The organism is Gemmatimonadaceae bacterium (assembly GCA_035633115.1).
In the GTDB taxonomy this organism is placed as follows: Bacteria; Gemmatimonadota; Gemmatimonadetes; order Gemmatimonadales; family Gemmatimonadaceae; genus UBA4720.
In genome coordinates this window covers 1-50,497 of record DASQFN010000068.1, presented here as the reverse complement: position 1 = coordinate 50,497, position 50,497 = coordinate 1, and the positions used below count along the sequence as shown (strand labels likewise).

Sequence of the window (50,497 nt, the reverse complement as noted above, 5' to 3'; positions counted from 1 at the left end):
TTCTGCTCGACATCGGCCACGATGTGCGGGCGACACGAATCCTCCTCGGGCGCCAGGCATTGCATGAGGAGCATCCGCCGAAGCGTGACCCGGGGACTTTTGTGGAGCGCGCGCCGAGGTAGGGAAGCGGTACGACAGTTGCCAAGAGGATGGGCACACCGCGTGATCGCGGGCCAACCCTTAGCGAGGATGCTTACATGCTGTGGACGATCGCGATGGTTCTGCTCATCCTGTGGATTCTTGGATTCTTTGTGGTGAACGTCGGTGGAAGTCTGATTCACCTGCTTCTCGTAATCGCCGTGATCGTGATCATTTATCGCCTCATCACGGGCCGGCCTGTCGCCTGAGTTAAAGCCGAGCTGCCGGCCCCGAGTGCGCGTCACGCGTCGCATTCGGGGCCGGCATTCGTTATGAGCGGCACGACTCCCCGGTTGGCGGCCGTGAACGTCGTCCTGTTCGAGCCGCAGGATCCCATCAACATTGCTGCTGCGATCCGCGCGATGAAGAACATGGGCGTATCCGCTCTCCGCCTCGTACGACCCGTCGCCTATGACCCTTACCGCCTGATCGGTGTCGCGCACGACACGCAGGACATCATCAACGCAATTCAGCATTTCGAGACGCTCGACGAGGCGCTGGCCGACTGCGTTCGCGTGGCGGGATTCACGGCGCGGAGACGAGCGGCGAAGCGCGAAGTCGTGGCGCCGGCGTTTGCGGCAACGGACCTCATTGGATTCGCCGACCGTGGACCGGTCGCCATTCTGTTCGGGCGTGAGGACAGCGGACTTCCAAACGACGGACTCGACCGCGCGCATCTCGTCGTGACGATACCGACCACCGGATACGCATCGCTGAACCTGGCCCAGGCAGTGCTGATAGCGCTCTATGAGCTGCACCTTGCTTCCGGTGACGCCACCCGCGAGCTCGCCCCACCGCGACATGCGATCGATCCTCCCACGGGCGAGCAGTACGAGCTGCTGTTCGCCGACGCCGCGCGATCTCTCGAGGCAATTGCATTCTTCAAGACGCGCAGCAGCGAGCATGTGATGCGGACCCTCAGGTCGATCGTGTTTCGGGCGGCGGTGGATTCCAGAGAAGTGAATCTTCTTCGCGCGATGGCCATCGAAGTCATGCGCACCATCGAGCGTGTGAAGGCCGGCAAATCCTCCACTGACCCAGTGAATTGATCAGTGGCTGGGCGCCTTGCGACGGCAACCCGGCAACGCCATTATTCCGGCCATCGTTTCCACCTTGTGAAATTCTTCACAAACCCGACGTAATGATTCAACTGGCTGAGCCCGGCCGCGCATGAGAGTAGGGAGCAGATGGATCGCCATTCCGGGCCTCGTCGTGCTCGCCGCCGCTGCGGCGATGCTCTCCGCTTACGCGGGTGCGTCATCCTCTCAGGGCAACAGCCCCGTACAGCCGGTTCGGTTTCCGCACCCTCGGCACGCCGCGGGAAACCTCAAGATGAACTGCCTCTACTGCCACTATACGGCCAACAAGTCGCCTGACCCAGGGCTTCCAGCGGTTGCAACATGCATGGGATGTCACACTGTCATCGGCACCGACAAACCCGAGATTCAGAAGCTCGCCTCGTACTGGAACAAGAAGCAGCCGGTGCCGTGGGTGCGCATCCACAAGCTTCCGGAATACGTGCACTTCCCGCACATGCGGCACGTCAGCGCAGGCGTAACCTGCCAGACGTGCCACGGTGAAGTCCAGAAGATGGAACAGGTGTCCCAGGCAAGCTCGCTCAACATGGGATGGTGCGTGAATTGTCACGTGGGCCGGTCGAATCCACCCCTCAAGGCGCGCTACGATTGCGCGGTGTGTCACTTCTGACGTGCGCGACGAATCGGATGCTGCTCCTGACCCTGGCGCTGCGATGAACGGGGACGCGCAGCAGACGCGCGGTGTAAAGCGCCGCGATTTCCTGAAAGTCCTCGGCGCAACCGGCGCCGCGACGACCATGATCGGCTGCTCGTCCGAACGAGTCGAGAAGCTGATCCCGTACCTCGTTTCGCCCGACGAGACAGTGCCGGGTGTTTCAACCTATTACGCCACGACTTGTCGCGAATGCTCTGCCGGCTGTGGACTGATCGCGGAGACGCGCGACGGTCGCACGATCAAGCTCGAGGGGAATCCGGATCATCCGCTCAACCGCGGCGCGCTTTGCTCGCGCGGGCAGGCCGCGCTGCAGGGGCTGTACAATCCAGACCGGTTCCGCGGGCCGATGATCCGAAAGGGCGGCCGCCTCCAGGGCGCGACGTGGGACGAAGCCATCCAGCTTTTCACACAGAAGCTCGGTGAGCTGCGCACACGCGGCGGCGCTGCAAACGCCGCGTTCATCAACGCGCACGAGACCGGAACGTTCCGGACGTTTCTCGACGCGTGGCTCGCTTTCTACGGAATCCCGCCGGCCCTGAGCTACGATCCCGATGCGGACTACACCGCGATCGCCGCGAACCGGCAGAGCTACGGCGTAGCCTGGCCGCGATACGATTTCTCGACAGCAAGGCTCATTGTTGCAGTCGGCGCGGATTTTCTCGACTCGTGGGGCGCCGCAGTTCCGCAGCAGCTCGCGTTCGCTGACGCGCGTGCGAACATCGAAACCGCGCCCCGGCTCGTATACGTTGGAGCGCGGCGCTCACTCACCGGTCTGAACGCGGATCAATGGATCAACGCGCGGCCCGGCTCCGAGCTGTCGATTGTGGCTCTTCTCGAGGGGTCGGCAACGCCTCAGCAGGCGTCGCAGGCGAGCGGCGTCGACGCCGCAATTCTCGCTTCACTGCAGCGCGAGTTCGCTGCGTCGAAGCCGAATCTCGTTCTTGCCGCGGGCGGCGCGCCCGATGGGATGGAGCTTTGTCTCGCCGCGAACGCGCTCAATCAGGCGCAGGGGAATGTCGGCAGCACCGTGCGTCCGGCTGAAGCCATCCTGGGCTTCGAGGGAATGGATTCGCCCTCTCAGCTTCGCGCGCTCGCTCAGCGAATGCAGGCTGGATCAGTGCCGATGCTCATGGTGCGCGGCGCAAATCCCGCCTACACGATGCCGAAATCGTCGGGCTTCTCGGCGGCCATGGCAAAAGTTCCGTTCAAGGTGAGCTTCTCGAGCGTGCCGGACGAGACAACGGCGATGGCCGATCTCGTTCTCCCAGATCACCACCCCCTCGAGCAGTGGGGTGATGCGGAGCCCGTACGTGGCACGATCTCGCTCCAGCAGCCGACGATGGATCCGGTGTTCGACACGCGTGCCACGTCCGACGTGCTGCTTTCGATCTCGAATCCTCCGGCTGCAGGCACAGCGGTCGAGCCGGGAACCGGCTACCGCGGCTGGCTCATCAACCGCCTGCCGGGTGGGGCGACTGCTCTCGCAGCTGGGCTTCCGAAAGGCGTCATGGCGGGAACGCTGGGGGCCACCCCTGCGGCGCGCGCCGCCGCTGCGTCGATCGGCCAACGGACATTGGCACAGACAACGGGCGACTACTTCCTGATGGTGTACCCGCACCCTCTGCTCGGGACTGGAGCGGGCGCCAACAAGCCGTGGCTTCAGGAGATTCCCGACCCGGTAACGAAGATCTGCTGGCAGACGGTAGTCGAGATGCATCCTGCGACAGCGAAGCGCCTCGGTGTCGCAAACGGCGACCACGTCACGGTGCAGACGGCGGCCGGAAGTCTGACAGCGCCGGCACTCATCTACATCGGCATTCGCCCCGATACAGTTGCGATTGCCGCTGGCCGCGGACACTCCGCTGCAGCCGGTCGCTACGCGAAAGCGGGACTCAATGCATTCGATCTGCTCCCGTACGTGGAGGATCGCGCGGGCTCGGTGAGCTATGCGACAAAAGCGAATGTCTCAGTCGCGGCGGGTCATTCACTGATCGTCACCACCGAAGGATCGGCGCGACAGCACGGCCGCGGAATCGGCCAGGCCGTTCTTGTCGCGGACCTCGAGCACGAATCCCACGCGCACCACGAGTTCCCGGGCGACGCGAGCCACGAATTCCTGCCGGGACTCCGCGCGCCGGTCGCCAACGATGCGCAAGGTGACCGCGGTGATCCCGAATCCAACGCGAAGGGGATGTACAGCGCGACCCACTGGAGCGGGATGGCAAAGCGACGCTGGGCCATGACCGTCGATCTCGCGCGCTGCACCGGGTGCGCTGCCTGTGTCACCGCGTGCTACGCCGAGAACAACATTCCAACGGTCGGAGCGGACTGGCAGACCGGAGTGTTCCTGCCCGATCGCACGGGATTCGGAGCGAACATCACGCGCAGTCGCGAGATGGCGTGGATCAGATTGGAGCGGTATTTCGAGGGAGGAGCCGCCGAGCCTGGGGGCGGAGTGTCGCTCGGTGGCATGACTCCGGAGCCCGTGGACATCGGTGCGGATTTCGACACGCGCTTCGTGCCGATGATGTGCCAGCAGTGCGGCAACGCGCCGTGCGAGCCGGTGTGTCCCGTATACGCGACGTATCACGCTCCCGACGGACTCAATGTGCAGGTGTACAACCGCTGCGTCGGAACGCGCTACTGCTCCAACAACTGTCCGTACAAGGTGCGCTACTTCAACTGGTTCGGGTACGGTGAGCCGGATCGGGCGCAGTACGCGTTTCCGGAGCCGCTGAACTGGCAGCTCAATCCGGACGTGACGGTGCGCGGCAAGGGTGTAATGGAGAAATGCACCTTCTGCGTTCAGCGAATCCGGGACGCCGAGAATGTCGCGGCGCTCGAGCACCGCGGAGTCGAGGCGGACGAGTTCACGACGGCTTGCGCAGAAGCTTGCCCGTCGCGCGCCATAACATTCGGTGACGCCGCCGATGAGAACTGGGCGGTCGCGAAGAACGTGAAGGACCGGCGCGCGTATCACGTGTTCGAGGAGCTCAACACGTTCACGGCGGTTGTGTATCTGAAGAAGGTCCTGCACCCGACACCGGGGGCGGCGGAATAATGGCGACCGTTGTGCGGCCGCTTGACGAGCGCGAGGACCGGTACAAGCGTCCCAACATCGCGACCGCTGACGTTCAGCTTCCGGCGGTCCGGGATTACGAGCAGGTAGATCGCGAGATCACCGCGACACTTCATCCCACGGTCGCGTGGTTCATCGGCCTCGGCACAGCGATTTTCTTCCTCCTGCTCGGCATCGCGGCGTGGTGCTACCAGATCTACAGCGGTCTGGGCGTTGCCGGCTACAACCCGCCCGTGATGTGGGGTGTCTACATCATCACTTTCGTTTTCTGGATTGGCATCGGTCACGCAGGAACGCTGATCTCGGCAATTCTATACCTGTTCCGCGCTGGATTCCGGACGTCGATCTACCGGTGCGCAGAGGCGATGACCGTCTTTGCGGTCATGACGGCGGGACTGTTCCCGATTCTGCACCTTGGCCGCCCCTGGAAATTCTTCTGGCTGATTCCGTACCCGAACTGGCGCTACCTATGGCCGCAGTTCAAGAGCCCGCTGATCTGGGACGTCTTCGCGATTCTCACCTACCTGACCGTTTCCTCGACGTTCCTGTTCGTGGGCCTTGTTCCCGATATCGCCGTGCTGCGCGACCGGGAGACGAATCCGGTTCGCAAGCGGATCCTGAGCGTTCTCTCGCTAGGGTGGAGAAACTCGGATCGAGAGTGGAGGCACTTCGCGAGAGCGTATCTGTTCCTCGCGGCGTTCTCGACTCCGCTGGTGTTGTCGGTGCACTCCGTTGTGTCGTTCGACTTTGCGATGACGCTGACGCCTGGGTGGCACACCACGATCTTCCCGCCGTACTTCGTCGCCGGCGCGATCTACTCCGGAATCGGGATGGTGTTCACGATCATCATCCCACTCCGGAAATGGTTCAAGCTCGAGCATTATGTAACGCTCAACCACCTCGACGCCGCCGCCAAGCTGGCGCTGTTCACCGCGCTTATTGTGAGCAGCGCTTACATGGCGGAGTGGTTCGTCGCGTGGTTCAGCGGCAACGAGTTCGAGCAGAGCTTCTTCGCTAACCGCATCTGGGGCCAGTGGTGGTGGGCGTCGGCGATTCTCTACACCTGCAACATTATCCTGCCGCTGTCGCTCTTCTCGCAGCGCCTGAGGCGGAATCCGACGTGGCTGTTCATCATCTCCATCACGATCAACATCGGGATGTGGTTCGAGCGTTTCGTGATTGTAGTACCATCGCTGTCGCATGAATTCGAGCCGTGGCAGTGGACGAGCTACCGTCCGACATGGGTGGACTACAGCATTCTCGCCGGCAGCTTCGGCTGGTTCTCGATGTGGTTCCTGCTGTTCATCAAGCAGCTGCCGGTGATCGCCATCTCCGAAGTGAAGGAGATCATTGCGCCGAAGCTCAGAACGAGACATGAGCACGGCATCGGCCCGGCAGGCCGGCACGTGGACTTCGAGCCATCCACGCCGGGAGAGTACGAGTAATGCCGGGCATTCTCGGAGCATTTCGTGAGCTCGACGCAACCGTTCACGCGATCGAGGAGCTGAAGCAGAAGCGGCTCGGCGAAGTCACCGTCTACACTCCAACTCCGCGCCATGAGATCGAGCACGCGATCAACGCGGGCCCGAGTCCCGTGCGGCTGTTCACGCTGTTCGGTGGGCTTGCCGGAGCGACGTGTGGATACTGGATCGCGATCTGGACATCCGACTACTGGCCGCTCGTCGTGGGAGGCAAGCCGGTCGCGTCATGGGTCCCCTACACGATCTTCGGCTTCGAGGTGATGGTGCTGTTCGGCGCGCTGTCCACGGTCGTCGGACTGTTCATCAACTCGCGCATCCCTCGACTGACGATGACTGTGGGGTACGACCCGCGGTTCAGTCACGGGGACTACGGAGTCTGGGTCGAGTGCGCACCCTCGGATGCGGCGGCGGCGACCTCGATTCTTCGCGAGAGCGGAGCAGTGGAGGTGCGCAGTGAGCGTTAGGCATCGCACCGTCTTTCTGATTGCAGCGGCCCCCATGGTTCTGGCAATGGGTGGATGCGAATGGTTTACGGAGTTCAAGCGCACGCCGTCGCTGTGGACCTGGGAGGTGGTGAGCGCGAGGGACAGCCTGAAGCCGTCGCGTGGCAACCCACAGGGCTCCGTTCCCGTCACGGGCACAGCAATGGCCGGATTTCAGGTTTCTCATGCTGCTCTGCCGGCGACAATCGACTCGATGGCAGGAATTCCGAACCCCGTGGCCGTGAGCGAAGAGTCGCTCGTCAACGGACGCAAGTATTACCAGATCAACTGTGCCGTGTGTCACGGCGACAAGGGCATGGGTGACGGGCCGGCGACGAAATTCGGAATGCCCGGAATCAGTCTCGTGATGGATATCACGAAGGGACGCAGCGATGGGTACATCTACGGAATGATCCGCAACGGCCGCGGGTTGATGCCGTCGTACAATCGCATCGAGGAGCCGGAGCGGTGGGACGTCGTGAATTATCTGCGCGGGCTTCAGGGCGCGCTCGGCAGAACCGTTCCGACGGGCGCGCTCGCTGCGCCTGGCGTCACCGGCGACAGAGTCCCGGGTTCCACTCGAACGGCGCCCACTCGGCCCGCGCCTTTCATGAAGCCGGTCGCGATCGGCGAGGCGACCGCGGCTCATGCATCGGCACCGGCTGCAGCTGGCGACACGCTGCGACGGCGGCCTGATTCTGTTGCCGCTGGAGCGCATCGATGAGCCATGAATTCCACATGCCGTCGCGCGAGGAAATCCTCGCCGGCACCGCGCGACCGCTTCCGGCGCGCCTGCGGACGCTGTGCATCGCATTCGCCGTCGTCGGTGTGCTGGTGTTTGTCATCGGAATTTTCGTGGCACCCGACAGAGTCTGGCGATCGCTGTTGTTCAACTGGCTGTACTTCACGAGCATTTCGTCCGCCGGCGTGATGTTCGTCGCCGTCCAGCGCATCACGACGGCGCGATGGTCGAGAACGGTGATCCGGTTCCTCGAGGGTTATGTCGCGTTCCTGCCGGTGGCGTTCGTGCTGCTGCTGCTGATCTTTCTTGGATCGAGTCACATCTTCCCCTGGGCGGTCGCGCCGGTGCCGATTCCGGAGAAGCAGATATATCTCAATCCGGCGTTTCTGATTCCGCGCGACTTGATTCTTTTCGGGATCATCGCGAGCCTCAGCCTGTGGTACATCTACACGAGCGTTCGACTCGACGTAGGGCTCTCGGGAGAAGGCGGTGCGGGCTGGGCGAGGAAGATTCGCGAGCGGATGCGTCGCGGGTTCCGAGACGAGCGGCGCGAGATTCACTCGACGCATTCGCTTCAGGGCAAGCTGGCCGTTTTTCTCGGGCTGGCGTTCGCGCTTTTCTGGATGGTGCTGTCGTGGGACCTCTCGATGTCTCTCGACATCCATTTCCAGAGCACCCTGTACGGGTGGTGGTTCTTCATGGGCGGGTGGGTGACGGCGCTCGCAAGCTTCACGATTCTTACCATTTCGTGGCGGCGGTACCTCGATCGCTACGATCTGATCACGGAAAAGCATATCCATGATCTTGGGAAGCTGTGTTTCGCGTTCACTGCGTTCTGGGGTTATCTGACGTTCGGGCAATACCTCGTCATATGGTATGGCAACATGGGCGAGGAAACACACTGGATGCGCCTGAGGCTGATCGCACCGTGGATGTGGCTGACGCTCACCGGGGTCGCGTTCATGTTCGCGCCTTTCTTCGGACTGATGGCGCGCTCGGCGAAAGTATTTCTGCCGACGATGATATTCTTTGCGAGCTGCACGCTCATTGGTCTCTGGCTGCACCGTTATATCGAGGTTTATCCATCGCTCTATCCCGACGCAACTGGAATTCCGTTCGGCGTCTGGGAGCCTGGCGTTGCACTCGGCCTGCTTGGCGCATGGGGGCTTTGCTACATGGCGTTCATGGACGCGTTCCCGCGGATGCGCGTAGTGCTTATGACGTCGCCCTACCGTGACGAAGTACAGGTGCCGGTGAACCCCGAGACAATGGAGCCCCTGCCCGCGCACGAGTAATCGCCCCTCTGGGAGCGTCAGGCGCGCAGGAAGTAGTTGATCGCCGTAGTTTTGTCGCCCGATGCCAAACCTGCCGGAAACGCTCGATCAATCGAAGTTGACCCGTCGGAGTGTCCGCTCTCGACTAATTGTCGCGGTGGCGATCGCGACCGCAGCGGCGCTGATGCCCCTGATGGCCCACAGAACATTCGGCGTTACCGATACCGACTTCAGCGTTTTCTGGTTCGCGGGGAAGGCCCTTTTGCAGGGTCAGAATCCTTACACGGTGATCCGACCGGGCGGCGAGTATGACGCGGTCATGGTGTTCAACTATCCGATTACATCGGCGGTCGCCGCACTGCCGCTGGCGGGATTCGGGGAGTTAGCCGCAGTGACTCTCTTCGTCTGGGTTTCTACCGGCCTCCTGGCGTATGGCCTTACCTCCCTGGGTTGGTCTCGACTTCCACTTTTTCTGAGCGTGCCGTTCTTTGTTGCTGTGCATCAGGCACAATGGTCGCCGATCTTCACCGCTGCGGCGTGCCTTCCAGCTCTCGGATGGATCCTGGCGGCTAAGCCGAACATCGGCCTCGCAATTCTCGCTGCGGATCAATCCGGACGCACACTGAAGATCGCCTTACTGGGCGGTGGAGCGCTGACGCTGATTGGCTTTCTGTTGGTGCCAACGTGGCTCGGCGACTGGCTCGGCTCGCTTCCGCTCGACAGACGGTATTCTCCGCCGCTCCTTTCGCCGTTGGGATGGCTCTCTATCCTGGCGCTCCTGCGATGGAGACGTCCGGAGGCCCGGCTGATACTCGTGCTCGCGTGTGTGCCCCAGACAGCGGCATGGTACGACGTGCTGCCGTTTTTTCTTGTCGCCGTGACGTTTCGCGAGACTTTGTTTCTGGCGCTGGTTACTTCAGCTCCCGTTGCGTACGAGCTGGTGTTCGGCAGAAGTGACGGCTTTCTGCGACTCTATCCGGTTGGCTTCGAGTGGATGGTTTTCGCCTGCCTGCCAGCGCTTATCATCCTGCTGCGCCGACCGAACGAAGGTGAACTGCCGGCATGGTTGTCCGATTTGCGGCGCGTTCTTGCGGTGCGGTCTTTCTCGAGGGCCGCGCAATCCCGCCGCGATGACGGCGGCGCTCTATAACGGCCCCATTTCGGTTACAGCGGTCGGCGAAGTCCAGCCAAACGATTCAAAAGCGCTGGCACCTGCGGGCCTGCGTTACGTATTTCGCCAGGCGCTACGTTCGGGCGAAGGAGCACGAGAATCAGGGACGGCACGAAGCCGTAGAGTACGTACTGCGTGATATTCATCGGCACGAACTCGCCCGTCCGAAGCTGGGCCGCAAGCGGCACCCAACTCACGAACGAAAGGATCAGGCTTTCCCTGAACGTCCGCGCGACCAGGAGAAGCGGGAGCGTGTCGTACCACAGCATTGTCTGAGGAACACAAGCGAGGAAGAAAATCATCCGCGCCTCCGGTCGTCGCCAGCGAAACAACGCTAAAGCGGTCAGCAGCCCTGCGGGATGCATTATCGGTATCCACTGATGTCTGGCACTCCCAACAATTTTCAACCATTCAATCGGCCATTCTGGAAACATCACCATCCCGATTGAGGCGATAAGTAACCCCCCACCGACAGCTGAGATGATTGTGCGTCTCGAGGGATTCGCCGCGAAGAGCGCCAGTCCGAGGGTGGGCTTCGCGGTAAAGAAAATCGCAAGCGAAGGAACCAGGTATCCCGCGCTTGCGAGTATCGTCCACTGGCCTTGATAAGCGGACACAAAAAAGGGGGCCGAGAAAATAACCGGCACAAGGTTCCAGTCCTTGTGGGTTGCCGCGAGTACGAAGATGAAGGCAGAGATCCAGACGAATGCGGAAGCGAAATCGGCCGCGGAGAGGAACCCAAGCGGCAGCGACAAGAGGCCTGGGTGTATCGGATAGATGAGCGGAAGATTGTAAAAGAGAATCTTGTCCGGGCCGATCATTTTGTATGGATCGCCAAGGAAGAGGATCGAGTAAGCCGAATACCATGTTATGATTGAATCGCTAATCGCCGAAGGAAGCATCGAGGCGAGCGTTGCGATTGTAACCGCTAGAAGAATCCGCTGAGCTGTTCTAGGCAAATGATAGGGAACTGGCAGTCAGGTGATAGAAAAACTCGATAGCACCGTAGGCAGCTGAGGCACAATATCGCGAGATAGGCGCGGACCAACAAATGCCGCGAAGGTGAGGCGGAGCCCTCCGTCAGGAACTGACGGCGACAGCGTGGGAGCGGACATCGTTGGAGCTACGGGAGCATCGCTACTATTGAATTAGAGGGCGCAGCGGTTATCGTTGCTCCGGCGGGTGTCACGGACAGCAGACCAATTCAAAAAAACGGGCACCACATGCAGCAGCAGATAAGACATATCGTACTCCGCGAGTCGAAGCGAGCGAATGTCGGTCATATAGGTTCGGCGCTCTCCATTGCGGATCTGCTCGCGGCACTCTACGGCGGAATTCTGCAGGTTGCGTCGCCTGAGGATCCAGATCGAGACCGGTTCATTCTGTCGAAGGGGCACGCGGCACTGGCACTATATGCAGCTCTCCAACTTCGCGGGTGGCTGAGTGCAGAACAGCTGGCCACGTACTGCGCGGATGGCAGCTTCCTTGGCGTTCATCCAGAGCATGAATTGCGAGGGATCGATTTCGCGACCGGCTCGCTCGGACACGGGCTCTCTATCGGAGCCGGCGCGGCTCTCGCGGCCCGCCTTCAGAAATCCGGACGACGAGTTTTCGTACTGATGAGCGACGCCGAATGTAACGAGGGATCCGTTTGGGAAGCCGCGATGTTCGCGGCCCATCACCGACTGTCCAATCTGATCGGTATCATTGACTTGAATGGCCAGCAGGCATTCGGCTATACGGCTGATGTCCTGGACCTTGCACATATGGGGGCCAAGTGGTCGGCGTTCGGATGGGACGTGCATGAAGTCGATGGGCACGACGTCGGCCAGATCACCGAGGCTGTGGGCCGACTCGGCAGGAGCGGTCCGCCGCACATGCTTGTTGCGCGCACAACATTCGGAAAAGGAGTCTCCTACATGCAAAGCCAGATCAAGTGGCATTACTGGCCAATGTCGGACGAAGATTATCGTCTCGCGCTCGAAGAGTTAGAAAACTGAGGTGCGCGAAACTTTTATAAGAGTGCTTTCAGACCTGGCGTCCAGCGACCCACGAGTTCTGCTGTTGACCGCCGACCTCGGCTACACGGTGCTGGAGACGTTCGCCGAAACGAATCCCGAACAGTTTTTCAATGTCGGAGTAGCTGAGCAGAATATGGTTGGGCTGGCGACTGGTCTGGCCGAGGCGGGATTCATTCCGTTCGTGTATTCGATTGCCACCTTTGCCAGCCTTCGCGCGTACGAATTCATTCGCAATGGTCCTGTTCGACATCGACTTCCGGTTCGCATAGTCGGAGTAGGGGGTGGCTTTGAATATGGGAGTGCCGGCGCTACTCACTATGCCCTGGAAGATGTTGGCGCGTGGAGGATGCAGCCCGATTTGTGCCTGATTGCGCCAGCGGACTTCGAACAAGCGGATCGCGCCCTTCGCGCAACCTGGAATCTTTCGTCTCCGATCTACTACCGACTTGGCAAGAACGAAAAGGCCAAGGTTCCGGGGCTTCACGGCGAATTTGAACTCGGACGTGCTCAACTCGTAAGAGAAGGAGACGACCTGGTCATCGTCGCGATGGGCGCGATTGCAATAGAAGCAGTTGCGGCAGCGGATCTGCTCTCGCAGGAAGGAATCGAGGCAGCCGTGGTGGTTGTCGCGTCTGTGAATCCGGCTCCAGTCGATGATCTCGCAGCGGTGCTTGCGCGCTTTCCGCTCGCAATTACAGCCGAGGCGCATTACCGCGTTGGCGGGGTCGGGTCACTCGTAGCAGAGGTTATCGCCGAGCGTGAGATCAAATGTCGGTTGGAGCGATGCGGCGTTCGCGCCGGGACGCACGGGGTGACCGGCAGCGAGCGATTTCTCAACGACATGAACGGCATTTCTGGTTCTGGCCTCGCGGCTGTGGCGAGAGGGATGTTGATCTCAGCCTCTGGCGAAATGTCATGACGGGATCGTCGGGACGATCCGCTTCGAACGACGTGCCGGCCGACCGCGCCGTGGTTGCGGTACCGGAAGCTTATCGTTACGGACACGAAAAACCTGGCAGGAAAAAGCTTTCCGCGGTAATTGCGTGCTACGGCGATGCGGAAGCGGTTCCGATAATGCATGAGCGACTCACGAACGTGTTCCGGCAGCTTGGCGTCGACTACGAGATCATTTTCGTCAACGATGCGAGCCCCGATAACGCTGCGGACGTTCTCGCGAACCTGGCGACCGTAGACAAGTCCGTAGTGGTGATCACTCATTCCCGAAACTTCGGGTCGCAAAGCGCCTTTACGAGTGGAATGCGCATTGCGACGGGCGATGCTGTGATCCTGCTCGACGGGGATCTTCAGGATCCACCTGAGCTCATTGTACAGTTTTACGAGAGGTGGCTCCAGGGATTCGAAGTTGTCTATGGCCGTCGGGAGAAACGGAACGCGAGCCGGTTTCTCCAACTCTCGTACAAGGCATTCTATCGGCTTTTCCGGGCAACGTCGTACGTGCCCATTCCGCTCGATGCTGGCGATTTCTCGTTGATCGATCGTCGTGTTGTCGAAGTCCTCAAGAACCTACCGGAGAATAACCGTTTCCTGCGCGGTCTACGCGCGTGGGTTGGCTTTCGACAAGTCGGTGTCCCTTACATACGCCCCGAGAGAATGTTTGGAAGGACGACCAATTCGTTCCTCGCAAATATGGGTTGGGCGCGGAGGGCGATCTTTTCCTTCTCGTATGTCCCGCTCGATTTGATCACCTGGCTGGGGGTGGTCACGGTCGCGTTCTCGTTCGTCGGTATCGTCGTCCAGGTATTCCTGCGTCTGGTCTTTCCTGGTCTCGCACCAACCGGCTTCACGACTCTCATCGTGTTAGTGCTTTTCCTCGGAGGCCTGCAGCTGCTGAGTCTCAGTATCATAGGGTCGTATCAGGCTCACTTGTATGACGAGGTCAAACGACGCCCGCCTTATATCGTCGAGAGCATACTGAATCACCCGGATCGCGCGGAAACCCCGTCGGCCGAGTGAGCACTGCGGTGATTCAGCGTGGCGATTTGCATCCCACACGCTGCGCGATTTGCGGTACGCTGGACGCCGCGTCAGAACTTTACCCCGCCAACTTCGACTACTCAGCCTTCAATCCGAAGGTTTTCTCGGCGCGGCGCATTCCCGACCGAATTCATTACCGTCTGGTCACGTGCAACTCCTGCGGTCTGATTCGATCTGACCCCGTGGTGAAAACCGAAACGATCGAGAAGCTCTATGCCGAAAGTACATTCACCTACGACGAAGAAGTCGCCAACCTCAAACGCACTTATGGCCGATACCTGAACGAGGCCGTTGCGGAGCTCGATGGCGCAAAGGGCCGTCTATTGGAAATTGGATGCGGAAATGGATTTTTCCTCGAAGAGGCAATTGAACAGGGTTTTGCTCAGGTCCGCGGCGTAGAGCCCAGCAAAGCTGCGACAAGCGGCGCAAGCGATCGAGTGAGCAGGCAGATCGTCTGTGACACTATGCGGCCGGGGCTGTTCAGGACCGGGGAATTCGACATGGTCTGCATGTTCCAGGTCCTCGATCATATCCCGCAGCCTGGAGAGCTCCTGGATGAATGTCTGAGAGTGCTCAGACCCGGTGGATTGATCCTTTGTCTGAATCACAATGCCCAATCCATTTCCGCCCGAGTCCTCGGCGAGCGGAGTCCGATCATCGATGTTGAGCATACATACCTTTACAGTCCGCCGACGATGCGGCGCATCCTGGCCGACCATGGATTTGAGGTTCTGACCGTCACACAGGTGCGCAACACTTACTCTGTGCGTTACCTCCTGCACCTGGTGCCAATGCCCCGCGCGATCAAGCAAGCACTGCTGGGAGTCCTGAAAGGAACGCGGCTCGGTGGTTTCCGGCTGTCCGTGGCTTTAGGAAATCTTTGCGTAGTTGGCCGGAAACCGATCAAATGAAGCGCGCAGTCCTCACCGGAGCGACCGGTTTTATCGGTTCTAATCTGGCGCGCCGGATCCTTCAGGATGGTCATGAGGTTCATCTACTCGTTCACCCTGCACACCAGAACTGGCGAATCGAGGAAATCCGCGATGAGGTACGCTTGCACGAGGTCGACATCTCAGATACCGAGGCATTGAGGCCATTGCTGCGTAGGATCAGGCCTGACTGGATTTTTCACCTCGCTGTATACGGTGCATATCCCTCGCAGGTGGATTGGCAGCGAATGATCGCAACGAATTTACTCGGAACCGCGAATCTGCTCGATGCCTGCCTCGCTTGTGGGTTCGAAACATTCATCAACACCGGGACGTCGTCGGAGTACGGGTTCAAGGATCACGCTCCTTCGGAAGACGAGCGACTCGATCCCGGAAGCAATTATGCCGTGACCAAGGCGGCGGCCACGATGCACTGTCGCTACGTAGCTCGCAATCGAAACGCTAATGTGCCGACTCTTCGTCTTTATTCGGCCTATGGTCCGTACGAGGAGCCGACCAGGCTCATGCCGAATGTCGTGATGTGCGGGCTAAGAGGCGAGCTGCCCCCGCTCGCGGATCCGGAAGTCGCGCGGGATTATGTGCACGTCGATGACGTATGCGAGAGTTACCTTCTGGCGGCGGCACGGAATCACGAGGCTGGTGCCGTTTACAATATTGGAACCGGAGCTCAAACAGACTTGCGAGAGGTGGTGAACACCGCCCGCCGTGTCATGGCGATCACGGCTGAGCCCGAATGGGGTACAATGGCCAATCGTGACTGGGACACCAGCATTTGGGTTGCTGACAACCGGAAGGCGGTCGAGGAGCTCGGGTGGAGACCCCGGTACACGTTCGCTGAAGGATTTGCAGCATTAGTTGATTGGTTCGTCAACAACACTGAGCTGCAGGCCCTCTATCGGAATCGCCAAAGCGGTAGTGTTCAACGACAATGAATTCAGGTTTACAGATCACGAGCATGTTCTCGTCCGCCCATTTGTGACGATTTCTCAAGAGACCGCCGACGCGGCCAAGGCCCCTGCGGGGCAGAGGACGAATCTTCTGGAGGGCGTTCACGAACACTGGAGGCCGCCGCCGATCGGGCATTCCGCGACGCGGCAGCAAAGAATATTCGCCGGGATCCAAAGATTCGTTGATTTACAGTATGGATCAATTACGAACGACTTAACACACGAACTCCGATCGGCCCACGGCACCGTCCTCGACGTTGGCTGTGGCGGACAACCGTTCCGATCTCTTCTGCCCACGGGTGTCAACTACGTCGGTATCGATATTGTCGATGCCAGAGAAAGATTTGGGTACATGCAACCCGATACGATTTCTTTTTCTGGCAACGTCTGGCCCGTTGAAACCGGCTCCGTTGACTTGGTCCTGTGCACAGAAACCCTCGAGCATGTGATTGACCCAGACGTGTTCTTGTCGGAAGCACATCGTTGCCTCAAACAAGGTGGACGTCTCGTTTTGACAGTGCCCTTTGCCGCGCGATGGCACTTCATTCCATACGACTATTGGCGTTTTACGCCGTCTGGAATGCGCCATCTGCTATCAAAAGCCGGCTTCGACGAAATCAGAGTCTTGGGTCGAGGCAATTCCTTAACGGTCGCCTGTTACAAAGTGATGACGCTTTACCTTGCCGCAGCGTGGCCGTACCGCAAGGGCTTCTTTCGGCGGATTTTTTCGGCTCTGGTCGCCATTGTCTTCTCTCCGCTTTTCCTCCTCCTCGCCGTCGTCGGAAACTTTTCGTTGCGGTGGGACGGAGCAAACGATTACCTGGGTTTGACTGTCACTGCGAAATCGCGGCAAGCTACTTAAGCCTGCGTACGTCCTCACTCACGCCAACCCTCGAATTCCTCGCGACATGTCTTTCGTAGCGGCGATCGGGCCGTCGTTTTCCAACGGGACAATCACGGCGTGTTGTCGCATGCCGCTGCGTGCGCTCGTAACGCCCCGACGAACGCTCGCGGGAGCGCCGGCCACAAAACGCTTCGGCCGGCCCGAAGCGTCTGATGCATGCGCTCTATCACCGGTTGAGCTGGCGCACCCTGATCCGCCCGCGCCCTGCATCGTCAATGGCCGAATTCTGCTACCCACATGAACCGAGACGCTCGAGATCGTAGAACATGGCGATCGATGTTACGATCTTCGCTTTTCGCATCCCCATCTCGCGCTGGAACCGCTCAGCTGAGAAGAAATCCGCGATGACGTGAACCCCTTGCGGGTAATACCGGCTGAATCGCTCCGCGGTCGGGTCCATTCCGACACGAGTCAGGGCGTCCGGGTAAAAAGAGAGAGTCGTGCCGTCGTTGCTTCCGATGTCGAGTACGACATCGTCAGCGTTTAACTCGACGAGGTTGCGCAAGGCCTGCACTCTGTCTCGCAGGTGACCCACCATCGATCGGTTGAGTGACGACCGATAGCCGTAGTTCTCCCCGTAAAGCTCAGAGGAGCTATATGAGTGGCGCAGCTGGACAAGCCCGCACGCCTCGGGCCCGTGGCACTTTATCAATTCCAGCGGACCAGTTGTCAGCGACTCATCCCGACGTCTCGGAAACACGCCTGTCAATGCTTGCTCGCCGAGGTGAAGGATGGAAAGCAGCTCAGTATTGCGGCAGATTCGACACGAATCGATTGAGTGGAAATGCTCCATGAGCGGGAGAAAGGTGTGCGAAGAGACGATGTCTGGGAAGCTCCGCAGCAACGACGATTTTTTCGACTTCAAGTCGACTTCATGATTGTCCGGGAAACAGACACGAATGCAAACCGCTGAGGTGGTATTGTGACAGCTGGCACGCGCGAACCCGAATCAATCACCGGTTCAAGGGGCTGGGACTTGGCCGTCGTCGGGCTTGGCGCGACTGTTGTGATTCTCTTACTCGTGTGGCCGACCGTTCAGGTCGCACTCGGCGGAGACCAGTATGTATTCCTCGCGCGCCAGCTCGCTGAGGGCAGGCTAGACGTTGACAATTTGCCGCCTCGGTACGGCGACTACGCGCCGTGGCAGGGCCACAAATACCTGCCCTTCGGGCCGCTTCCAGCGCTTCTACTCGTCCCCCTGCTTCCGCTTCTCAACGCGGGGATGGCTCTCGTGTTTGTGGGCTACGCATTCACAGCAGCGAACGTTCTCATACTGTATCGCTTGCTCGGGCTTGCCGGAGTCTCCGACGAACGCAGGCATTGGGCAGCGCTTCTCTACTTTGCGGGGACTCCGTACCTCGGCGTAACGCTGATTGGCATCTCGACCTATTACGCACACATCGTTGCGACGACCTTTCTTCTTCTCGCGATACACGAGGCATTAGGGAAGCAGCGGTGGCTGCTGGTGGGAGTAACTCTCGGCTTAGCGGCGGCATGCCGGTTCACCGAGATCTTCGCGCTGCCTTTCTTCCTCTGGATGGCGGCAGCTGGCGACGGGGGAGTCGGCGCGGGCGAGCAGCCTCAGCGAGCTCGGTTCGAAACGCGCCCCGCGACGCTCTTGCCGCGCCTCGCCATGCTCTTTAGCGGTCTCGCCGCGCCGATACTCCTCTTGTGCGCTTACAACTACGCGCGCTTCGGCAACATTGCCGAGACGGGCTTCGGCACGGCTGTGCTCTACAGTGATGTGCTTTACGAGGCGCGTTCAGCTGGCTTGTTCAGCCTGGAGCACGTTCCAAAGAATTTCTTCATGATGCTGCTCCAGGGTCCGCAACCCGTCGGCGGGGATTCTACAGCTGTCCTACGGTTTCCGTATGTCGAGCCGTCTCAATGGGGCATGGGACTGTTTTTCACATCCCCTGCGCTGCTGTATGTCTTCCGGGCGCGATTCAGCGAAAACCTGGTGAGGGCATGCTGGATTGCGACGTTCACTCTGTTGGTTCCCATCCTCGCGTACTATGGCATTGGCTATCTGCAGTTCGGTTACCGCTACGCTCTTGATTTCATGCCGTTTCTCATAGTATTGGCCGCGCGGGGGTTACCCCATCCAATGACGAATCGAGCGCGCGCGCTGGTGACCGCGAGTGTTCTAATCAACTTCTGGGGCGCGTTGATGCTGGCGGTCTGGATGTAGCGAGTTGGGAATGACAGTCTGTGGCGAATGCCTTTTGGAGCCGATTCGCCGAGGGGGTATATTGAAATTGAGGGGCGTTAGCTCAGCTGGGAGAGCGCCTGGTTTGCAACCAGGAGGTCGCAGGTTCGATCCCTGTACGCTCCATTGACTTACGAATTCGGGGACAGTTTGGGGGTCAGTTTCTTCTTCACATCACCCCGTTTTCATCCGCGCCATAATCTTGCTGTTTCCCCCCAATCTCGGACAAAGAGATCCTCGGTTTCTTCGAGTACGACCTGAGAATGCTTTCGCAGCATCAGTTCGTCCGTGACGTGTTGGGACCACAAGGGTTTGAGCGACTGCCGTCCTTGCTTCAGACATTAAGATTGCCGCTGGGACAATAATGTCCTTCCCATTATTTGTGTACGGTACGCTGAAGCGATCCTCTCCGGGAAAAATCCATCCCTTGTTGCGTGAAGCCCGCTTTGCGGGAAGAGCGTCGATGACTGGACGGCTCTACGACCTGGGCCCGTATCCTGGCGTTATCCGTAATTCAGCGAATGGTAGCCGTGTATTCGGGGAGCTCTATGAACTCCCTGCAGGAGAAGCGCAGAACGTCTTGCGAAGGATCGATCGGTATGAAGGGCCCGAGTACGACAGGAAGCGCGCTTTCGTGACGCTTCCAAGCGGACGCCGCAGGGTGGCATGGGTTTACGTGCTTCGAAAGCAACCCAGCAACGCTAGCCGCGAAGTGCTTTCGGGCCGGTATCCTCTGCGTCGAGGATTGGCCTAGCAATTAGCAAGATTCCTGTTACCGAGAACAACGCTGCAACTTGCTGTTGCGAGATTCCCACACTGAATGCTTCATGCGTATCCTGCTGCGCCAAGCTGGAGTAACGGGACAAGCAAATCGAAGACTAGATTGCTGGAACAAACAAGCAGGATTGCTGATTCATCGTCCTTGGAAGGGACTGTGCGAACTTTGCACGGCCGTTTTCGCATCGATTTGAGAACTCAGGCGTTTGGATGAGTCGCAGCTTCGGTTGCATGCCCCTTTCGGAACCGCCAAAGAAGTAGTCCTCAACGACAATGAATTTCACGCATGCGAGTCGCGATCCTGTTCTCACCGGCGCGCAGGTATTGTTGCCGACGATGATACTCTTTGGCGAGCTGGACGATCGTCAGTCTCTGGATTCAACGATGCATCGAGCTGTTTTCGTCGCTTTATCGGGATGCCACGGGAATTCCGCTCGGCATCTGGGAGCGCAGTGGCGCGCACGGGTTGTTCGGGCGCGGGAGCTATGGCACCTGGCGTTCATGAACGCTTTCCCGTGCATGCGGGTCGTGCTCGGCCGATCCAGGTGCGCGGGGAACGCCCGTCAGAGACTAGTCTCAAAGGTGTAGAATGGAAAACCGCTGGATGTTCGCGCCCATTCGAGCGAATCGATTAACTGGAAATCGTGGGCCAGCTGAAGAAACTTTGTCGGACAATGCTAGGTGGGAAGCATCCTCTCCTGTCGAAGAGCGTCCTTCGACCGCTTGCGACGAAATCGGCAGCAGCAGTGTGCGTGGACCTTCAATCCATGGCGTTGACATCCCGTGCACAGTATGACCCATGGTAACGACGCGATCGCAGTTATCGGCGGTGGCTTCACGGGACTTGTCGCTGCGCTCCGTCTGTCTGGCGCAGGCTACGCGGTGGAGCTTTTTGAACGCGGACAGACGCTTGGGGGTCTTGCGTCCGGTGTCCGGATGCACGGCACAAGCATCGAGCGGACCTATCACCACCTATTTCGCGGCGACGCTGATATAATCGGGCTCGCCCGGGAGTTAGGAATTTCAGATCGTCTTCTCTGGCATCGAAGCTCCATGGCGATCTACTACGATGGGCGAATCTGGCCGTTCATGACCCCCGGAGATTTGTTGCGATTCAAGCCTATCTCGATAGTAGACCGGGTGAGGGTCGGGCTCGCAGTCCTATATCTCCAGCGACAACCAAGTTCCCGCCGCTTTAGGGGCCAGCCCGCACTGGCGTGGATGCGCGACCGCGCCGGGGAGCGCGGCTTTAGCGTGATCTGGGAGCCGATGCTTCGAGGCAAGTTCGGACGGTTTGCGGACATCGTGTCCATGGAATGGCTATGGGCGAGGTTGCACGTGCGGGCCAACTCGCGTGTTCCTGAGGATTCCGTCGAGCGTCTGGGTTATTTCGAGGGTGGGTTCAATACGATCGTCTCGGCAATTCAAGACCGGTTGAATGCGGACAAGGTGCAAATTCACACTGATTCTGCCGTCGAGGCGGTGAGTGGTGGGGTCAGTCCAACAGTTACGATCGACGGCAAGGTGCGGCACTTCGCCGCCGTTATTGCTACCGTTCCGAGTCATGTCTTTGCCAAACTGACAAATGAAGACGTTCACCTCTCGAGCGCATACCGGCGGCAACTCGAATCGGTCCAGTATTTGGGCGCTATCTGTCTCGTTTTCTCCTCAAGCCAGGATCTCGGTGGGACGTATTGGGTGAGTGTTAACGAACCGGACGCACCCTTTCTAGTCTTTATCAATCACACGCGACTTATCGGCCGGTCGTTCTATGACGGTAACTGTGTGTATTATGCGGCGACTTATCTGCCACATGACCACGCGTTGTTCTCGCAGGCCACGCGCGACGTCGAAGCCCAGTGGTTCGCCTACATATCGAAGATGTATCCCGGGTTCGATCGTGAGAAGGTTAAGGAGTGTCACCTTACGCGCTTTCAGAATGCTCAACACGTTGTCGATTGCGACTACGAGAGACGAATCCCTTCATTCACTACTCCAACGCCCAACGTCTATTTGGCTAACTTCAGTCAGATATTTCCAGAGGACCGCGGCACTAACTACGCAGTTCGCGATGGCACCCGTGTTGCCTCGTTGGTAGATGCGGCGCTGAAGAGTCGCTCCCGCCCTCGCCACACTCAAGACCCGTGAACCGTCTCCGCTCTGTCGGGGGCACTACGGTCGGCCTTCTCGTCCTCACTTCGATTGTGGTCCGTGTGCTTCTTGCAGGCCCTGATTACAACCACGACTTCACCTCGTACCGAATCGTCGCAAGCATCATGGAGCGCGGCGGCAACGTGTACGCTGAGACCGATCGCTACAATTACGGGCCGATTTGGTTTTGGGTTCTGCATCTGCTGGATGCGACTGCGCAGCGTTTCGCGGACCCGACAATGGCATTCCGTCTTGCCGTTGCAAGCTTCTTGTCTCTCGTGGATATAGGGCTGTTCGCAGTGATCTATTACAATTTTGGCCGCCTCCCCGCGATGGCTGCACTCCTCAACCCTGTCGCGATCCTCATTAGCGGGTATCATGGCCAGTTTGACAACCTAGCTGTGCTCCTCGCAATGCTCGCTGTCCTGGTTTACGACTCAGACCAGCGTGAGAGTCCACACCCCAGCAATATCACCAAGCGCCGGCTCGCAGCGTATTGTCTTCTGGGTCTTTCGCTAATGGTGAAGCACGTATTCTTCGCGTTTCCCGTTTGGCTCGCTTTGCGCGAAAGGCGGTGGGGCCCGCGCGCCTGGGCGATTGGAGTGCCGATTGCAGTCTTCCTGATGGGCTTTCTTCCGTATTGGAGGAGTGGGGGCGCAGGCATTGTCGCGAATGTCTTTCTTTACACCTCGCGACATAACGCCCCGCTCTGGAATACAATCCTCCCGTCGGTTATTCGAAGCCTCGTATCGCCGCTGGAATTCTTTCTTGGCGCCGTGCTGTTGGCGGGATACCTGACTAGGCGCTGGCAAACTATGGATGCGCTGCTGATCTACAGTCTTGTGCTCGTCGCATTCTCTCCCGCGATGACCAATCAGTATCTTGCCATCGTTGTTCCGGCAATTGCGGTCTTTAGCAACATTCCGTTTGTCGTCTATACGGTAGCGACGACGGTATTGCTGATGGGCCACAAAGATGGTTTACGGGTGGTTCTACCAAAATCCATAAGCGATTGGGCGTGGAGCCCTAACGTATATCAGATTCCGATTCTCGTGTTGTTTGTTGGAACGCTGTGGGTAGCTTTTGACAAATCCACGCGCATTCGGCGAGCGGGTTCAAAAAGATCCTCACTTTCTGCGACTGGCGTACATACGGAAACGGTCTCTCCCCGCCTCGAGCACTGAAGGAGTGACGCGCAATTGCGCCCGGAGAAAGGTGGCAGTGCTGCTTTTGAGTTACGCGATTTGTTGCGCGCTTCGAGTCAACACTAGGATTCTTAGGGGCAAACAGGGACAGCAGAAACCACTGAGGTGATATCTTCGCTCGGCTCGCTCACTGGTCGGGGGCGGAGCGGCACTCTATGGATCACCGCTCCAAACACTGCATCAATACACACGGCAGCGAGCGCCAGTAGCGTGAGGTAATACCATGGCCCGGTGAAGTAAGACAGATAGTCCAGAGAAACGAAGATTCCGACTACTCCAACCACCAGGCTAACGAGAGCAAACAAGATCACGTCGCGTTGTCTTTGCGAGATACCGAGCTGATCTGGAAGGCGCACCGCACGAACTCCAACCATTACTGCAACTGCGAATGCCAGGATCCACACGAATGGCGCCCAGGCCCCGACGGGCTGAATTGTTTCGTGCAATCTCTCGCGGAACCAGCTCAGCGTGTAGTCGGGCATTTTCACGAGCATGTTCCAATCGCCGGCGTCGCTCACCCTCGCGGCATAGGGCACGAGCGAAGCGGCAGCCAGACCACCCAACAGCACCACCATTGCGGCTTTTTCCAGGCGCGGTTCAACGCACACACCGCAACCGCGCCTGCGCAGAACGCGAGCAGCAAGTCAGAATTGTAAAAGAGTGTGTGAACGCTCACGATCGAAGCCACCGCCGCCGCCGCAAAACGAGTTGGGGTTGGATCCTCGACGAATCGCCAGATGAATGCGCCAGCAAAAAGGACAAGCGTGATCCCTAATCCGTCAGCGCGTACGGAATCGCCCCAGACGATGAGGCTCGGATTCATGGCCGGTAGGGCGAGCGAGAACAGAGGCAAAGCATGGCGAAACGTTCGCGCGTTGAACCACAGGGCCGCAACGATCGCGAGGCCCATACAGAAGCCGAGGATACGGAATGCGACGTCGTTCATCGGGCCGACGAGCGAGCTGAACTCGCGTATCAGCACCGGCCAGAGAATCGGGAAGGCTTCGTGCTTCAGGTTGTTCCAAACCTCCCCAAAGGTTGGCGACGTCGCGAGTCCCAGCGCAGTCCCATGGTTAGAGATTGCGCTCCACACCAGCATCAACGCAATCCATGTTCGCGATCTGCCCATTGAAAGGGGCCGCCGATCTAACTAGCGTCCCCAGGTGATTTGCCCGAAGAGGTCTCAACGTCGCCCTGATTGGCGGACAGTTGGCTTCATACAGGACCCGCACTGACGATGGCGCGGGTAACGGGCAGAACCGGGCCAGCCCTCGTCCTCTTTTCAGTTGTCGCGTTGCTCATACGTTGCCTCATTGCGGCGCGCGGCGGCCTGTGGCGTGACGAAGCCCTCTTTTTGTTCATCGTCCGCTTCCCCTCATGGAGCGCGATGCTGGAGTTTCTCCGGCTCCACGAATCTCACCCTCCGCTCTTCTACGCGCTCATGCGCTTGTGGCTGCCACTCGCTGGAAACGGCGACATGGCGGCTCGGCTGCTGCCGGTAGGCATTGGTGTCGCGATTGTCCCGGCCATATATCTCGTGGGCGCGTCGCTGTTCTCATCGCGCGTCGGCCTTCTCGCGTCGGGTCTCGCCGCAATATCTCCAGCTCTAAGCGCGTTTTCAGCCACAGCGCGTCCGTACTCCTTGCTGCCGCTTGTCGCACTGATTTCAAGCTACACCTTGATACGCGGTCTCGAGCGTGGTGGGCGCGGTGTGTGGACAGGCCACGTCGTAGCCAGCCTCGCCTTGCTTTACACGCACAACTGGGGATGGCTCGTCCTCTTCGGCGAATGGCTTGCAGCGAGTCTGGTGCTGCTCATCGGCGTCGGTCGTGGGCGCGCGACGGCGATGAGAGAGTGGCTTGTCGCGCAGATCGTAATCGGGATTGCGTATTTACCGTGGGCCCCACGGCTGGTCTTCCAGGCGCAAAATGCGGGGCACGCGCCGCTGTTAGTGGATGGTTGGAAGGAAATGGTCGGATTGGTCGCTCTTTCCGCCGGGGTGCTGCTCCGATCAACGATTTTCGCGTACCCGGCTGTTCTCCCGACTGCTGTTCTCGGCGCCGGAGAACTTAGGCGGGTGCGCCGAGATCGAGCCGCGGGAGTGACGTCCACCGTTGTGAACAAGCCGGTGTCAGCCGCGAGGAGCACGCGCGCTTCACTGATCGTCGTACTTGTTGTTCCAGTCACCGCTTGGCTCTTCGCAACCCTCTTGTCTCCTCGCTCCAACCTGATACTCGCGCGCTGCCTGGTGACGCTCGCTCCGCTGATGCTTCTTGCGCTTGCGCATTGGCTGGTCGGCCGTCGTGGCGGCGTCATGCCACTATGGTGGGCCGTCCTTGCAGCGCTTGTTGCAACATATTGCGTTGCACTCGTCGCATTGATTAGAACCACGCCCTCAAACGCAAGGGAGCTCGCCGCCGCGGTCACGGCGCGTACAGAGCCGTCGGATCTTCTGATCATCGCACCCGAGCCGCTCGCGTCGTCCTTCAACTACTACTACGTGCTTCCTATAGAGCAGATAGACTTCCCGCATTTTGGGCGCGAGGAGGCAGTCGACTTCGCTGGGCTGGCCAACCGGGTGGCTGATCCAGTCGCGTTCACCCGCGTAAAACAGCGTATCGCGGAAGCGCGCTGCGCTGGTCGGCGTGCGTGGCTCATCGTGGACGCGAGCCAAGTGCACGAATTCTCTGCCGAAAGTATCAGGCGGGTGCTACGATCAGCGGACTTCAACGCGGTTGCCGCGGTGAGGGCAAACCAGATTCGGGAGGAACTGGTTTCCCATTATGGCGCGCCCGACACAACCGTCGCTGTACGCGGTCGCGCGCCGCGATACGAGGAGCTTCGCGCGTTTCTATTCACACCGGAGGGAGCATGCGCCCGGAGATAATGCTCTGACCGCTGTCAACCTCGAATCCGACTCCATCCACGGGTTCAAAGGCTGGAACCTCGCTCTTGTCGGGCTTGGCGCGTCCGTGGTGATGCTGTCGCTCGTATGGCCAAGCGTGCAGGTCGCACTTGCCGGAGACCAATATGTATTCCTCCCCGGTCGGCTCGCCGACGGCGGGCTGGGCGTTGACAATCTGCCGCCTCGCTAACAGCGATTTCGCGCTCTGGCAGCGCCACAAATAGCTGGCAGCACCGACTACCCGGCTCTGCGGCTTCTGTACTCCTAGTCCTCTTTCGCTGGCGGCGCCTTAAAGCGTGGCTTGCTTTCCGCTTTGCCTGCGTAGTGCAGACGCCGTATTCGTACAACGTGCTTGTCGTTGTTGCCCTGGCCAACACTTGGTGCGAGGTCGGACTCCTCTCGATCGTATCCTAGCTCGGCACTGGTCACGCAGCGAGCGCACGTTCATGACGTCACCAGTCTCGACATGATGCCAACATGATGGTTGTTTCCGCATTCATCCCGGCCACAATCATGATTCTTCGACGACCGAACGAAGGGCGGGTCCGTGATGGATGGAACTGATTACAGCCCGAAGGATCAAGGCCGCCAGCCTTCGGCCACCAGAAGCTCCAGATCTTCGTAGGGACTGACCGGAGTGGGGACTTCCACCGGCACCTTTACAAGCGTGCTCGAATGCTCGCGTAGGAAATCTCCGAGCATTAACGACCACTCAGTGGAGTATTCCGCTTCTGGCCAGGGATGATCTCCAGGCCGAGGCGCGGGCCGCGGAGGCGACCGCGGCCGGTTCGGGCGCGAAAAGATCAGACCTCCAACGATGAACACCCGATGCCCTCCCTGCAACACAACAGCTGCCTGATCAGTCGCCGGGCGAACAGGCATTGTCTGATCTCTCAACATCATTAGCGTTTTGATTTTGTCGTAACGATGATATCGGTAGAAGCCAAGTGGGGGCACCGTCATCCAGGAAACCGGGCCGCGATAGTAGCGGCTGAAGCTCACCCCGGGGTACCACCCGTTGACCAAGATGAGGTCACCCGGCCGCCCAATCTGATGGAGGCGTGAAGCGATGAGGTCAACGTTAGTCATCCGCTGCCGCGATTCCCCAGCAGCGGGCAGGATCGTCGCCGCGGCGAGCAGCAATACTATGCCGAGGCGAGCAATGCGCAGGGGAACTGTATGGATCACCGCTCCAAACAACGCATCAATGCATACGGCGGCGAGCGCCAGTAACGTGATGTAATACCAGGGGCGCGTGAACCAAGACAATTGGTCCAGAAAAACAAAGGTGCCCACCACGCCTACGACAAGGCTGACGAGAGCAAAGAGGACCAACCTACGCTGGCTTTGTGAGATAGCCAGCTGACCTGGCAGTCGCACTGCGCGAACTCCAAGCATCACTGCAACCGCGAAAGCTCCGACCCAAACGTAGGGCGCCCAAGCGCCCGCTGGACGGAGTGTTTCGTTCAATCGTTCCCGAAACCAGCCTAGGTTGTAGTCGGTCGTTTGCAGAACCCTTACGCTGCTCGTCTCCTGGATCATCGCCGCATAGGGAACGAGCGAAATCGCCGCCAATGCGCCTATCAGCACCACCAAGGCGGCTTTTTTCCACGCCTGCTCGAGAGCACACACCGCGACGCCGCCGGCACAGAAAGCCAACACCAGGACGGAATTGTTGTAGAGCGCATGAACGCTGACGATCGCGGCGACGGCGGCAGCAGAAAAACGACCCACTCCAGGCTCCTCCACGAATCGCCACAGCAAGGCGCCCGCAAGAAGAATTAGCAGAGCCCCGAATCCGTAGGCGCGTATCGAATCGCCCCATACGATCAGGCTGGGATTCATCGCCAGCAACGCGAGGGACAGCAAAGGAACCGAGTTCCGGAACGCTACGGCACTGAACCACAGGGCGGCAACAATGCCCGCGCCTACCCAAAACCCCAGGGCACGAAGTGCCGGGTCGTTCATCGGCCCGACGAGAGCGGAGTACTCTCGCAGCGCCAACGGCCAGAGTATAGGAAACGAGTCGTGTCGGAGGTTCGCCCAGACATCTTCCAGCGTGGGCAGCGTCGCGAGTCCGACCCCGCCGGCCTCGTCCCGCCATAGCGGCCCGGCAGAGGTCGCTACCAAGTAATGGAGCCAGATAACAGTCAGCGTGAGGAGGACGCCAACAGACCCCTCAGCCTTCCTCAAGATTGAGTACCTAATTCTAAAGGCGAAAACTCTTCTGGGATGGCGACCGCTTGGCGTGATGCCTTCGCGCGTAAACGTCATCTTGCGCTGCCTCGAGATTTGGGGGCGGGTCAACGCACAAAATTAGTCGATAGGAGCGTGGAGGCGAGGTAGTGGCGGGGTACGGGTAGTGGTACCGTACCGTTACCGGGGCGCGCTACCCAGTTTGTGTTGTTCACCGGGCCGATCCATGGCATGCAGCATCTCATCCATATCCATTGTCGGCGGTTTCCCGTGGGCACGGAATGCGGAGTCGTTCATCGGTCCGACGAGCGAGCTGAACTCGCGTATCAGCAACGGCCAGAGAATCGGGAACGCTTCGTGTTGCAGGTTGTTCCAAACCTCCCCAAGAGTTGGCGAGGTCGCGAGCCCCAGCGCGGCAGCCTCGTCGCGCCAGAGTGGCCCAGCGGAGGTTGCAGTGACCAAATGAAAGCAGATGACAGCCAGAGTAATTACCACAGCCGCGATCTTCTCCGCTTTATCGAGCAGAGGAGACTGGGTACCGCTATTGGCGAAGCGCGTCATTGGGTTGCTCAATCTTGTTAGAAGCTAGGCAAGCGCAATAGCATTAGCGGGTGTTGAACATGACTCGCGGCTGGCCTTGGGGTGACAACAGACCAACTCCGCTGCGACGCTTTGCTCTCGCGGTGGTAGTTGCGACGATGGCGGCAGCAGTGATCGTTTACCGCTTCGTTACCGAGCCAACATACTACGGCGATTTCTCGCTGGTGTGGTTCGGCGCGCGCTCATTACTCCAGGGCATCAGCCCTTACCCGCTTGTCGGCCCCGGCCTGACGTTCGAGCTGGATTACTCCCTCCTGTATCCGGCCACTGCCTTTGTTGCCGCGATGCCCCTGGCCGCCTTACCTCAGGCCGCCGCGGTGACCGCATTCGTATGGATCTCCACCGCGTTACTCGTCTACGGCATGACGGCAGACAGCTGGCATCGTTTGCCGATCCTCGTATCCCTCACGTTCCTGTTCAACGTTACAGCGGCTCAGTGGACGATTCTGATGACCGCTGCGGTGTTCATCCCGGCACTTTGTTTTTTTGTTCTGGCCAAGCCGCAAACGGGCATGCCCGTAGTGGCATCTGCGAGCTCTCCTCGCGCCTGGATTGCGCTGGCCGCCGGATGTTTGGTTCTTGGAGCTGTGAGCCTGCTGCTTCTTCCTTCGTGGCCGCGCGAATGGCTTGCCCTGTTGTCCGAGCGTAGTGGCCACATGCGCCCACCAATTCTTCGCTTGGGCGGCCCCTTGATCGCGTTGGTTCTGATAAAATGGCGGCGACGCGAAGCGTGGCTGGTTTTTACGATGGCCTGCGTGCCTCAGACCTGGGACTGGTACAATGCGCTCCCTCTTCTCACCATTGCAGCAACCTACAGAGAGGCATATTTGCTCTCTCTCGTTTCCACGATTGGTGGCTTCATCGCCGCTTATCTCGCAATGACCATCCACTCCCAGAACGAGCTGCTGAGACTCGGCGGCGCAACAATGGTGTTGTTCGCATACTTGCCGGCGGTAATAGCGGTATTGCGCCAATCGACCGAAACCGAGATGCCTTGGTGGCTCTCCTATCTCCAACGTCGATCGAAACGGACTACGACTCCCCAATGAAGAATCTTTCGTGAAACGACACTGGCCGATACTGGCAATTTTCATCCTGTCGGGAGCTGCCGGCCTTGTGTACGAAGTCGTCTGGGCGCGCCAGCTCGTACTCGTGTTTGGGAATACCACGCAAGCCGTTTCGGCGATCCTGACTGGCTTCTTCGGGGGAATGGCAGTCGGCAGTGCCTGGGGAGGGCGACTCGGTGACCGCGTTGCGCGTCCGCTCCGTCTCTACGGAATTCTCGAGCTGATTCTCGTCGTCGTCGTTCTCGCGACACCGTTCAGCTTTCGGCTGCTCCATGAAGTCTACAGGGGAGCTTTCGGCTCGCTCGAAGGCAATCCGGGCTTGCTGACACTTGTCCGCTTCGGCCTGTCGCTATTGGCTCTCGGTCCGGCGACGATCCTGATGGGCGCGACACTTCCAACGCTCACACGTTACCTGACTCGGGATCCAACAAACCTCAGCGTCGCATTCGGGAAGCTTTACGCGGCCAATACGATCGGTGCAATCATCGGAACGATTGTCGCCGGCTTTATTCTGATCGAGCTGCTCGGCCTCGCCGGTACTCTCACTGTTGGCGCTCTTTGCTCGGCGATCGCGGGAATCGTCGCATTGATCATCGATCGGGGACGCGATGCGATTCCCGCTTCGGCGGAGCGCGTGAACGACCGAAAGCAAAGAGACGCGTTTGCGGTGACTACGGGTCGTCTTCGTCTGGCCCTCGTCGTTTCGTTTGCTTCCGGCTTCACATCGCTCGGATATCAGATGCTGTGGATGCGACTCCTCGCGAGTGGGACGGGTAATTCAACGTATGTCTTCACCACGATTCTCGCTGTCTTTCTGATCGGATTAGCTGCCGGTGCGGTCACGTACAACTTGATCCGGCCTCGCATCACAGACACGATCGGCTTGCTGGCGCAGGGCCAGCTCGTGATCGCGATGCTGGTCGTGATCATGACCGCTTCATGGACTCTCAGAAACCTGGGCGTATTACTGCATCTCACTGACAGCTTTGGATCTCTCTTCTCGGATTTTCTGTACCCGTTAACACTGGTTGTGCTGCCGGCAACGTTCGTCATGGGACTGACGTTCCCGGCAATCTCCGCTCTCGTCGCAGATCCCGAAGGTCGAGTAGCGACGAATGCCGGACTTCTGTTGTCGGTAAACACGCTGGGAGCGATCGCCGGAACCTTTCTCATACCTTTTTTCGTCATTCCCTCCGTCGGGTCGCCCAAGGCCATCGCGCTGCTCGCCCTCGTAAACCTTGGGGTCGCAATCGCGTTGGCGGTAAAGGGTGACGTTCGCGTGATGCGAACCCGCATCGTGGTTGGGGCGTTCGGCGCAACGCTTGTGATGGCAGTTGTGACTGCACTGTTCGGTGGTCGCATCTTCGTCGATCCGGCGAAGGCGTCGATCGAAGCCGGCCGAGGCCGCGTGTTCGAGTCGCGCGAGGACGAGATTGCTTCAGTGCAAGCCGGTGAGCTTGGTGACAAGCAGCTCTGGGTTACCGGTGTCTCGATGAGCTTTCTGACAGTTGACGTGAAGCTGATGCCGATACTGCCGCTCATGCTGCGTCCGAATTCGCGAACGCAGCTTATAGTGGCCTTTGGAATGGGGTCGGCCTACCGGGGCGCGCTAATCGCGGGTCTTGGGACCGAAGCGGTGGAGCTGGTGCCGTCCGTTCCGAAGATGTTCCGGTGGTTTTACCCGGACGCTGCGCAGGTTCTGAGAAATCCGCGGGGGCGTGTGATCATCGCCGACGGGAGGAATCACGTCGAGCTGACAGACAAGACATACGACATAATCGTCACCGACCCCCCGCCGCCCATCGAGAGCTCCGGCGTCTCAGTGATCTCCTCGCGTGAGTATTTCGTTGCTTCGAGAGCTCGTCTTAACCGAGGCGGTATAGCATTGCAGTGGGTGCCTTATGGTCAGGCAAGCGTCGATGAGTTCAAGGCGTTCATCAGGACGTACCGGGATGTTTTCTCCCATGTCATCGTTGCCTTCGGTCCCGGACGCAACGGATTCTACATGCTCGGCTCGGATGATCCAATGGCCTTCGATCCCGCGGCTGTTCGAGACGTGCTCTCACTGCCGGGTGTAGTTGAAGACCTATCGTCGGCATACGATTCGCCAGTCAGCACGTTGAATGACTGGGCGAGAATAATTCCGACGCTCGTCTGGATCCAGGGCGATCAGGTTGCGGCGTTTGCCGGCAACGGCCCACTCATCACCGATGATCGTCCGCTGCCCGAATACTTTCTGCTCCGACACTTGTTCGGAGCGAAGTCCCCGCCGGCCAGGCCCGACGTACTGCTGCGCCTGACCGCGAACCTGCCACCTGCTCCCTGAACTGATTCTTTACTATCGCAACTTCGGAATTGCGGATAGGACCATGCGCACGCACATTCTCCGCACGGTTAGCCCACCAATTTCAAGGAGTATATCAATGTGGCTCGGAATTGCCTCGGTGCTGATTCTGCTTTGGGTATACGCCTACTTCCTTAGCCCGATGAGCGGAATGGTGATCCATCTGCTGCTCGTCCTTGGGGTCGGCGCCCTTATCTACCATTTCATGAAGGGGAGGCCAACGCCTCCGGCCTAGCCGAATCGTCCTTCGCGGTCAGTCCTGGCTAGCTGAGTCCATCAGCGACGCTCGGCTGGCCGCGGAGTCTGAGACAGTCAACGCCTTGCCCACGACGCTCGCGCCTGGAATCGGGAGCGTGCTGACAACGCTGTCGCGCTCTCGCTGGGTTGAGCGGCGCGCAACCGCGGCATCGCGGGAGCAGGCGACGCACGCGGCGGCCACGAACACGAGCGGCGGAATCAATCTCAGAGAGCCTCGCATGTCAGGTTGACGGGCAGCCTCAGCGGCTCGTCACAATGCGGCGTATACTATCTCCCTGATGACTGATCCCGCACCGGCAGGCACCCCCGTCAGAGGCAAGCCGCGCCGCCCTTCAGGGTTGGGAATAGGCCCGGCAGTCCTCATCACGATTGCGTCCGTGATCGTCTGCGTCGGGGCGACTATCGGACTCATGAGGGGCGACTTCTCGACCCTCGTCGCTCAGCTGCTTGCAGCCGCCGTTCTCGTCAGCTTCGGATTCGCCGTGTACGGCTTGCTCCGCATCGTGCTCGCCCTGATCGAGACCGCAGGCGAGCGCAGGCGGCAGGCTCGGGAAGTGACCGAGCGACGAAAAGGCGAGCGTACTCCGCCTCCTGCGTGAGCGGCGCAGCTACTGCTGCGCCACCATTGACTTCACCTGCGCGTACACGGTTGCATTCTCCTTCAGCTGGCTGTGCTTCATGCACGCCGTCTTCGTGTTGACCGCGCCGGCGATCACAGCGCTATTCTGCGGGTAGATCACCTCGTCGCATGACGTCCACCACGTCGCGTAGCGCGGCGTGCCCCAGCTCTCGTCGCCAGCGTTGAGTGAGTTCACGAACCTGGAGAGATAGCGCATCTCGACGCACGACGTCTGCGCGCAGAACGACGCCGTCATGGTCCCGTGGTTCGTTCCGCCGAGGGCCACTAGAGCATCCACTTTCCCGTCGCCGCCGAGGTACTTCACGTAGTAGCGCGCCGAGAGCGTGCCCATGGAGTGCGTGATTATGTCGACCTTGGTCGCGCCAGTGATCGCCAGGATCGAATCCACTTTCGCCTTGATGAGCTGCGCCGTCACCGCGTTCGACTGGCTCGAGTTGTAGGTGAAGCTCAGGATCTCGGCGTCGGTCCACCCGTCCGCCTTGAACCGGCTGACCATCGTCGTAAAAGCGGCACTCGTCGACATCCATCCGTGAACGAAGACGATCGGATTTCGAACGCTCGCACTGACTGAGTGCCGTGTGGCGGGTCCGGTTGCAAGATCAGGGGTGCAGGCGGCGACGAGCAGCGTACAGGCAACGGCACCGTAGCTGAGGCGGCGTGAAGCAGAGAGGCGCATGGCGAAAGCGGGGTCGAAGTAGGGATTTCCCCGGCGAGATACGCCGGGCTGGGCGCCGCCAATATGATACGGATGTTTGTCGGTGGCAACGTCCGGATCAGATGGCCTTGTCGAGCAGTGTTGCCAGAGCCTGGTAGGGAATTGCCCCCGACTGGCGCGCCACTTCCTTGCCATCGCTGAAAATTATGGACGTGGGAATGCCGCGGATGTTGAACGACAACGACGTTTTTGGTGACGCGTCGGTGTTGAGCTTCGCGACAACGGCACGTCCGGTGTAATTAGCAGCAAGCTGATCCACCGCGGGCGCCATCATCTTGCAGGGCCCGCACCAATCCGCATAGAAGTCGACCAAGATTGGCACCTCGCTCTCCGCGATCGTCCGCTCAAAGCTCTCGTCGTCGAGATGCAGCGGACGGTCGAGGAGCATCGGCTTTCCGCATTTCCCGCATTTGGGGCGATCGGCCGCCCGGCTGACATCCACCCTGTTCCAGCTCCCGCAGAACTGGCAGCGAATCGTAGCCCTGCCGGCAATCGTCTTTACATCAGTCATCTCGTCTCTCTTGGAAGTCGTTTAGAGGGTTTTGAGCGGCTGAATCCGCGAGTGTTGCATTACGCAAGACTGCAAAAAGCGCGGCATTCCGGCGGCGCGTGACGACGCGTTGCTCCGCTCGTCAATGAGGTGCGCTGAAGCCCCCGCTCGCTGCCGCGGCAAAGGGTGCGCGGCGCACTCTCCGGGACCCACCGAATGACGCCTGATTCAAGCCGCCTGATTCATACAGGTCAACGAAAGCTCGGAGATCGCCCGCGCGGACGCACTGCCGGATTCAGCATGCTCGAGATGCTGATCGTGCTCATAGTCGTCGCGTTGCTTGTAGCGATCAGCATTCCGAAGATGGCTCGCATAATGGGACACGAACGCGTGAACCGAGCCGCGCAGGTCGTGGTCGCCGATCTTCAGAACGGGTTTGCGATGGCTGGCCGCCAGCGGGCGCCGGTGCGACTCACCTTCACCCCGAGCACCCAGACGTACGTGTTCACCGATCGCGGGTCGGGGACCGTGCTGCAGACGCGCGTGATGAACAAACAGTCGGAGTATTCGCTTACCACGCTCACGTCGTCGCCGACGACGATCGACGTCCTGCCGAACGGAATCGGCTCGACGTCGTTCACTGTGACGATCGCGCAGGGCGACTACGTGCGGACGGTGTTTGCCTCGAGCGCCGGCTTCGTTCGTCTGGTGCCGTTGTGATGAAATCACGCAAAGGGAAACGGCGTGGATTCATCCTCCTGGAAGTGATCGTCGCGATCACGCTCCTCGCACTGGTGCTCACACCCCTCGCAGCGATGGTGTTCAAGATCACCTCGCGGTCGCACCGCATCATCGGCAGTGCGTACCGCAACGGCGTGCTGATGCAGCAGGTGAATCTCCTCGAGTCTCAGCCGTTCGACAGTCTGGCTATCGGCACGAGCACTCTGACCAGCACCGCAATGCCGTACCCGTACACACGGACCGTAACTGTTTCGCTGATCTCTCAGATTTATGAGCTCAAGGCGAAGCAGGTGATTCTGATCATCACCCCGACGAACACGCTCTACAAGCCGGATACCACGGTGTTCGTGCGCTCGTCTGCCAATACCCTGCATGCGCTCGACACCGACGACCCGGAGGGCTCATGAGAATCGGCGGACTTCGTCGCGGCCTTTCCATTGGAGAGCTCATCGTCGGGATGGTCATCCTCGCGATCATCGGGATGGCCCTGTCGAGAGTTCTCGTCTCGCAGGCGCGCTACTTCTCGCACCAGAAGAGCGGCAACCTCGCCAGGAACGTCTCGCGCGGGCCGCTCAATCGCGTAGTCTCGGATCTCAGAATGGTCGAAGCACTGGGCGGCGTAGTCGAGGCCTCTGATACCGCACTGCTGGTCCGGGTTCCATACGCGATAGGCGTTGTCTGCGCGAACAACAGTCCGTTCACGCACATAAGCCTCCTGCCGGTCGACTCCGCGATGTACGCGGCTCCCGGGTTTTCCGGATACGCCTGGCGAGGCGGCTCGGGTGAATACCGCTACGTGGAGGACTTCAGCCTGACAGTGGCGACGGGAAACGTCACGGTTTGCACCACCGCTCTGATCGCCACCCTCACGGCGAGCAACGCGAAGATCATCAAGATATCGCCGGAGCTTACGGACACGGCCAGCTTCGGCACGCCTGTATTCCTGTACCGGCGCATCAAGTACGAGTTCAAGCCATCCGTCGCAGTGCCGGGAATGCGCGGATTGTGGCGGACCGTCATGGCGACCGGCGCGACTGAAGAGCTCGCGGCGCCGTTCGACGCCGGTTCCAGGTTCCATTTCTTCGTGTTGAGCAGCCAGACCTCGCAGGCGGCTCCGCCTGCGGATCTCTCGACGCTTCGCGGCGTCGAGCTGGTGATGAACGGGATGAGCGAGCAAATCCCTTCCGGCTCGATCGCAAAGACATTGGCGCCCTTCAAAACCGCGGTGTTCTTCAAGAACCGCCTCGACTAATTCAGGAGATCAATCGAATGATTTCGCTCCGAAACAGAGATGGCTTCGCGATTCCCGCCGCGATCCTTGTGATAGGCGTGCTCTCGATCTCGCTCGCTGCAGGTTTCTCCCTTGTCATTGCCGAGCGGCGCGGGGTGGACGATCAGAAGGCGCAGGTGAGCGCGTTCGTGCTGGCGGAGCAAGGTCTGCAGATGTTCTTCGTCCGGCGCGACTCACTCAACTACAAATCCATTCCTCCCGCCGTAAAGGAAGGGCCGATCCGGATCTACATGACGGGCGGCTACGCCGATGTGCAGCTCGACCGCATCCGGCCGCAACAGGGATCGCTGGCGGGCCTCTACGTAGTACGCTCCAAGGGAGTGCAGACCAAAGGCGCAATCGGCGGCACACCAGCGGGCGTGCGAACCGTAGCGCAGTACGCGGCGTGGGAGCCGGCCAACATTGAAGTCCTCGCGGGATGGACCGCCTTGAGCGGCATCAAGAAGAACGGAAACTCCGGATCGTTTCTTGGCGTTGACGCCTGCGGAGACTCGGCGGCCCTCGCGGGCGTCGCCATCCCGCAGGTGCCGGGATTCAATCAGCCGGAGACGGCGGACAGCGTCGACACCCTTGGCATGACGCCACAGGAAGCGGCGGCCCAGGTGAAGGTGCGATGGAAGGGAATCACGAACGGCAGCGCGCTCACGCCTCAGTTCACGATCCCGCCTGACGCCATTCCGTCGTTTGCGGACACCAGCTACTACCCGGTCATCAAGTTCATCGGCGACGCGAACACCTCGGGCTTCAACAACGGCCGCGGAGTGCTGATCGTGACCGGCAACCTCGACACGGGCAGCGGCGCGACGTTCAACTGGAAGGGCCTCGTGCTCGTTGGTGGTGACATCACCGGCAACGGGAACAATTTCATCGAGGGAGCGATAATCAGCGCGCTCAACGTGAAGCTCGGGCAGAACGTGCCGATCAACGTCGTGAACGGGACGAAGGAGTACCAGTACAACTCGTGCGAGCTGGCCAAAGCGCTCATGTCGCTCGGCGCTTTGATACCACTGCCAAATACGTGGGTCGACAACTGGGTCGAATACTGACCGAGAGTAACTCGAGAACTACAACAACGGCTAGCCACAGAGACACAGAGGATCAGAGAACGGCGTAACCTGTTTGACGAGGTTGCGCCGTTCTCTGATCCTCTGTGTCTCTGTGGCCAAGCTGTTGTTGTAGATTCTCCAAAATGAAGATCCTCGTCATTGAGGATGATCCCACCGTCGGTCAGTTCGTAAAGCGCGGGCTCGAGCAGCAGCGATGGGGAGTGGACCTCATCGGCAGCGGCGACGAGGGCGAGCGGATGGCGGCGGCGGGAAATTACGACCTGATCATCCTCGACATGCGGCTCCCCGGAAAGTCAGGGCTGCAGGTGCTGCACGACTTGCGCGGGCGCGGCTTCGAGCGCCCGGTCCTGGTACTCACCGCGCAGGATGCGATCGACGCCAAGGTCGAGACCCTCCGCGCCGGCGCCGATGACTATGTCACCAAGCCATTCGCGTTCGAGGAGCTGCTCGCCCGGGTCGAGGCGTTGTCGCGCCGCCCCCGCGTTCTTGCGTCACCGGCGCTAAGGGTGGCCGATCTGGAGCTGCATCTCGACACGCGCGAGGTCGCTCGCGCCGGCACGACCATCGAGCTCACGCCGAAAGAGTACACCGTGCTGGAGTATCTCATGAGGCACGCAGGGCGCGTCATGAGCCGCACACTCATCACCGAGTACGCGTGGGGCTACCACTTCGACCCGGGCACGAACATCGTCGACGTCGTCATCAATCATCTGCGCAAGAAAATCGACGCCTCGCATCCGACGAAGCTGATCCATACAATCCGGGGCGTTGGCTACGTGATACGCGCCGACAGCATTCCGGCAAAGGGCTGAGACCGCGTGGCTTCCACGCGAACCAATCTGACGCTCGCCTTCACGGGGGCGCTCATCGCGGTCACCGCGGCGCTCGCGCTCACCCTGTGGACCGTTCGCAACGCTTCTCTCTACCGTGATGTCGCACGCTATGCAGTCACCCAGGCGGATGTAGCGGCGACGCTGGTGCAGGATGCTGCGTCGGCGCAGAAGGCAGTGATCGTCGGACCGAATACTCCGCCGGAGACACAGATCGTCACGCCCCATCTGCGAACCCTGCTTGACGCGTTTCCGGATTACCTCGTCGTCGTGGACCAGCTGGGGGTGGCTCTCTACCTCTCGACGATGATGCGTCAGCTGCCTGAGGAGGTGAGCGACACCCTGCTTGCCAGGATATCCGGCCTTCCCAACGATTCGGCCGCCGTCGTGTCTCTGCCCGGTGTCGAGGAGCTGCTGCTCGTCTCCCGTCAGGTTTCGGACACCACCGCCGGCACTCTGGGACGCGTGATTGTCGGTGTCACGACGTCCAGGATCACGACGCTGCCACGGGAGTACCGGATCGTCCTGTTCTTCATCGCCCCGCTGATTATCCTCCTCGCCGGGTGGCTCGCGTGGACGGCCACCGGGCTCACCGCTCAGAGAATCTCCAAGATCAACCACGACGTGGCGGCCATCACCGACGGACGCAGCCTTCACCGTCGCCTCAGCATGGATCACGCGGGTCAGGAATTCGAGGAGCTCGTCGGCACTCTCAATGCGATGATCGCGCGTCTCGAGACATCGTTCATGGGGCTTCGCCGATTCACGGCTGACGCGAGTCACGAGCTGAAGACTCCGCTCGCCGTGCTGCGCGCCGATGTCGAGCGCGCTATGACCGACCATACTCCGCCGAGCGAGCAGCTGGTTGCGCTCGAGGAAGCGCTGCAGGAAACGACTCGGATGGCCGATCTGGTAGAAAGTCTGCTCACGCTCGCGCGGGCAGACGAAGGAAGGTTCGACATTCACAAGGAACCGGTTGCTCTCAAGCCGCTGGTGCAGGACATCCACGAGACGGCGGTGATACTGGGCGAAGGGGCCGGCGTCACCGTGAATTTTCCATTCACGGCCGACGTGACGGTGATGGGAGATCCGACGAGGCTGCGCCAGCTGTTTCTCAATCTTGTGACGAACGCAATCAAGTACACCCCCGCCGGCGGGAAAGTGGAGCTGGGGCTTGGTCTGCATCCCGACAACGTCACGTTCGCGGTTCGCGACACGGGAATCGGCATCGCCGCGGCCGACGTGCCGCACATCTTCGAGAGGTTCTGGCGCGCGGATCGAGCGCGGTCGCGCATGTCCGAGCGCGGCGGGTTCGGACTCGGACTCGCGATCAGCCAATGGATCGCCCAGGCACACGGTGGCACCCTAACTGCGTCGTCTCGTCTGGGCCGGGGGAGTCTCTTCACCGTCACACTGCCGCTGCCCGCTCGGCTGCCGGAGGAATCACCAGCAGAATGAAGATTCGATTAAGGCCGATTTCATTGATTCTTAATCTTCGCGGCATTACATCGGCCGGACGAGTGGAATAACGTAAATGACAACGAAAATCCCCACCCGGTAACCCAATGTTCAATCAACTGATCGAATCGCAGCCGAAGAAGCAGAAGATGGCGGGCGGAACGTTGTTCAGCATCGTGTTCCACGGTTCGCTGATCGGGGCCGCCGTCGTCGTCACCGCCAACGCGGGCATCGCCGACGACAAGACGAAGAACCAGAAGATCCAGTTCGTCGAGATGAAGAAGGAGCCGCCGAAGCCGAAGGAGCCACCTCCTCCACCACCGCCGCCGAAGGAAGTCTTCAAGGCACCTCCGCCGAAGGGATTCCAGGTGCTGCGCGCGCCGGTCGAGATTCCGATCAAGATTCCCGACATCGACCTCACGAAAAAGGTCACTGACGAAGCCGACTTCAGCGGCAAGGGAGTGAAGGGCGGCATCGCGAAGGGAGTCGAGGGCGGGACGCCGCAGCGAATTGGCAATGAGCCGTACTTCGAGTTCCAGGTTGAGAAGCCGGTGCAGCAGATTGTCGGAACCGGAACTCCGCGCTATCCCGACGCTCTGCGCTCCTCTGGCGTCGAGGGCGAAGTGCAGGCGCAGTTCATCGTGAACGAGGAAGGCCGCGCAGAGACCGGCTCTTTCAAGGTGCTCAAGGCAACAAACGACCTCTTCGCCTCAGCCGTCCGCTCGGCGATGCCGCAGATGCGGTTCTACGCGGCGGAGGTTGGCGGCAAGAAAGTGCGTCAGCTCGTCCAGCAGAGCTTCCAGTTCAAGCTCGATAGATAACCCACACCCGGAGACTACTCTCAATGCAACTTTCGCTGCTTGATCTTTGGAGCCAGATGGGCAGTTTCGCCCGCGGGATCGTGTTCGTTCTCGCGATTCAGTCCATATGGTCGCTGTCGATCACCATCAAGAAGTGGTGGGACCTTCGCAAGGCGCAGGCCGAGACCCGCAAGTTCGCGCCCGAGTTTTCGCAGTTCCTCGAGGAAGACAACCTCAACGAAGCTGTCACTCTCGCTGACAAATACAAGAAGTCGCACGTCGCCCGCGTTCTTGGCGGAGCGCTGGGCGAGATCAAGCCCCTCATTCAGGACGGCACCGTCACAGTCGGAGACATCAATTCAGCCGAGCGCGCCGTAGAGCGCGAGATGCTGATGACCGTCACCGACCTGAAGCGCGGCCTCGGCGTTCTCGCAACGGTCGGAGCTACCGCGCCCTTCGTCGGCCTCCTCGGAACAACGATGGGAATCGTGAATGCGTTCGTCGGAATGGCCGCATCGGGATCGGGCGGACTGTCCGCGATCTCCGCCGGTGTCGCCGAAGCGCTGATCACCACCGCGTTCGGTCTCCTCGTCGCCATTCCCGCCGTGTGGGCATACAACTTCTTCCAGGTGAAGATCGACAACCTGACCGCGGAGATGACCTACACGTCGAAGGAAATGATCGACTACATGATCAAGAACGTGAGTGGGGAGTTCGGCCGCTCGCGCTTCACCCGCGAATTCAACACTACCGCTTCGTCGGGCAACGCCCCGATCTCGCAGTAGAGCGGGAGGCATTCACTCATGTCAATGTCACCCAGCTCTGGAGGCGAGATAAAGGCGGAGCCGAACGTGACGCCGATGATCGACGTCATGCTGGTGCTGCTGATCATCTTCATGCTCGTGGTGCCTGCCATCAGCGCCGGCTTCCAGGCCGTTCCGCCGCAGGGCACCAACCTGAAACCGCATCCTGAAGAGGAGCGCGACCAGGTGCTCGGCATCGATGCAGATGGGCAGTATTTCCTGAACAAGGCCGCGATTCCCAATGCTGAGCTGCCGCAGCGGCTCAAGGCGATCTACGAGAACCGCGAAGAGGACAAGCTCCTGTACATCAAGGCGCACAAGGACCTCGAGTACGGCAAGGTCCTCGACGCTCTCGACATCGCGGCACATAACCACGTCGCAGTTACCGGAATGATCACCGATCAGAAGCCCGGCACGGTATCACTGGTGCAGACGGACCGGATAATGGGTCTGGGAACGAAGGAAGGGGCCAAGTAATGTCAATGCAAGGGACGGCAAAAGGCCTCACCAATGACATCAACGTCACGCCGATGATCGACGTGCTGCTGGTGCTTCTGATCATCTTCATGCTCGTTGTGCCGATGTCGCGGAAGGCAATCGATCTTCAGCTGCCTGATCCGACGGAGCAGGAGTCAAGTGCAAACCCGCCGCCGCAGATCGTGCTCGAGGTCATGCCCGGGGAAAAGTATTTCGTGAACAAGGAGGCGATCCCGAAGGACCGGCTTCTTGCGCGCCTCACGGAGATTTACAATGGGCGGCCTGAGAAGATCATTTTCGTCAAGGGCTCACCGAAGGGCGTGAAGTACGAGCAGGTGATTTACGCAATGGACGTCGCGCGCGGGGCGGGCGTGAAAGTCATCGGCGTTTCGCCGAAGGAAACCACACAGTAGAGACCCACAAAGCGCCGCCGACCGGCACGGGTAGAGAAGCTCGCTATCGTCCGCCTGTCGGCGTTCCGAGCAAGAGAGAGGGGGGGGGGCGGTGGCAGGGTGTCGCCGCCTCTCTTTTTGCGCATGCCCTGATCATTTTCCTCGTTCTGTATCCGCTCGCCTCTGATCAATTCAAGGGCGAGCCCGCACTCGGGGGCGGTGGACCGGGACCAGCCGGTGGCGGAGGTGGTGGCAGCGGCGGCGCGAGCGCGGAGCAGCGTCTGCAATATGTGACGCTCCGGCCAGCCGCCGATGCAGTGAAGGAAGTGATTCCGCCTAAGCTCGAGCCACCAAAGCCAGTTGTGCCTCCTACGCCGCCGGTCCCTCCCCAGCCCTCGACGCAGCCGAATGTAGTGGCCACCGGACCCGCAGCGGGTGTGGGAACCGGGACGAGCGGCGGTCCCGGGGCAGGGCCCGGAACGGGCGGCGGGATTGGATCAGGGGTGGGCACAGGGACCGGAAGCTCGGCTGGCCCAGGCACCGGCGGTGGACCCGCGGGAGCGTATCCGCCAACACCGACGCAGTTTTTCCTGCCGCCGCTGCCCGCGCCGGGAAGCGTGAAAGGCTATCACTTGATAGCGTGGTTCGACGTCGACGAGAAGGGAAAAGCGACGCTGCTGGGATTCAATCCGTCGAGGGATGGGGGATATAATCGCAAGCTGCGCGAGGTGCTGATGTCACTGCGCTTTCGGCCCGGAGTTCGCACGGATGGGACGCCGGTGCGCGATACGGTTGACATTCAATTTATTTTCTGACGTCTTGGGGTTTTCCAATCCGCAGTCGCGCAGCTGTTAGCTGTTAGCAACACTAGCTCTTAGCTCGTTAGCCGTTACAAGTCGTCCTCGTCATTCAAGCAGTGCTCTGGCGCGCATCATTTTGCGAACCGAATCAGGAGTTGCGCGCGCCGTCAACGCTAACGAGCTAAGAGCTAGTGTTGCTAACAGCTAAAAGCAGTGCCGCCGCCGAATTAACTGCGGACGGCGGATTAAACACAATCACTGCCTAGCCCTCTCACTCTGGGATTGGTAAATTCCGCGCGCGCCAACCCACCACCCCGGAGACGCCGGATGGCCAGCACCGCCGAGAGAATCGAAACCGACGAGACCCGATCGTCGTCCGCCGGATTCGTCAAGGCCATGACGCTCACCGACGCGACCATGCTCGTCGCTGGGTCGATGATCGGATCGGGCATCTTCATCGTCTCCGCGGACATCTCGCGGAGCGTCGGATCCCCGCTCTGGCTCATGCTTGCGTGGATTGCCGCCGGCGTCATCACGATGCTCGGAGCTCTCGCCTACGGCGAGCTCGCGGCAATGTATCCACGCGCCGGAGGGCAGTACGTATTTCTGCGTGAATCAATGGGCCCTCTAATGGGCTTTCTATATGGATGGACCCTGTTCATCGTCATCCAGACCGGCACCATCGCAGCAGTCGCCGTGGCCTTCGGACGATTTCTCGGCGTCCTCTGGCCGGCGATCACGCCCGACCTGTACGCCTGGTTTCCGCATTTCTCCATCAATTCGCCAGGCGGAGTGATCGATGTCGGCCTGTCTCCGCAGCGACTTATCGCGCTCATATCGATCTGGGTTCTCACCTGGATCAACCTTCGAGGGATTCGCGAGGGAAAGTTCGTCCAGACCAGCCTTACCCTCATCAAGACCGGTGCGCTCGCGGCGCTCATCATCCTGGGACTGACAATTGGCCGGAACGCCGAGGCGCTCGCGGCCAATTTCGGACCCGGCGCGTTCACCGGCAACGTGTCGATCACGTCGGTGTTCATGATCGCCTTCGGCGCTTCGCTCGTCGGATCGCTGTTCGCAAGCGACGCGTGGAACAACGTCACCTTCACCGCGGCGGAGGTCAAAAATCCGCAGCGCAATCTTCCGCTGGCTTTATTCCTCGGAACAGGTCTGGTAACGCTCCTGTACCTCCTGGCTAACGTCGCCTATCTCAACGTGCTGCCGCTGCAGGGCATCAAGGAAGGTGCGACCGTGCTCGAGCGCGGCATCCAGCACGCGACGCAGGACCGTGTCGGAAGCGCGGCCGCCGAGATGATATTCGGGCCGATTGGCGGCAGTCTGATGGCTGCGGCAATTCTCATCTCGACCTTCGGCTGCAACAATGGCCTGATTCTCTCAGGCGCGCGCGTTTACTATGCGATGGCGAAGGACCGTCTTTTCTTCAAGAGCGTCGGCACTCTCAGCAAGAACCACGTTCCGGCCGTCGCACTTGTGTCCCAGGCAATCTGGACAAGCCTGCTGTGCCTCACCGGGACATACGGTCAATTGCTCAATTACGTCATCTTCGCCGCCCTGATATTTTACGCATTCACGACGATTGGACTTTTTATTCTGCGCAGCAAGCGCCCGGATGCGGAACGGCCGTACAAGGCGGTGGGATATCCGGTTCTCCCGGCGCTATATATCGTGCTCGCCCTGACCGTTGCCGTGGTGCTTCTGATTTCCGAGACGACCCGCGTGCAGGCACTGTCGGGTCTCGTGCTCGTAGCACTCGGCATTCCGGTTTACTTCCTTTGGCGGAAGGCGGAGCCGCAGCCTTAGTCGAGTCGGCGTCCGTGTTTCAACTGTAGCATCAACCCTAGCAATCAATTTGGCGCCGCCCGAAAGAACGACGCCAATTTTGCAAGTAACCCCCAGGAGATCAGCAATGAAAGTTTTGGTACACCCGGCCTTACGCCGCGCGGCTCCCTTGATGCTTGCCGCTCTGCTCGGGCTTGCCGGCGTGTCGATTCTCGCGCCCCCCGCTCTGGCTCAGGTCGGTACACCGCCTCAGGACTCGGCGCAGGTCCAGGTTCCTGCTCATCGCCCCGGGGGCGAGGCGAGTCTCGTGATCCCCGACCTCTCGTCGGTCGATTTCATGGGGATCGACGGTCGAAGTCTACTGATGGCCGGCCTCCTCGTCTGCGCCGCGGGCCTCCTGTTCGGACTCATCATCTATGGCCAGCTCAAGCGGATGGCGGTGCACGAGTCCATGCGCGAGATATCCGAGCTGATCTACGAGACCTGCAAGACGTACCTCATCACCCAGGGAAAATTCATTCTGATTCTCGAGCTCTTCATCGGGTTCGTCATTCTCCTTTACTTCGGCTGGCTCCTCGCGTTCGAGCCGATAAAGGTCGCGATCATCCTGGCGTTCAGCCTCGTGGGCATAGGCGGGAGCTACGGCGTCGCCTGGTTCGGCATCCGAATCAACACCTTCGCGAATTCCCGCACTGCGTTCGCAAGCCTTCGCGGAAAACCCTACCCGTGTTACGCTATTCCCCTCAAGGCAGGCATGAGCATCGGAATGGCGCTCATCTCGGTAGAGCTGCTGATCATGCTCTGCATCCTTCTGTTCATTCCAGGTGACTACGCAGGTCCATGCTTCATCGGCTTCGCAATCGGCGAATCCCTCGGCGCGGCCGCTCTGCGAATTGCCGGAGGAATCTTCACGAAAATCGCCGACATCGGAGCCGATCTCATGAAGATCGTCTTCAACGTGAAGGAAGACGACGCGCGGAACCCCGGTGTCATCGCCGACTGCACAGGCGATAACGCCGGCGACTCGGTGGGGCCGAGCGCCGACGGATTCGAGACCTACGGCGTAACAGGCGTCGCGCTGATCTCGTTCATCCTTCTGGCGGTGCGCGACCCGGCAACGCAGGTGCAGCTGCTCGTGTGGATCTTCGCCATGCGCGTGATGATGATCATCGCCAGCGGAGCATCCTACCTCGTCAACGAAGCGATTGCCCGCGGCCGCTACGTAACGGCCGACGAGATGAATTACGAAGCGCCGCTGACGTCACTCGTGTGGCTCACTTCGCTGGTCTCGGTAGCGTTGACCTTTGTCGTCTCGTTCTTCCTGATTCCCGACATCGGCGGTGATACGTCGCTCTGGTGGAAGCTGTCGGCGATCATCACGTGCGGCACGCTCGCCGGAGCGATCATTCCCGAGCTCGTGAAGATCTTCACGTCGACGGAGTCGCGTCACGTCGCCGAAGTCGTGACGTCGTCGCGCGAGGGCGGAGCGTCGCTCAACATCCTTTCGGGCCTCGTGGCCGGAAACTTCAGCGCCTACTGGCTGGGCATGACGATCATGGTGCTGATGTCGATTGGCTATGGCGTGAGTACACTCGGGATGGGCGCCATCATGCTCGCGCCCGCCGTGTTCGCGTTCGGCCTCGTTGCGTTCGGATTCCTTGGAATGGGTCCGGTCACGATCGCCGTCGATTCCTATGGTCCGGTGACGGATAACGCACAGTCGATCTTCGAGCTCTCCACCATCGAGCAGCTCCCGGGCGTCGCCGCAGAGCTGCAGCGCGACCACGCCTTCACTCCGAACTTCGAGCGTGCCAAGCACCTGCTCGAAGCGAACGACGGTGCCGGCAACACTTTCAAGGCGACGGCAAAGCCCGTTCTCATCGGGACGGCGGTCGTTGGGGCCACGACGATGATCTTCTCGATCATCATGAGCCTCACAGAGGGACTGCAGCCGGAATTCCTGCCATTTCTCTCGCTGATGCATCCGCCGTTTCTGCTCGGGCTGATCACCGGCGGAGCGATCATCTACTGGTTCACGGGCGCATCGACTCAGGCGGTAACGACCGGGGCGTACAGGGCCGTTGAATTCATCAAGGCCAACATCAATCTCGAGTCGACTGAAAAGGCATCGATTGCGGACAGCAAGAAAGTCGTCGAGATCTGCACCAGGTACGCCCAGAAGGGAATGTTCAACATCTTCCTTACGGTGTTCTTCGCGACACTCGGCTTTGCTTTCGTGGAGCCGTATTTCTTCATCGGCTACCTGATATCCATCGCGATCTTCGGGCTTTACCAGGCGATCTTCATGGCGAATGCGGGCGGCGCCTGGGACAACGCGAAGAAAATCGTCGAGGTGGAGCTGAAGGAGAAGGGAACACCTCTCCACGCGGCGACCGTCGTCGGCGACACTGTCGGCGATCCGTTCAAGGACACGTCGTCGGTTGCTCTCAACCCGATCATCAAGTTCACGACGCTCTTCGGCCTTCTCGCCGTCGAGCTCGCTGTGTCGCTCGCGGAGCAGCGCGGTCCGATACTCACCCACGTCCTCGCCGCGCTCTTCCTCGGAGTCTCAGTAACCTTCGTCTGGCGGTCATTCTACGCCATGCGGATCGAGAAGTAACAGCGGCACATGTCCCTCTTCGCGCGGAAGCCGATATCGGAGCTGCTCGCGGAGGAAGGTCATCCCAACGCCCTGAAGAGGGCGTTGGGAGCCGGCGACCTGATAATGCTGGCCATCGGCGCAGTCATCGGCGCCGGAATATTCTCATCCATCGGGACCGCAGCCGCAGGGGAGATCCTTCCCAGCGGCGTAGTTGTCAGATACGGTGCAGGCCCCGCACTCATCATCTCGTTCATTCTGCTTGGCGCCGTTTGCGCGCTGGCGGCGCTGTGCTACGCAGAGCTGGCCTCGATGATACCGCAGGCGGGCAGCGCTTACGCGTACTCGTACGCGACGCTCGGCGAGGTCGTCGCGTGGATCATTGGCTGGGACCTCATACTCGAATACGCGGTCGGCAACATCGCCGTGGCCGTTGCATGGAGCGGATACTTCACATCGTTTCTCACGGCGTTCGGAATTGATCTTCCGGCCTGGACCACTCACGGATACCGCGCCGCGCTTCTGAGCTCGGACCCCGCCATTCACGGTCTCCTCCAGACGGCGCCCAGAATAGCCGGCATTCCGGTGCTCGTGAACATTCCGGCCTTTGCGATCGTCATGGCGATCACCTGGCTTCTGTTGCGCGGAGTGCGGGAAAGTGCGCGCGCGAACAACATCATGGTCGTCATCAAGCTGCTCGTGCTCGGCTTGTTCGTTGTAGTCGGAGCGATGCACATCGACACGTCGAACTACGTGCCGTTTGCGCCGAATGGCTGGCGCGGGATTCACCAGGGTGCAGCGATCATATTCTTTGCCTACATCGGATTCGACGCAATCTCGACGGCCGCCGAAGAGACGAAGAATCCGCAGAGAAACATGCCCATAGGAATTCTGGGTGGCCTCGCAATCTGTACTGTCATTTACGTGATAGTCGGCGCGGTGGCGACCGGAATGGTGCCGTACCAGGATCTCAAGGGGGCCGATCCGCTGGCCAGGGCTCTCACACTTGCGGGACTGACCACCGTCAGCTGGATTGTGTCGCTCGGCGCAGTGGTCTCGCTCACTGCCGTGCTGCTCGTGTTCCAGTACGGCCAGCCACGAATTTTCTACGCGATGGGGCGCGACGGACTGCTGCCGCGATGGGCATCGAAGGTTCATCACAAATCGCGTGTGCCGCACATTACGACGCTGGTGACCGGAATCGCGGTCGCCGTGGGTGCTCTCCTCGCTGAGGAGAACGAGATCTACGACCTCACGAATATCGGAACACTGTCCGCGTTCGCGATCGTATGTATCGGCGTGCTCGTGCTTCGCTACACCGAGCCGGACCGTCCGCGACCGTTCCGCGTCCCGTTCGTATGGCCGGTGACACTGCTCGGGGCGGGGGCGTGCATCTACATCATGTTCGGGCTGCCGGTCCGCGCGTGGCAGCGATTTGGGGTCTGGCTGCTTATCGGCATCGCGATTTATTTCCTGTACGGATATCGCAAGTCCACCCTCCGGCGCGGGAGTCTCCCTGTCGCGCCGCAAACGGGGATCGAAGCTTGAACATTTTCACCCAGCTCCGTCGGGTCTCACTCACAAAGTGGATCCTCATCGCGATGGTCATCGGCGTCCTCGTGGGATGGCTCGCGCCCGAATTCTCCGCCTCGCTCAAGGTCTTCTCCAACGTCTTCCTGCGGATGATCAAGTCGATCATCGTGCCGATCATCTTCGGAACACTGGTTGTCGGGATAGCGGGACATGGCGACGACATGAAGCGAGTGGGTCGTCTCGCGTTCAAGTCGATTCTCTATTTCGAGATCGTCACGACGCTCGCGCTGTTCATCGGTCTTGCCGCGGCGAACATCGTCCGGCCCGGAGACGGCGTCGTGCTCGCCGCCTCGGCGGAGCAGGGGAAAGCGCTCGCGAGCAATACCCCGACAGCCTCAGCTTTCATCGAGCACATCGTCCCCACCAGCTTCTTCGAGGCCGCCTCGAAAAACGACGTTCTTCAGATTGTATTTTTCTCGATTTTGTTTGCGGTGGCTCTGTCCCAGGTCAGGGGCCGGCCAAAGGAGATTGTGCTCGCGGGCTGCGAGGGGCTCGCGGAAGTGATGTTCAAGTTCACCGGCATAGTGATGCGCTTCGCGCCAATCGGGATCGGCGCCGCGATGGCCGTGACGGTGGGTCACAGCGGCATCGGCGTGCTGATCAACCTCGGCAAGCTGATACTCACGCTCTACGGTGCCCTCATCGTACTCGTCGTGTTCGTGCTCGTGCCGATCGCGTACTTCTTCAAGGTTCCGATGAGGCAGTTCCTCCAGGCGGTGAAGGCGCCGGCACTGATTGCGTTCTCCACGACGTCGTCGGAAGCTGCTCTGCCGAGCGCGATGCAGGCGATGGAGCGGATTGGCGTGCCGCGGCGCATCGTGGCGTTCGTGATGCCGACGGGCTACTCGTTCAACCTCGACGGGACGACGCTGTACCTTGCGGTGGCGTCCGTGTTCGCCGCGCAGGCGGCCGGGGTCGACATGACACTTGGCCAGCAGCTGATCATGATGCTCACGCTCATGCTGACGAGCAAGGGAGTTGCAGCTGTCCCGCGGGCGTCACTGGTGATTCTCTCAGGGACGCTGGCGACGTTCGGTCTGCCGCTCGAGGCCGTCGCGCTGATTCTCGGAGTGGACGAGCTGATGGACATGGCGCGGACGACAGTCAATCTCGTCGGGAACTGCCTCGCGACTGTTGTGATGGCGCGCTGGGAAGGGGAGTTCGTCCCGGTTCCTGACGCCCCGGTGGAGTCGCTGGCGGCCTAGGCTCTCGTCACTCGACCAGTGAGACCCGCTTGAACAGACTCTCGCCCGGGAGTCCGCCGGTAGGGCTTGATACGTATAGCTGGCTGTTACTCGTCACCTCCAGGTTGGTTGCGACAATACCGCCGGTGACGGTCGTCCTGCTGCCGCT

Annotated in this window: 48 protein-coding genes and 1 tRNA gene; 40 read left to right on the top strand and 9 right to left on the bottom strand. The window is 60.1% G+C overall.

Annotated features, from left to right (window positions below; translation table 11 throughout):
• The first annotated feature begins 197 nt into the window (after positions 1-197).
• The 9 genes from VES88_08905 to VES88_08865 all read left to right on the top strand — a co-directional run bounded on the left by VES88_08905 (position 198) and on the right by VES88_08865 (position 10,098).
• Positions 198-347, top strand: a complete 150-nt coding sequence (locus VES88_08905) for a lmo0937 family membrane protein (protein ID HYN81606.1) — start codon at positions 198-200, stop codon at positions 345-347.
• A 63-nt stretch (positions 348-410) separates the two neighbouring features.
• A complete protein-coding gene (locus VES88_08900; GenBank protein HYN81605.1) occupies positions 411-1,187 on the top strand; it encodes a TrmJ/YjtD family RNA methyltransferase in 777 nt (258 codons plus the stop codon).
• Positions 1,188-1,308: 121 nt separating this feature from the next.
• On the top strand, positions 1,309-1,845 hold the full coding sequence (locus VES88_08895; GenBank protein ID HYN81604.1) for a cytochrome c3 family protein: 537 nt from the start codon (positions 1,309-1,311) through the stop codon (positions 1,843-1,845).
• Position 1,846: 1 nt separating this feature from the next.
• Positions 1,847-4,951: a molybdopterin-dependent oxidoreductase gene (locus tag VES88_08890; protein ID HYN81603.1), complete on the top strand. Its 3,105-nt coding sequence runs from the start codon at positions 1,847-1,849 to the stop codon at positions 4,949-4,951.
• Positions 4,951-6,414: an NrfD/PsrC family molybdoenzyme membrane anchor subunit gene (gene nrfD / locus VES88_08885; protein ID HYN81602.1), complete on the top strand. Its 1,464-nt coding sequence runs from the start codon at positions 4,951-4,953 to the stop codon at positions 6,412-6,414. The genes VES88_08890 and nrfD overlap by 1 nt, the downstream gene beginning before the upstream one ends.
• The gene (locus VES88_08880; protein ID HYN81601.1) at positions 6,414-6,914 is read left to right on the top strand and encodes a DUF3341 domain-containing protein; all 501 of its coding nucleotides are present in this window, start codon (positions 6,414-6,416) and stop codon (positions 6,912-6,914) included. The genes nrfD and VES88_08880 overlap by 1 nt, the downstream gene beginning before the upstream one ends.
• Positions 6,904-7,656, top strand: coding sequence for a cytochrome c (locus VES88_08875; protein HYN81600.1), 753 nt, complete (start codon positions 6,904-6,906; stop codon positions 7,654-7,656). Before VES88_08880 ends, VES88_08875 begins: the two co-directional genes overlap by 11 nt.
• The gene (locus tag VES88_08870; protein HYN81599.1) at positions 7,653-8,969 is read left to right on the top strand and encodes a hypothetical protein; all 1,317 of its coding nucleotides are present in this window, start codon (positions 7,653-7,655) and stop codon (positions 8,967-8,969) included. Before VES88_08875 ends, VES88_08870 begins: the two co-directional genes overlap by 4 nt.
• 61 nt (positions 8,970-9,030) lie before the next feature.
• Positions 9,031-10,098: a hypothetical protein gene (locus tag VES88_08865; GenBank protein ID HYN81598.1), complete on the top strand. Its 1,068-nt coding sequence runs from the start codon at positions 9,031-9,033 to the stop codon at positions 10,096-10,098.
• A gap of 14 nt (positions 10,099-10,112) precedes the next feature.
• Here the strand turns inward: VES88_08865 and VES88_08860 are convergent, their stop codons facing one another.
• Positions 10,113-11,078 (bottom strand): hypothetical protein, encoded by a 966-nt coding sequence (locus tag VES88_08860; GenBank protein ID HYN81597.1) that lies wholly within the window; start codon positions 11,076-11,078, stop codon positions 10,113-10,115.
• Positions 11,079-11,342: 264 nt separating this feature from the next.
• Here VES88_08860 and VES88_08855 point away from each other — a divergent pair, with 264 nt between their 5' ends.
• Genes VES88_08855 through VES88_08830 form a run of 6 tightly spaced genes read left to right on the top strand, consistent with a single transcriptional unit; the run spans position 11,343 to position 16,894 of the window.
• Positions 11,343-12,119: a transketolase gene (locus VES88_08855; GenBank protein ID HYN81596.1), complete on the top strand. Its 777-nt coding sequence runs from the start codon at positions 11,343-11,345 to the stop codon at positions 12,117-12,119.
• A 1-nt stretch (position 12,120) separates the two neighbouring features.
• Complete coding sequence (locus VES88_08850) at positions 12,121-13,059, top strand: transketolase C-terminal domain-containing protein (GenBank protein HYN81595.1); 939 nt, start codon at positions 12,121-12,123, stop codon at positions 13,057-13,059.
• Positions 13,056-14,114 (top strand): glycosyltransferase family 2 protein, encoded by a 1,059-nt coding sequence (locus tag VES88_08845; GenBank protein ID HYN81594.1) that lies wholly within the window; start codon positions 13,056-13,058, stop codon positions 14,112-14,114. Before VES88_08850 ends, VES88_08845 begins: the two co-directional genes overlap by 4 nt.
• Positions 14,111-15,046 (top strand): class I SAM-dependent methyltransferase, encoded by a 936-nt coding sequence (locus VES88_08840; protein HYN81593.1) that lies wholly within the window; start codon positions 14,111-14,113, stop codon positions 15,044-15,046. The genes VES88_08845 and VES88_08840 overlap by 4 nt, the downstream gene beginning before the upstream one ends.
• A complete protein-coding gene (locus tag VES88_08835; GenBank protein ID HYN81592.1) occupies positions 15,043-16,017 on the top strand; it encodes an NAD-dependent epimerase/dehydratase family protein in 975 nt (324 codons plus the stop codon). Before VES88_08840 ends, VES88_08835 begins: the two co-directional genes overlap by 4 nt.
• Positions 16,001-16,894 (top strand): class I SAM-dependent methyltransferase, encoded by an 894-nt coding sequence (locus VES88_08830; GenBank protein HYN81591.1) that lies wholly within the window; start codon positions 16,001-16,003, stop codon positions 16,892-16,894. The genes VES88_08835 and VES88_08830 overlap by 17 nt, the downstream gene beginning before the upstream one ends.
• Before the next feature lie 271 nt (positions 16,895-17,165).
• On the opposite strand, the gene VES88_08825 is transcribed toward VES88_08830, so the two are convergent.
• Positions 17,166-17,450: a hypothetical protein gene (locus tag VES88_08825; GenBank protein ID HYN81590.1), complete on the bottom strand. Its 285-nt coding sequence runs from the start codon at positions 17,448-17,450 to the stop codon at positions 17,166-17,168.
• Positions 17,451-17,912: 462 nt separating this feature from the next.
• Between VES88_08825 and VES88_08820 the strand changes: the two genes are divergently transcribed.
• The 5 genes from VES88_08820 (at position 17,913) to VES88_08800 (ending at position 23,257) form a co-directional block, all read left to right on the top strand.
• Positions 17,913-19,127: a hypothetical protein gene (locus tag VES88_08820; GenBank protein ID HYN81589.1), complete on the top strand. Its 1,215-nt coding sequence runs from the start codon at positions 17,913-17,915 to the stop codon at positions 19,125-19,127.
• 71 nt (positions 19,128-19,198) lie between these two features.
• A tRNA-Ala gene (locus tag VES88_08815) sits at positions 19,199-19,271 on the top strand.
• Positions 19,272-20,268: 997 nt separating this feature from the next.
• Positions 20,269-20,427 carry a hypothetical protein gene (locus tag VES88_08810; protein ID HYN81588.1) on the top strand — a complete coding sequence of 53 codons (159 nt, stop codon included), beginning with the start codon at positions 20,269-20,271 and terminating at the stop codon, positions 20,425-20,427.
• Positions 20,428-20,714: 287 nt separating this feature from the next.
• Positions 20,715-22,070: an NAD(P)/FAD-dependent oxidoreductase gene (locus VES88_08805; protein ID HYN81587.1), complete on the top strand. Its 1,356-nt coding sequence runs from the start codon at positions 20,715-20,717 to the stop codon at positions 22,068-22,070.
• Positions 22,067-23,257 (top strand): glycosyltransferase family 87 protein, encoded by a 1,191-nt coding sequence (locus VES88_08800; GenBank protein ID HYN81586.1) that lies wholly within the window; start codon positions 22,067-22,069, stop codon positions 23,255-23,257. Before VES88_08805 ends, VES88_08800 begins: the two co-directional genes overlap by 4 nt.
• 92 nt (positions 23,258-23,349) lie before the next feature.
• Here VES88_08800 and VES88_08795 read toward each other — a convergent pair whose 3' ends face one another.
• Together VES88_08795 and VES88_08790 are read right to left on the bottom strand one after the other, a co-directional pair.
• On the bottom strand, positions 23,350-23,796 hold the full coding sequence (locus VES88_08795; protein HYN81585.1) for a hypothetical protein: 447 nt from the start codon (positions 23,794-23,796) through the stop codon (positions 23,350-23,352).
• A complete protein-coding gene (locus VES88_08790) occupies positions 23,793-24,407 on the bottom strand; it encodes a hypothetical protein (protein ID HYN81584.1) in 615 nt (204 codons plus the stop codon). The genes VES88_08795 and VES88_08790 overlap by 4 nt, the downstream gene beginning before the upstream one ends.
• Positions 24,408-24,515: 108 nt before the next feature.
• Between VES88_08790 and VES88_08785 the strand changes: the two genes are divergently transcribed.
• Entirely contained in the window at positions 24,516-26,165 is a 1,650-nt protein-coding gene (locus VES88_08785; GenBank protein HYN81583.1) for a glycosyltransferase family 39 protein, read from the top strand.
• 597 nt (positions 26,166-26,762) lie between these two features.
• On the opposite strand, the gene VES88_08780 is transcribed toward VES88_08785, so the two are convergent.
• Together VES88_08780 and VES88_08775 are read right to left on the bottom strand one after the other, a co-directional pair.
• Positions 26,763-28,376, bottom strand: coding sequence for a hypothetical protein (locus VES88_08780; protein ID HYN81582.1), 1,614 nt, complete (start codon positions 28,374-28,376; stop codon positions 26,763-26,765).
• Positions 28,377-28,559: 183 nt separating this feature from the next.
• Complete coding sequence (locus VES88_08775; protein HYN81581.1) at positions 28,560-28,940, bottom strand: hypothetical protein; 381 nt, start codon at positions 28,938-28,940, stop codon at positions 28,560-28,562.
• A 59-nt stretch (positions 28,941-28,999) separates the two neighbouring features.
• On the opposite strand from VES88_08775, the gene VES88_08770 reads away from it, so the two are divergent.
• The 3 genes from VES88_08770 to VES88_08760 all read left to right on the top strand — a co-directional run bounded on the left by VES88_08770 (position 29,000) and on the right by VES88_08760 (position 32,625).
• Positions 29,000-30,028, top strand: a complete 1,029-nt coding sequence (locus VES88_08770; GenBank protein ID HYN81580.1) for a hypothetical protein — start codon at positions 29,000-29,002, stop codon at positions 30,026-30,028.
• Positions 30,029-30,038: 10 nt separating this feature from the next.
• On the top strand, positions 30,039-32,372 hold the full coding sequence (locus VES88_08765; GenBank protein HYN81579.1) for a fused MFS/spermidine synthase: 2,334 nt from the start codon (positions 30,039-30,041) through the stop codon (positions 32,370-32,372).
• A 97-nt stretch (positions 32,373-32,469) separates the two neighbouring features.
• Positions 32,470-32,625: a DUF5670 family protein gene (locus tag VES88_08760; protein ID HYN81578.1), complete on the top strand. Its 156-nt coding sequence runs from the start codon at positions 32,470-32,472 to the stop codon at positions 32,623-32,625.
• Positions 32,626-32,643: 18 nt separating this feature from the next.
• Here the strand turns inward: VES88_08760 and VES88_08755 are convergent, their stop codons facing one another.
• Positions 32,644-32,850 carry a hypothetical protein gene (locus VES88_08755; protein ID HYN81577.1) on the bottom strand — a complete coding sequence of 69 codons (207 nt, stop codon included), beginning with the start codon at positions 32,848-32,850 and terminating at the stop codon, positions 32,644-32,646.
• 76 nt (positions 32,851-32,926) lie between these two features.
• Here VES88_08755 and VES88_08750 point away from each other — a divergent pair, with 76 nt between their 5' ends.
• Positions 32,927-33,247, top strand: coding sequence for a hypothetical protein (locus tag VES88_08750; GenBank protein HYN81576.1), 321 nt, complete (start codon positions 32,927-32,929; stop codon positions 33,245-33,247).
• Positions 33,248-33,256: 9 nt separating this feature from the next.
• Here the strand turns inward: VES88_08750 and VES88_08745 are convergent, their stop codons facing one another.
• A complete protein-coding gene (locus tag VES88_08745) occupies positions 33,257-33,964 on the bottom strand; it encodes a triacylglycerol lipase (protein ID HYN81575.1) in 708 nt (235 codons plus the stop codon).
• Between the two features lie 97 nt (positions 33,965-34,061).
• On the bottom strand, positions 34,062-34,514 hold the full coding sequence (gene trxA / locus VES88_08740) for a thioredoxin (protein HYN81574.1): 453 nt from the start codon (positions 34,512-34,514) through the stop codon (positions 34,062-34,064).
• Positions 34,515-34,709: 195 nt separating this feature from the next.
• On the opposite strand from trxA, the gene VES88_08735 reads away from it, so the two are divergent.
• From VES88_08735 to VES88_08665, 15 genes are all read left to right on the top strand, one after another.
• Positions 34,710-35,213, top strand: coding sequence for a prepilin-type N-terminal cleavage/methylation domain-containing protein (locus tag VES88_08735; protein HYN81573.1), 504 nt, complete (start codon positions 34,710-34,712; stop codon positions 35,211-35,213).
• Positions 35,213-35,641 carry a prepilin-type N-terminal cleavage/methylation domain-containing protein gene (locus VES88_08730; GenBank protein ID HYN81572.1) on the top strand — a complete coding sequence of 143 codons (429 nt, stop codon included), beginning with the start codon at positions 35,213-35,215 and terminating at the stop codon, positions 35,639-35,641. Before VES88_08735 ends, VES88_08730 begins: the two co-directional genes overlap by 1 nt.
• Entirely contained in the window at positions 35,638-36,486 is an 849-nt protein-coding gene (locus tag VES88_08725; protein HYN81571.1) for a hypothetical protein, read from the top strand. The genes VES88_08730 and VES88_08725 overlap by 4 nt, the downstream gene beginning before the upstream one ends.
• Positions 36,487-36,503: 17 nt before the next feature.
• The gene (locus VES88_08720; protein ID HYN81570.1) at positions 36,504-37,571 is read left to right on the top strand and encodes a hypothetical protein; all 1,068 of its coding nucleotides are present in this window, start codon (positions 36,504-36,506) and stop codon (positions 37,569-37,571) included.
• Positions 37,572-37,714: 143 nt separating this feature from the next.
• On the top strand, positions 37,715-38,404 hold the full coding sequence (locus tag VES88_08715; GenBank protein HYN81569.1) for a response regulator transcription factor: 690 nt from the start codon (positions 37,715-37,717) through the stop codon (positions 38,402-38,404).
• 6 nt (positions 38,405-38,410) lie between these two features.
• The gene (locus VES88_08710) at positions 38,411-39,880 is read left to right on the top strand and encodes an ATP-binding protein (protein HYN81568.1); all 1,470 of its coding nucleotides are present in this window, start codon (positions 38,411-38,413) and stop codon (positions 39,878-39,880) included.
• Positions 39,881-39,987: 107 nt separating this feature from the next.
• Positions 39,988-40,701 carry a TonB family protein gene (locus VES88_08705; protein ID HYN81567.1) on the top strand — a complete coding sequence of 238 codons (714 nt, stop codon included), beginning with the start codon at positions 39,988-39,990 and terminating at the stop codon, positions 40,699-40,701.
• 23 nt (positions 40,702-40,724) lie between these two features.
• Positions 40,725-41,465 carry a MotA/TolQ/ExbB proton channel family protein gene (locus tag VES88_08700; protein ID HYN81566.1) on the top strand — a complete coding sequence of 247 codons (741 nt, stop codon included), beginning with the start codon at positions 40,725-40,727 and terminating at the stop codon, positions 41,463-41,465.
• 18 nt (positions 41,466-41,483) lie between these two features.
• On the top strand, positions 41,484-41,960 hold the full coding sequence (locus tag VES88_08695; protein HYN81565.1) for a biopolymer transporter ExbD: 477 nt from the start codon (positions 41,484-41,486) through the stop codon (positions 41,958-41,960).
• Entirely contained in the window at positions 41,960-42,373 is a 414-nt protein-coding gene (locus VES88_08690) for a biopolymer transporter ExbD (GenBank protein HYN81564.1), read from the top strand. Before VES88_08695 ends, VES88_08690 begins: the two co-directional genes overlap by 1 nt.
• A gap of 269 nt (positions 42,374-42,642) precedes the next feature.
• On the top strand, positions 42,643-43,167 hold the full coding sequence (locus VES88_08685) for a hypothetical protein (GenBank protein ID HYN81563.1): 525 nt from the start codon (positions 42,643-42,645) through the stop codon (positions 43,165-43,167).
• Positions 43,168-43,479: 312 nt separating this feature from the next.
• On the top strand, positions 43,480-44,973 hold the full coding sequence (locus VES88_08680; GenBank protein HYN81562.1) for an amino acid permease: 1,494 nt from the start codon (positions 43,480-43,482) through the stop codon (positions 44,971-44,973).
• 106 nt (positions 44,974-45,079) lie between these two features.
• Positions 45,080-47,572: a sodium-translocating pyrophosphatase gene (locus VES88_08675; GenBank protein ID HYN81561.1), complete on the top strand. Its 2,493-nt coding sequence runs from the start codon at positions 45,080-45,082 to the stop codon at positions 47,570-47,572.
• 9 nt (positions 47,573-47,581) lie between these two features.
• Positions 47,582-49,099: an amino acid permease gene (locus VES88_08670; GenBank protein HYN81560.1), complete on the top strand. Its 1,518-nt coding sequence runs from the start codon at positions 47,582-47,584 to the stop codon at positions 49,097-49,099.
• A complete protein-coding gene (locus VES88_08665; GenBank protein HYN81559.1) occupies positions 49,096-50,349 on the top strand; it encodes a cation:dicarboxylase symporter family transporter in 1,254 nt (417 codons plus the stop codon). The genes VES88_08670 and VES88_08665 overlap by 4 nt, the downstream gene beginning before the upstream one ends.
• Positions 50,350-50,497: the final 148 nt, after the last annotated feature.

What these genes read in the sequence shown, in the direction of transcription:
- VES88_08725 (HYN81571.1), top strand. Translation starts at nt 35,638, where the DNA reads ATGAGAATCGGCGGACTTCGTCGCGGCCTTTCCATTGGAGAGCTCATC.
- trxA (HYN81574.1), bottom strand. Translation starts at nt 34,514, where the DNA reads ATGACTGATGTAAAGACGATTGCCGGCAGGGCTACGATTCGCTGCCAG.
- VES88_08675 (HYN81561.1), top strand. Translation starts at nt 45,080, where the DNA reads ATGAAAGTTTTGGTACACCCGGCCTTACGCCGCGCGGCTCCCTTGATG.
- VES88_08670 (HYN81560.1), top strand. Translation starts at nt 47,582, where the DNA reads ATGTCCCTCTTCGCGCGGAAGCCGATATCGGAGCTGCTCGCGGAGGAA.
- VES88_08705 (HYN81567.1), top strand. Translation starts at nt 39,988, where the DNA reads ATGTTCAATCAACTGATCGAATCGCAGCCGAAGAAGCAGAAGATGGCG.
- VES88_08680 (HYN81562.1), top strand. Translation starts at nt 43,480, where the DNA reads ATGGCCAGCACCGCCGAGAGAATCGAAACCGACGAGACCCGATCGTCG.
- VES88_08715 (HYN81569.1), top strand. Translation starts at nt 37,715, where the DNA reads ATGAAGATCCTCGTCATTGAGGATGATCCCACCGTCGGTCAGTTCGTA.
- VES88_08895 (HYN81604.1), top strand. Translation starts at nt 1,309, where the DNA reads ATGAGAGTAGGGAGCAGATGGATCGCCATTCCGGGCCTCGTCGTGCTC.
- VES88_08900 (HYN81605.1), top strand. Translation starts at nt 411, where the DNA reads ATGAGCGGCACGACTCCCCGGTTGGCGGCCGTGAACGTCGTCCTGTTC.
- VES88_08880 (HYN81601.1), top strand. Translation starts at nt 6,414, where the DNA reads ATGCCGGGCATTCTCGGAGCATTTCGTGAGCTCGACGCAACCGTTCAC.
- VES88_08720 (HYN81570.1), top strand. Translation starts at nt 36,504, where the DNA reads ATGATTTCGCTCCGAAACAGAGATGGCTTCGCGATTCCCGCCGCGATC.
- VES88_08735 (HYN81573.1), top strand. Translation starts at nt 34,710, where the DNA reads ATGACGCCTGATTCAAGCCGCCTGATTCATACAGGTCAACGAAAGCTC.
- VES88_08750 (HYN81576.1), top strand. Translation starts at nt 32,927, where the DNA reads ATGACTGATCCCGCACCGGCAGGCACCCCCGTCAGAGGCAAGCCGCGC.
- VES88_08775 (HYN81581.1), bottom strand. Translation starts at nt 28,940, where the DNA reads ATGACGCGCTTCGCCAATAGCGGTACCCAGTCTCCTCTGCTCGATAAA.
- VES88_08905 (HYN81606.1), top strand. Translation starts at nt 198, where the DNA reads ATGCTGTGGACGATCGCGATGGTTCTGCTCATCCTGTGGATTCTTGGA.
- VES88_08785 (HYN81583.1), top strand. Translation starts at nt 24,516, where the DNA reads ATGGCGCGGGTAACGGGCAGAACCGGGCCAGCCCTCGTCCTCTTTTCA.
- VES88_08865 (HYN81598.1), top strand. Translation starts at nt 9,031, where the DNA reads ATGCCAAACCTGCCGGAAACGCTCGATCAATCGAAGTTGACCCGTCGG.
- VES88_08690 (HYN81564.1), top strand. Translation starts at nt 41,960, where the DNA reads ATGTCAATGCAAGGGACGGCAAAAGGCCTCACCAATGACATCAACGTC.
- nrfD (HYN81602.1), top strand. Translation starts at nt 4,951, where the DNA reads ATGGCGACCGTTGTGCGGCCGCTTGACGAGCGCGAGGACCGGTACAAG.
- VES88_08745 (HYN81575.1), bottom strand. Translation starts at nt 33,964, where the DNA reads ATGCGCCTCTCTGCTTCACGCCGCCTCAGCTACGGTGCCGTTGCCTGT.
- VES88_08835 (HYN81592.1), top strand. Translation starts at nt 15,043, where the DNA reads ATGAAGCGCGCAGTCCTCACCGGAGCGACCGGTTTTATCGGTTCTAAT.
- VES88_08845 (HYN81594.1), top strand. Translation starts at nt 13,056, where the DNA reads ATGACGGGATCGTCGGGACGATCCGCTTCGAACGACGTGCCGGCCGAC.
- VES88_08760 (HYN81578.1), top strand. Translation starts at nt 32,470, where the DNA reads ATGTGGCTCGGAATTGCCTCGGTGCTGATTCTGCTTTGGGTATACGCC.
- VES88_08700 (HYN81566.1), top strand. Translation starts at nt 40,725, where the DNA reads ATGCAACTTTCGCTGCTTGATCTTTGGAGCCAGATGGGCAGTTTCGCC.
- VES88_08855 (HYN81596.1), top strand. Translation starts at nt 11,343, where the DNA reads ATGCAGCAGCAGATAAGACATATCGTACTCCGCGAGTCGAAGCGAGCG.
- VES88_08770 (HYN81580.1), top strand. Translation starts at nt 29,000, where the DNA reads ATGACTCGCGGCTGGCCTTGGGGTGACAACAGACCAACTCCGCTGCGA.
- VES88_08695 (HYN81565.1), top strand. Translation starts at nt 41,484, where the DNA reads ATGTCAATGTCACCCAGCTCTGGAGGCGAGATAAAGGCGGAGCCGAAC.
- VES88_08870 (HYN81599.1), top strand. Translation starts at nt 7,653, where the DNA reads ATGAGCCATGAATTCCACATGCCGTCGCGCGAGGAAATCCTCGCCGGC.
- VES88_08790 (HYN81584.1), bottom strand. Translation starts at nt 24,407, where the DNA reads ATGGGCAGATCGCGAACATGGATTGCGTTGATGCTGGTGTGGAGCGCA.
- VES88_08730 (HYN81572.1), top strand. Translation starts at nt 35,213, where the DNA reads ATGAAATCACGCAAAGGGAAACGGCGTGGATTCATCCTCCTGGAAGTG.
- VES88_08805 (HYN81587.1), top strand. Translation starts at nt 20,715, where the DNA reads ATGACCCATGGTAACGACGCGATCGCAGTTATCGGCGGTGGCTTCACG.